Source organism: Paraclostridium sp. MRS3W1, assembly GCF_032465715.1.
GTDB lineage: Bacteria > Bacillota > Clostridia > Peptostreptococcales > Peptostreptococcaceae > Paraclostridium > Paraclostridium dentum.
Window position 1 is genome coordinate 1 of the sequence record NZ_JAWDJM010000168.1, and the last position, 48,376, is coordinate 48,376.

47 protein-coding genes and 1 other annotated feature are annotated in these 48,376 nt (G+C 28.6%); of the genes, 40 read left to right on the top strand and 7 right to left on the bottom strand.

What is annotated here, in order from left to right; translation table 11 throughout:
* Window positions 1-234 precede the first annotated feature (234 nt).
* Window positions 235-948 (top strand): M48 family metallopeptidase, encoded by a 714-nt coding sequence (locus RWY47_RS14055; RefSeq protein ID WP_168932244.1) that lies wholly within the window; start codon window positions 235-237, stop codon window positions 946-948.
* Window positions 949-1,012: 64 nt separating this feature from the next.
* Window positions 1,013-1,265 (top strand) — a binding site (T-box leader).
* An 83-nt stretch (window positions 1,266-1,348) separates the two neighbouring features.
* On the top strand, window positions 1,349-2,662 hold the full coding sequence (locus RWY47_RS14060) for a Na+/H+ antiporter NhaC family protein (protein WP_150842992.1): 1,314 nt from the start codon (window positions 1,349-1,351) through the stop codon (window positions 2,660-2,662).
* 81 nt (window positions 2,663-2,743) lie between these two features.
* Here the strand turns inward: RWY47_RS14060 and RWY47_RS14065 are convergent, their stop codons facing one another.
* The gene (locus tag RWY47_RS14065) at window positions 2,744-3,091 is read right to left on the bottom strand and encodes a hypothetical protein (protein WP_150842991.1); all 348 of its coding nucleotides are present in this window, start codon (window positions 3,089-3,091) and stop codon (window positions 2,744-2,746) included.
* A 205-nt stretch (window positions 3,092-3,296) separates the two neighbouring features.
* On the opposite strand from RWY47_RS14065, the gene RWY47_RS14070 reads away from it, so the two are divergent.
* The 8 genes from RWY47_RS14070 (at window position 3,297) to RWY47_RS14105 (ending at window position 11,086) form a co-directional block, all read left to right on the top strand.
* Complete coding sequence (locus RWY47_RS14070; RefSeq protein ID WP_021431076.1) at window positions 3,297-3,515, top strand: FeoA family protein; 219 nt, start codon at window positions 3,297-3,299, stop codon at window positions 3,513-3,515.
* Window positions 3,516-3,535: 20 nt separating this feature from the next.
* Window positions 3,536-5,440, top strand: coding sequence for a ferrous iron transport protein B (feoB, locus tag RWY47_RS14075; RefSeq protein WP_168932245.1), 1,905 nt, complete (start codon window positions 3,536-3,538; stop codon window positions 5,438-5,440).
* A 17-nt stretch (window positions 5,441-5,457) separates the two neighbouring features.
* A complete protein-coding gene (locus tag RWY47_RS14080) occupies window positions 5,458-5,781 on the top strand; it encodes a DUF2325 domain-containing protein (protein ID WP_150842988.1) in 324 nt (107 codons plus the stop codon).
* Window positions 5,782-5,991: 210 nt separating this feature from the next.
* Window positions 5,992-6,129 (top strand): hypothetical protein, encoded by a 138-nt coding sequence (locus RWY47_RS14085; RefSeq protein WP_160165085.1) that lies wholly within the window; start codon window positions 5,992-5,994, stop codon window positions 6,127-6,129.
* 126 nt (window positions 6,130-6,255) lie between these two features.
* Window positions 6,256-6,969: an ion channel gene (locus tag RWY47_RS14090; protein ID WP_150887386.1), complete on the top strand. Its 714-nt coding sequence runs from the start codon at window positions 6,256-6,258 to the stop codon at window positions 6,967-6,969.
* Window positions 6,970-7,221: 252 nt separating this feature from the next.
* Complete coding sequence (locus RWY47_RS14095) at window positions 7,222-7,923, top strand: response regulator transcription factor (protein WP_021433324.1); 702 nt, start codon at window positions 7,222-7,224, stop codon at window positions 7,921-7,923.
* Window positions 7,898-10,060 carry a HAMP domain-containing sensor histidine kinase gene (locus RWY47_RS14100; RefSeq protein ID WP_224170198.1) on the top strand — a complete coding sequence of 721 codons (2,163 nt, stop codon included), beginning with the start codon at window positions 7,898-7,900 and terminating at the stop codon, window positions 10,058-10,060. The genes RWY47_RS14095 and RWY47_RS14100 overlap by 26 nt, the downstream gene beginning before the upstream one ends.
* Window positions 10,061-10,408: 348 nt before the next feature.
* Window positions 10,409-11,086, top strand: a complete 678-nt coding sequence (locus RWY47_RS14105; RefSeq protein ID WP_148550179.1) for a YczE/YyaS/YitT family protein — start codon at window positions 10,409-10,411, stop codon at window positions 11,084-11,086.
* Between the two features lie 191 nt (window positions 11,087-11,277).
* Here the strand turns inward: RWY47_RS14105 and gltS are convergent, their stop codons facing one another.
* The 3 genes from gltS to RWY47_RS14120 all read right to left on the bottom strand — a co-directional run bounded on the left by gltS (window position 11,278) and on the right by RWY47_RS14120 (window position 14,789).
* Entirely contained in the window at window positions 11,278-12,543 is a 1,266-nt protein-coding gene (gene gltS / locus RWY47_RS14110) for a sodium/glutamate symporter (RefSeq protein WP_224170199.1), read from the bottom strand.
* Window positions 12,544-12,719: 176 nt separating this feature from the next.
* The gene (locus RWY47_RS14115) at window positions 12,720-14,054 is read right to left on the bottom strand and encodes a uracil-xanthine permease family protein (protein WP_224170200.1); all 1,335 of its coding nucleotides are present in this window, start codon (window positions 14,052-14,054) and stop codon (window positions 12,720-12,722) included.
* A 42-nt stretch (window positions 14,055-14,096) separates the two neighbouring features.
* Window positions 14,097-14,789 carry a cyclase family protein gene (locus tag RWY47_RS14120; protein WP_150842983.1) on the bottom strand — a complete coding sequence of 231 codons (693 nt, stop codon included), beginning with the start codon at window positions 14,787-14,789 and terminating at the stop codon, window positions 14,097-14,099.
* A 219-nt stretch (window positions 14,790-15,008) separates the two neighbouring features.
* Here RWY47_RS14120 and ftcD point away from each other — a divergent pair, with 219 nt between their 5' ends.
* The 18 genes from ftcD to fsa all read left to right on the top strand — a co-directional run bounded on the left by ftcD (window position 15,009) and on the right by fsa (window position 29,218).
* Window positions 15,009-15,950 carry a glutamate formimidoyltransferase gene (gene ftcD / locus RWY47_RS14125; RefSeq protein ID WP_224170201.1) on the top strand — a complete coding sequence of 314 codons (942 nt, stop codon included), beginning with the start codon at window positions 15,009-15,011 and terminating at the stop codon, window positions 15,948-15,950.
* Between the two features lie 15 nt (window positions 15,951-15,965).
* Complete coding sequence (locus RWY47_RS14130; protein ID WP_224170202.1) at window positions 15,966-17,510, top strand: dihydroorotase; 1,545 nt, start codon at window positions 15,966-15,968, stop codon at window positions 17,508-17,510.
* A gap of 169 nt (window positions 17,511-17,679) precedes the next feature.
* A complete protein-coding gene (locus tag RWY47_RS14135; RefSeq protein WP_021431060.1) occupies window positions 17,680-18,291 on the top strand; it encodes a cysteine hydrolase family protein in 612 nt (203 codons plus the stop codon).
* Window positions 18,292-18,476: 185 nt separating this feature from the next.
* A complete protein-coding gene (locus RWY47_RS14140) occupies window positions 18,477-19,031 on the top strand; it encodes a UbiX family flavin prenyltransferase (protein WP_150842981.1) in 555 nt (184 codons plus the stop codon).
* Between the two features lies 1 nt (window position 19,032).
* Window positions 19,033-20,373, top strand: coding sequence for a UbiD family decarboxylase (locus tag RWY47_RS14145; protein ID WP_150842980.1), 1,341 nt, complete (start codon window positions 19,033-19,035; stop codon window positions 20,371-20,373).
* A gap of 27 nt (window positions 20,374-20,400) precedes the next feature.
* Entirely contained in the window at window positions 20,401-20,661 is a 261-nt protein-coding gene (locus tag RWY47_RS14150; RefSeq protein WP_021431056.1) for a BMC domain-containing protein, read from the top strand.
* 11 nt (window positions 20,662-20,672) lie between these two features.
* Window positions 20,673-20,981 (top strand): hypothetical protein, encoded by a 309-nt coding sequence (locus RWY47_RS14155; protein ID WP_025161888.1) that lies wholly within the window; start codon window positions 20,673-20,675, stop codon window positions 20,979-20,981.
* Between the two features lie 11 nt (window positions 20,982-20,992).
* Window positions 20,993-21,343, top strand: a complete 351-nt coding sequence (locus RWY47_RS14160) for a BMC domain-containing protein (protein WP_021431054.1) — start codon at window positions 20,993-20,995, stop codon at window positions 21,341-21,343.
* 14 nt (window positions 21,344-21,357) lie between these two features.
* On the top strand, window positions 21,358-21,636 hold the full coding sequence (locus RWY47_RS14165) for a BMC domain-containing protein (RefSeq protein ID WP_270659173.1): 279 nt from the start codon (window positions 21,358-21,360) through the stop codon (window positions 21,634-21,636).
* A 4-nt stretch (window positions 21,637-21,640) separates the two neighbouring features.
* Window positions 21,641-22,033, top strand: coding sequence for a hypothetical protein (locus tag RWY47_RS14170; protein WP_025161889.1), 393 nt, complete (start codon window positions 21,641-21,643; stop codon window positions 22,031-22,033).
* 2 nt (window positions 22,034-22,035) lie between these two features.
* Entirely contained in the window at window positions 22,036-22,308 is a 273-nt protein-coding gene (locus RWY47_RS14175; RefSeq protein WP_021433307.1) for a EutN/CcmL family microcompartment protein, read from the top strand.
* Between the two features lie 2 nt (window positions 22,309-22,310).
* Window positions 22,311-24,113 carry an adenine deaminase gene (locus RWY47_RS14180; protein WP_224170203.1) on the top strand — a complete coding sequence of 601 codons (1,803 nt, stop codon included), beginning with the start codon at window positions 22,311-22,313 and terminating at the stop codon, window positions 24,111-24,113.
* Window positions 24,114-24,352: 239 nt separating this feature from the next.
* Window positions 24,353-24,835 carry a prolyl-tRNA synthetase associated domain-containing protein gene (locus tag RWY47_RS14185; RefSeq protein ID WP_224170204.1) on the top strand — a complete coding sequence of 161 codons (483 nt, stop codon included), beginning with the start codon at window positions 24,353-24,355 and terminating at the stop codon, window positions 24,833-24,835.
* Between the two features lie 224 nt (window positions 24,836-25,059).
* A complete protein-coding gene (locus RWY47_RS14190) occupies window positions 25,060-26,085 on the top strand; it encodes a LacI family DNA-binding transcriptional regulator (protein WP_224170205.1) in 1,026 nt (341 codons plus the stop codon).
* A 178-nt stretch (window positions 26,086-26,263) separates the two neighbouring features.
* Window positions 26,264-27,097 (top strand): MIP/aquaporin family protein, encoded by an 834-nt coding sequence (locus tag RWY47_RS14195; RefSeq protein ID WP_021431047.1) that lies wholly within the window; start codon window positions 26,264-26,266, stop codon window positions 27,095-27,097.
* Between the two features lie 84 nt (window positions 27,098-27,181).
* Complete coding sequence (gene rbsK, locus RWY47_RS14200) at window positions 27,182-28,090, top strand: ribokinase (protein WP_224170206.1); 909 nt, start codon at window positions 27,182-27,184, stop codon at window positions 28,088-28,090.
* A gap of 62 nt (window positions 28,091-28,152) precedes the next feature.
* Window positions 28,153-28,548, top strand: a complete 396-nt coding sequence (rbsD, locus tag RWY47_RS14205; protein WP_021431045.1) for a D-ribose pyranase — start codon at window positions 28,153-28,155, stop codon at window positions 28,546-28,548.
* Between the two features lie 28 nt (window positions 28,549-28,576).
* Window positions 28,577-29,218, top strand: coding sequence for a fructose-6-phosphate aldolase (gene fsa / locus RWY47_RS14210; protein ID WP_150887408.1), 642 nt, complete (start codon window positions 28,577-28,579; stop codon window positions 29,216-29,218).
* A 35-nt stretch (window positions 29,219-29,253) separates the two neighbouring features.
* On the opposite strand, the gene RWY47_RS14215 is transcribed toward fsa, so the two are convergent.
* The gene (locus tag RWY47_RS14215) at window positions 29,254-29,973 is read right to left on the bottom strand and encodes a hypothetical protein (protein ID WP_224170207.1); all 720 of its coding nucleotides are present in this window, start codon (window positions 29,971-29,973) and stop codon (window positions 29,254-29,256) included.
* A gap of 405 nt (window positions 29,974-30,378) precedes the next feature.
* Between RWY47_RS14215 and RWY47_RS14220 the strand changes: the two genes are divergently transcribed.
* Together RWY47_RS14220 and RWY47_RS14225 are read left to right on the top strand one after the other, a co-directional pair.
* On the top strand, window positions 30,379-31,824 hold the full coding sequence (locus RWY47_RS14220) for a DEAD/DEAH box helicase (RefSeq protein WP_224170208.1): 1,446 nt from the start codon (window positions 30,379-30,381) through the stop codon (window positions 31,822-31,824).
* Window positions 31,825-31,922: 98 nt separating this feature from the next.
* Window positions 31,923-32,405 (top strand): hypothetical protein, encoded by a 483-nt coding sequence (locus RWY47_RS14225; RefSeq protein ID WP_150842974.1) that lies wholly within the window; start codon window positions 31,923-31,925, stop codon window positions 32,403-32,405.
* Between the two features lie 99 nt (window positions 32,406-32,504).
* On the opposite strand, the gene RWY47_RS14230 is transcribed toward RWY47_RS14225, so the two are convergent.
* Entirely contained in the window at window positions 32,505-33,179 is a 675-nt protein-coding gene (locus tag RWY47_RS14230) for a hypothetical protein (RefSeq protein ID WP_021433291.1), read from the bottom strand.
* Between the two features lie 303 nt (window positions 33,180-33,482).
* Between RWY47_RS14230 and glpT the strand changes: the two genes are divergently transcribed.
* The 4 genes from glpT to RWY47_RS14250 all read left to right on the top strand — a co-directional run bounded on the left by glpT (window position 33,483) and on the right by RWY47_RS14250 (window position 38,534).
* A complete protein-coding gene (gene glpT, locus RWY47_RS14235; RefSeq protein WP_035116760.1) occupies window positions 33,483-34,811 on the top strand; it encodes a glycerol-3-phosphate transporter in 1,329 nt (442 codons plus the stop codon).
* A gap of 161 nt (window positions 34,812-34,972) precedes the next feature.
* Window positions 34,973-35,599: a TetR/AcrR family transcriptional regulator gene (locus tag RWY47_RS14240; RefSeq protein WP_224170209.1), complete on the top strand. Its 627-nt coding sequence runs from the start codon at window positions 34,973-34,975 to the stop codon at window positions 35,597-35,599.
* Complete coding sequence (locus RWY47_RS14245; protein ID WP_224170210.1) at window positions 35,599-36,297, top strand: ABC transporter ATP-binding protein; 699 nt, start codon at window positions 35,599-35,601, stop codon at window positions 36,295-36,297. The genes RWY47_RS14240 and RWY47_RS14245 overlap by 1 nt, the downstream gene beginning before the upstream one ends.
* Complete coding sequence (locus RWY47_RS14250) at window positions 36,297-38,534, top strand: ABC transporter permease (RefSeq protein WP_224170211.1); 2,238 nt, start codon at window positions 36,297-36,299, stop codon at window positions 38,532-38,534. The genes RWY47_RS14245 and RWY47_RS14250 overlap by 1 nt, the downstream gene beginning before the upstream one ends.
* Window positions 38,535-38,580: 46 nt before the next feature.
* Here the strand turns inward: RWY47_RS14250 and RWY47_RS14255 are convergent, their stop codons facing one another.
* On the bottom strand, window positions 38,581-39,444 hold the full coding sequence (locus tag RWY47_RS14255; RefSeq protein WP_224170212.1) for a YitT family protein: 864 nt from the start codon (window positions 39,442-39,444) through the stop codon (window positions 38,581-38,583).
* Between the two features lie 209 nt (window positions 39,445-39,653).
* Between RWY47_RS14255 and RWY47_RS14260 the strand changes: the two genes are divergently transcribed.
* The 6 genes from RWY47_RS14260 (at window position 39,654) to RWY47_RS14285 (ending at window position 48,228) form a co-directional block, all read left to right on the top strand.
* The gene (locus tag RWY47_RS14260) at window positions 39,654-39,962 is read left to right on the top strand and encodes a hypothetical protein (RefSeq protein ID WP_025161899.1); all 309 of its coding nucleotides are present in this window, start codon (window positions 39,654-39,656) and stop codon (window positions 39,960-39,962) included.
* Window positions 39,963-40,183: 221 nt separating this feature from the next.
* Entirely contained in the window at window positions 40,184-42,679 is a 2,496-nt protein-coding gene (locus RWY47_RS14265) for a GH39 family glycosyl hydrolase (RefSeq protein ID WP_224170213.1), read from the top strand.
* A 249-nt stretch (window positions 42,680-42,928) separates the two neighbouring features.
* Complete coding sequence (locus tag RWY47_RS14270) at window positions 42,929-45,172, top strand: glycoside hydrolase family 3 C-terminal domain-containing protein (RefSeq protein WP_224170214.1); 2,244 nt, start codon at window positions 42,929-42,931, stop codon at window positions 45,170-45,172.
* A 75-nt stretch (window positions 45,173-45,247) separates the two neighbouring features.
* A complete protein-coding gene (locus RWY47_RS14275) occupies window positions 45,248-46,180 on the top strand; it encodes an alpha/beta hydrolase (RefSeq protein WP_167402888.1) in 933 nt (310 codons plus the stop codon).
* Window positions 46,181-46,343: 163 nt separating this feature from the next.
* Window positions 46,344-46,787, top strand: a complete 444-nt coding sequence (locus RWY47_RS14280) for a MarR family winged helix-turn-helix transcriptional regulator (RefSeq protein WP_150842968.1) — start codon at window positions 46,344-46,346, stop codon at window positions 46,785-46,787.
* A gap of 76 nt (window positions 46,788-46,863) precedes the next feature.
* Window positions 46,864-48,228, top strand: coding sequence for an MATE family efflux transporter (locus tag RWY47_RS14285; RefSeq protein WP_150842967.1), 1,365 nt, complete (start codon window positions 46,864-46,866; stop codon window positions 48,226-48,228).
* Window positions 48,229-48,376: the final 148 nt, after the last annotated feature.

Below are 48,376 nucleotides of genomic sequence, written 5' to 3' on the forward strand. Positions count from 1 at the left end.
CATTTAAAACACCCCTTTTTATTAGTATAATATATATATTCCCTTAAGTTCAATATATAAACTAATTTAATAAAAATAATCATTATCATTTTTGAAAATAAGTTTTACCAATATTAAAATTTTACTTTTTATGATATTTATGTAATTATATTATTAAATTAAACAAATTAGAAAATTATATTTTTAGAATTAATAATTGGTAACAATTAAAAAATAGTTGTCAGGAGATAAGTTATGGAAGTGACATTCATGCATAAAAATAGAGAAATAAAATTTAATATAATTTATAGAAAAAGGAAAACAATGAGTCTAGAAATTAAAAGAGATGGGATTATTAATGTAATTGCGCCTAATGGTTTGGACAAAACCTTTATAGTTGATAAAGTAAAAAATAAATCTGATTGGATAATAAAAAAATTAGAGGAAATTGAAGTTCTAAATAATAATCGATATATAAGAAGTTATAAAAGTGGAGATATATTTTTATATTTAGGTAATGAGTACATATTAGAAGTTTTGGTAGATAAAAGCACAATTGGAACTAGTGTTAGTTTAGAAAATAATAAATTAATAGTTAGAGCCAACTCCAATAATAAAGATGTTATACAACGTGCTTTAAAAAATTGGTATACTGATGAAACATTAGGTATTGTTAAAGAAAGAATAAACTATTATAAGCTCTTTTTTGAAGATACAGTAACCTCTATAAAAATTAAAGATCAGAAGTCAAGGTGGGCTAGTTGTACTTATAAAAATGAAATATTATTCAATTTAAGATGTTCTATGATGCCTATACAAATAATTGATTACATAGTTGTACATGAAATGTGCCATATGGAGCATAGAAACCATTCTAAGGACTTTTATTTAGCTGTGGAAAGAATTTTACCGGATTATAAGGAAAGAGTTAAATGGCTAAAAAATAATGGAGTACGAATGAATTTTTAGAAAATTCTATAAAAATAGTTGACAAAGTATAATAAAGTGTATAATATGTAAAATATAAATAAAATTAAAGGCGAAGAAAAGGAAAGTAACTTTAAGAATACTTTTACAGAGAGCTTTTGTTGGTGAGAAAAAGCAAAGGATATTAAAGTGAAAATGGCCTTGGAGCTGTGTACCGAGATCTTTATGATTTAGGCTACAACGGGTTCACCCGTTACAGTGATAGAGTATAACCAAAATTTTGGCGTACTTGATGAGGTTTGTATTGCGAAATACAAATAAATTAGGATGGTAACACGAATTCAACTCTCGTTCCTAAGATTAAGTTCTTAGGCTCGGGAGTTTTTTTATTCCCAAAATTGAGGTTATGTTAAAACAATAAAAAATGAAGGGAGATTAAACAATGAAAAAAGAAGTAAAAAGAGGTAATCCATTAGCTTTATTACCATTAGGAGTATTTTTAGTATTGTTTGTAGGAAGTGGAATTATAACTGGGGATTTTTATAAGATGCCAGCATTAGTAGCTTTCTTAATAGCAGGAGGTATAGCTTTATTATTTAATAAAAAAGAAAATTTAGAAACTAAGATGAATGTATTTTGTAAAGGTGCAGGAGATACAAATATTATATTAATGGTTATTATATTTTTATTAGCCGGAGCTTTTTCAAGTGTAGCAAAGGCTATGGGTGGGGTTGACTCAACTGTAAATTTAAGTTTGTCAATATTACCATCAAATCTTTTAGTAGCAGGATTATTTATTATAGGATGCTTTATATCAATATCTATGGGAACATCAGTTGGGACTATAGCTGCATTAGCACCGATTGCTCTAGGCGTAGCTCAAAAAACTGGTATTCCAGTTCCGTTAGTAATAGGGGCAGTTGTTGGAGGTGCTATGTTTGGAGATAATCTATCGATGATATCAGACACAACAATAGCAGCAGTAAGAACACAGGGGTGTGAGTTAAAAGATAAATTTAAAATGAACTTTTTAATAGTATTACCAGCAGCTATTGCAACAGCTATAATTTTAACAGTGGTAACACTTGGATATGGGAATGTAGCAACTCAATCTTATGAGTATGATATTATAAAAGTTTTACCTTATATATTAGTTTTAACAGGAGCTTTAATAGGTGTAAATGTATTTGTTTTACTGGGAAGTGGAATATTATTTGCAGGAGCTGTAGGAATACTTTCTAATTCATTTGGTATTTTAGGGTTTATAGGTGCTATATCAGAAGGCTTAGGTGGAATGTATGAACTTAGTTTATTAGTAATTGTAGTTGGAGGAGTTGTATCATTAATTAAGTTTAATGGGGGAATTGATTATATACTACATTTCATAACTAGCAAAATAAAAAGTAAGAAAGGTGCAGAGTTTGGAATAGCAGCATTAGTAAGTGTTATAGACTTATGTACTGCTAATAACACAATAGCAATTGTAACAGCAGGACCTCTAGCAAAAGATATAGCTGAAAAATATGATATTGATCCAAGAAAAACAGCTAGTATATTAGATATATTTTCATCATGCTGGCAAGGTGTAATACCTTATGGAGCTCAGCTATTAACGGCAGCAGGTATAGCTGGAATATCACCAGTTGAAATAATAAAATATCTTTATTATCCAGGATTAATGTTTATTTGTGGAATAGCAGCAATTACTTTTTCACAAGTTGTAGTGAAAAAAAGTAGCTTAAAAGAAAATATATAAATTAGAATAAAACTATAAAAATAAGTTAGCACATAAAATTACTTATATTGTGCTAACTTATTTTTAATTTTCATTATAAAACTATATTTTAGTTAATATAATGGTATCATTTTTAAAATTAATATTATAATCAGCAAATATAACTAAAGTTTCATGAAGTCCGACACTTGAAATAACACCCATTCCTTGTAAAAATGAAATATTAGCCATACCAGAAATCATAGGGGCGAATCCTATAGAACCCATAAATGCTGAATCAGCACTTTTATTTCTTAAGCTGTATTTACATCTATTTCTATCAGAATCTTTAATATTTACGTTATCAAGAACTCTCAATCCTTTTACAATTCTTTTATCAGTTACAGTAATTTTATTTTCTCTATTTTTTAAAGCTAAATCTAATTCAACTTTTGTATCTGCTATATGCATAAAAAATTTCCTTTCTAAAATGTAAAATTATACTAACATTATAGCATGAATGTATATACAAACTAATAAGGAAATTAAAAAAATAAAAAAAATTAAAAGTTATTGAAAATCATTATCAAGAGTGGTATTATTTAAATATGTGATAATTATTTTCAAATGAAATAATAAAACAAGTGAAAAAAGATATTAAAAAGGGGATGGTTTTGTGAATGTAAATAAACTTTCGATAGGAAGTAGTGGAATCGTAGATTATATATTTGGTGAAAATGATTTTACTAAAAGACTGTTAGCTTTAGGATGTATAGAAGGTACTAAAATTACTGTGAAAAAAGTAGCTCCATTAGGAGATCCAATTATAGTAAATTTTAGGGGATTTGATATAGCTTTAAGAAAAAGAGAAGCTGAATATATAAAAATAAAATAGCATTACAGGGGGATTTAATTATGATTAATGTAGCATTGGTTGGTAATCCTAATGTGGGGAAAACTACTGTATTTAATTCAATAACTGGTCTTAGTCAAAAAGTTGGGAATTGGCCGGGAGTTACGATAGAAAAAAGAGAAGGTCATTTTGGAAAAAATATAAATATTGTAGATTTGCCAGGAATTTATGCAATGGATACTTTTTCTAATGAAGAAAAAATATCTAAAAACTACTTAGATGAAGAAAATGTTGATGTAATAGTAAATGTAGTTGATGCAGCTAATTTATCAAGAAACTTATACTTAACAACGCAGCTTATGAAATACAATAAGCCTATAGTAATAATTTTAAATATGGTAGATATGGCAAATTCGAAGGGCATAAAAATTGATCATGAAAAGCTTGAAAAAGAACTTGGAGTAAAGATAGTTCCTATGATAGCAAAGAAAAAAGTTAATGGTGATATTCTTGAAAAAGTCATTTTAGAGAGTTCTAAATCGTTAGTTATATATAAAGAATATCCACATGAAGAATATAAGACCTATAAAGAATTAGAAAAATCGTTAAGTAAATGTATAAGAAATGAAAATGACAATAAGAAAAATTTAAGTGATAAAATTGATGACATAGTTTTAAATCCTATACTGGCATATCCAATATTTATAGGACTATTATATACCTTATTTAAATTTACTTTTGATTGGGTAGGAGGACCGCTGCAAGAATTTTCAGCAGGAGCAATAGAAACGTACATACAAGGACCTGTAAGTGAGCTAATAGCAAATTCAAGTCCGTGGTTTTATTCTTTAGTAGTAGATGGAATTATAGGTGGTCTTGGTGGAGCACTACCATTTTTCCCATTAATATTTGTACTATTTTTAGGTATAACACTACTTGAAGATAGTGGGTATATGTCAAGGATAGCATTTTTAATGGATAAAGTTATGACAAAAGTTGGACTATCAGGAAAAACGTTTATTCCTATGGTTATGGGGCTTGGATGTTCTTCGCCAGCTATAATGGCAACTAGAACATTAGATAGTGAACAAGATAGAAAAATAACTGCTCTTATAGCCCCATTAATGACTTGCGGAGCTAAGTTGCCTATATATGCAATGTTTGTTTCTATATTTTTCCCTAAAGATGCAGCTTTAGTTACAACCTCTCTATATTTAATAGGAATAATAGTAGCTATATTTGTAGCTTTATTTATAACTAGAAGTCAAAACTCATACTCAACTTCACCATTTATAATAGAACTTCCGAAGTATTCTATGCCTACATTTAGCCAGTTACTTAAAAATACTTGGAATAAATCAAAAGGATTTTTAGTAAGAGTGTGTACTATAATGTTTGCAATGTCTATTGTTATATGGGCATTATCATCATTTAATTTTAGTGGATTTACACCTGAAATAAATGAAAGTTTTCTAGCAACTCTTGGAGGATTGGTAGCACCTATATTTGCACCGCTTGGGTTTGGAGATTGGAGAGCAGGAGTTTCTATATTAACTGGACTTTCAGCTAAAGAAATAGTTGTCGCTACAATGGAAATTTTATATGGGGATTTAAATACGGTTCTTCCTACAATGTTTACAGCTGTAACTGCATATGGATTCTTAGTGTTTAGTGCGCTTTACACTCCTTGTATAGCAGCACTTGCAACTATGCAAAAAGAGTATGGGACTAAGATGACTTTAGTATCATTTTTATATCAATTCTTTATTGCATGGGTAGGAGCATTTTATGTATACCAAATAGGTACATTAATTACTACAGGATTTGTTATTGAAAATATAATGGCACTAATTATAGGAACTATAATTATATTTGCAATAGGAATGATTATATTTAAAAAACTACAAAAAACAAATTTAAATAAAGAAGTAGATGTAAAGTCTAAGTTAAAAGCTGTTATTCAATAAAGGAAGAAGGTGAAATTATGAGTGTGTTAGTTTTAGGTGGACATGAATGTATGGAGAAAGATTATAAAAATCTTTTACGTGAAAAAGGTTATAATACGAAAATATATACAAAAATGCCATCTGGTCTTAAAAAAAGAATTGGCAATCCAGATGCTATAGTTTTATTAATGTCAACAATATCTCACAGTATGGCAGAACTTGCTATAAGAGATGCTAAGAGAAAAAAGATACCTGTTATAAAAGTTAAAAACAGTAGTAAAGAAGCTTTTTATGACTGTATAAAAGATATTGATAAATGTATCGGAGATTGTAGTCAATGTAAATTAAAATGCAGAAGCTAGTCAATATGACTAGCTTTTTATTTTTTATTATAATTGAAAACCATATATCTAATATTAAATTTAATAAGTTAGCAAATTGAGATAAAGTTAGAAAAAATACTATCATTTTTCCAATTATTGGTATAATATATGAAATATAATTATAAATAAATCTATAAATTAGGGAAAACATAGATTATTTTTATATATTTTAATTAGGGAGATGGTTTTATGAATAAGAAAAAATTAGTTATAGGTATAATAATATTTGTGCTAATATACGCTATACTTAGTATAGGTATAAAAATAGATAAAAATGGATTTCATGGAGTTATTCATTGGGGAGAGGAATTTATAAATATTTTTTAATTAGAGACAATTGATACATATTAAAGCTGAAACGTAGTTTAATGGGTTTCAGCTTTTTTTATTATATTATTTAATCAATGGAGCAAACTAATCTTAAAATCTATTTTAAGCAGGAGAAACAATAAGATGACAATGATTATAGAGTTAATACTCTTATTAATTAGCACAATTATGATTTGTTTAACTAAAAATTATTTAATTAATTTATGTGGGTTACTACTGTTAATGATGTATGCGATTTATTTTATGAAAAAAGTTTATGTAGTAAAGAAAAAAAGGAATGTTAGAAAAGTTCAAATACCAATTTTGATATTAGGTTATATAGGGCTATATATAAACATAAATGTATTTACTAAAATGGGATTTACTTTAGGTCAGTGGGCTACAAGTTATGGAGGAGTAATTCTAGGCGTAATATATTTTTTTATTTTATCTATTATAATAATACTTTGGACTATTATAACTATTATTTGGGTATTTAGAATTCCAAAAGATTATAATGATTTAAAGTCATCTGTAATTGTTTTTGGAATAATAACATTGGTTTTGTTGAGTAGTACAATTTTTTATGCTAATTTATTTGAGGATTATAATAACTATTATACTTTTATAGATGTAAATGAAAGTAATGGATTATTTTTAAGTGATGGAAGTAGGGTGAAAAGTAAAATTGACTATTTGTATTTTAGTAGTGTTATGATTTTTACAATAGGATATGATGAAGTTAGTATACTAGGTTCTGGATTAAAGATTATAGTTGCGAGTGAAATGTTTGTTTCATATTTATTAATGTGTATTTTTGTTCCAAGCATATTCACATTAATTAGTTCTAGAGAGTAAATAAACGATACTAAAATAGATAAGGAAGTTAAAATATATAAATTTATATATTTTAACTTCCTTATCTATTTTTAATGAAGTTAAATTAAACCTTTAGAAAATCTTTAGATTTATATACTGATTATCTTAAAAAATTAAAGTTATTATATAAGTACAATAAAGATAAAGAAGGAGGTTTTAATAACTTGGTTAAATTTAAAAATGCCTTATGATATTATATATATAGAAAAATAATAAAGTGGGGTAGAAAAAATGAATTTTAATATTTTAGTTGTAGAAGATGAACAAGATATAGCTTATGCAGTAAAAGCTTATTTAAACAATCAAGGATATAATGTATTTATTGCAAATAATGGGGTTGAAGGATTATGTATATTAGAAAAAGAAACTATTCATTTAAGTATAGTAGACATAATGATGCCTAAAATGGACGGAATCGAATTTACCATGAAATTAAGAGAAAATCATGATTTTCCAGTTATAATGTTATCTGCAAAATCTGAAGAAATTGATAAAATAACAGGATTAAATATAGGAGCTGATGACTATATTGAAAAACCTTTTAAACCTTTAGAGCTTTTAGCTAGAGTGAATTCTCAACTTAGAAGGTACAGAAAGTTTTTAAATTTAGTTGAAAAAAATATACCAAATGAAAACATACATACTATAGGTGGTTTAGAACTTAATATAAATACAAAGGAAGTTTGTGTTGATGGAAACTTTGTAAAAACAACTCCTATAGAGTTTAAAATACTTACTTTGCTTATGAAAAACCCAGGAAGGGTATTTTCAGCAGATGAAATATATGAGAAAGTATGGAAAGAAAGAGCTGTAAATACAGATACAATAATGGTTCATGTAAGGAATATAAGAGAAAAAATAGAAATGAACCCTAAAAATCCAAAATATTTGAAGGTGGTGTGGGGCGTTGGATACAAAATTGAAAAACAATAAACTATATGTGAAATTAATAATAGTAATGACAATACTAATAGCGTCAATAGGAATGGTATTATCTTATCAAAGTATAAAAAAGTATAGTAATCATTTTGGATATAATATATATGAATATAATGATGATTTCTCAAGACAGTTAATAGAATCTACATATGGACTTTACTATAAAATTTATGATGAAAATAATGAAAAATCTAGACCTGCAGATCTTATGTTAGAGCTAAAACCTGGAGTGGATACTCACTATGACCAAGAAAAAATGGAAGTTAGAGATGGTTTTGATAATGAGATAAATAATTTTACTGAAAACTTAAATACAGATTTAAAAAATTTAGATTATTATGTTGTTGATAAGTCTAAAAATTTAACTAAAAAAAGTCCAAGTGGAAATTTAGATTTACTAGATAGTAATGAAAAGAAGATTCAAGAAAATTTAAAAGATAAGTATGATTTTTATATATCTATTGACTTTGACGATAAAGGAAATATGAAGATTAACAAACTACATGGAGCAGATGAAAGAACTATCGAATCTAATTTAAACCAAAATAAAAAACCATCTGTATATTTAGGCGAAGATATTTATGAATTGAAGCCTATAAAAAATATGAAGTTTGTATATGGAGTACCTAAAAATTTAAAATATGTTGATAATATACATTATAAAAAAATAAGTGAGCAAGAGCATTCGTACACTATGGCTTCTAGAAATTTTATAAATATAGGAATTGTATTTGTTATTTTGGTTGCACTAATTATTCCATATAAGGAAATCAAAGAGTTAAAAATATTTGAAAAAATAACAAAAATACCAGTAGAAGTAGTTGCATATTTGGTCTACCTATCATTTACCTATGCCTACTTAGCATCTGATTTACTTATAATAAAAACAGTTATGAATAAAGCAATAATAAGTTTTACTCAATTACAATTTACAACTGATATGAATAATATCATTAATTATTTAATTAACTTAATTTACTGGATAGTTTTATTTACTGTAATGTTTACAGGGGTAATTTTATTAAAACACATTATAAAAACTAGACATACAACATACTTAAAAGATCATTCATTAATTTATAAAGGTACAAAATATATAAATAAAAAATTAAGAAAAACAAAAAAATGGATGTTTGACATAGAGTTAGGCAGAAACAATAAAAAGAAAATAGTATCTATGTTAATTCTTAATTTAATTGTAGTAAGCTTGATATCATGTACTTGGTTTTTTGGATTAATATTAGTTCCTATATATACTTTAGTTTTATACTTTATTATAAAGAAGAAGTATCTTTCTATAAATAGAGATTACAATAAATTACTAAATATAACTAAAGAGATAGCAAATGGAAACTTAGGTACAAAATTAAATGATGATTTAGGAACTTTTAATGTATTAAAAAATGAGATAGATAATATTCAAATAGGATTTAAAAAAGCTGTAGATGAAGAAGTTAAAAGTCAAAAAATGAAGACAGAGTTGATTTCTAATGTAAGTCATGATTTGAAAACTCCGTTAACATCCATAATAACTTATGTTGATTTATTAAAAGATGAAAATTTAACTGAAGAAAAACGAAAAATTTATATAGACACATTGGACAGAAAATCTGAAAGATTAAGAGTGTTGATAGAAGATTTATTTGAGGTTAGCAAAGTCAATAGCGGTAATGTACATTTAAATATTATAGATGTAGATGTAGTGTCTTTAATGAAACAGACATTAGTTGAAGTAGATGATAAAATAAAAGCTTCAAATTTAAAAATAAGAACCAATTTTCCAGAAGAAAAATTAATATTGAAATTAGATAGTCAAAGAACATTTAGAGTATTTGAAAATCTGTTAATAAATATAAGTAAATATGCAATGGAGTATTCTAGAGTGTATATTGATATAATAAGTGAATCTGAATTTGTAAAAATAAGCTTTAGAAATATGACAGCTGAAGAGATTGATTTTGATGTAGAAGATTTAGTTGAAAGGTTTGTAAGGGGAGATAAATCTAGGAACACAGAAGGTAGTGGGTTAGGGCTTGCCATCGCAAAGAGCTTTATTGAGCTTCAAGGTGGAACATTTAATGTTAGTACTGATGGAGATTTATTTAAGGTAGTTATAACTTTAAAAAAATAGAAGTGAAATTTGTTATAGAGCTGTAAATTATGTTTAAAGAGTAAGCATGATTTACAGCTCTTAAATTATTAAATTTATATATTTTTAAAATTAATTTTAAAAATATATAAAAAAATTTATTTTAAAAAATAATTTTTAAAAAGAGATTAAAGTATAGTAATATCAAAGGTTTAAAGATAAGAAAAAAGACAGTAAGAAATATTATTACTCTTAAGAATGAGTAAAAAATAACAAACTTTATTGACATATTTTTGAAATTATATTATTCTGTAAAAGTCAATAAATCAAATAACCAAGTAATTAACTTAAAGTCAATTGGAATGGTAGACATACTTAGGGGGGATATGCATGAATAAACTTTTAAGCTCCGTGAAAAGGTTAACATTGTTTTTTATAGGAATGAGTATAATTCAATTTGGAGTAGCGTTATATTTAAAAACAAATATAGGCTCAGATCCATTTACAGTTTTTACACAAGGATTAGCGTGTGCATTAAATAGCATTGGGGTAAACGCTACTACAGGAACTGCAAATAGAATAATCTTAATTGTATTATTTACAATAATATTTTTAGTTCAGAAAAATCACATAAAAATAGGTACTTTAATATGTGTTATTGGAGTTGGGCCAATCATTGATATGGCTGTAAACGTTGTTACATATTTTCCAATTCAACACTATAGTTATATTGGAAAAGTAGGTTTAGTAGGATTAGGGTGTTTTATCATAGCTGTAGGATTTTCTATTCTTTCATCTACTAAGGTAGGTATGGCACCAAATGACATAATACCGTTTATTGTAAAGGATAAAATGAAATTAGAATATCGTTGGATAAGAATGGGAATTGATGCTACATTTTTGATTGCAGGATATTTATTAGGAGGTACAGTAGGACTTGGAACAGTTGTATCGATGCTTATAACAGGTCCATTTATACAAACATGCCTTCCATATGGAGAAAAATTAGTTAACTTTATTTTAAATGAAGAACCTGTAAGAAATAGTGTTGAGGACTTTAACATATAATAAAATAAACAAAGTAGAAATATTATGTTCTAGAAATAATTTTGATAAGTATGAGATAACAGCTAAATCAAGTGCATTTTAATAAAAAAGAGTTGCCATCAATTAAAGGCAACTCTTTTTTAAGTTAGAAAAATTATAATTTTAAAAATATATATAAAATAAAAACTTAGATCTATTATTAAAGTAAGATTTTAAGATAGTATATTTATAAACATTATTATAGAAGGTATTGCAACTAGATCAATTAAAAAAGCGCAGACAATTGGTATCGTGAAAAATGCTTTTTCTGAGTAACCATACCTACTACATATTGAATTCAAGTTAGCAAGTGCATTTGGAGTAGCACCAAGTTCATGACCTATAAATCCACCAACCATTACTGCTGCATCATAATCCTTACCTAATAATTTAAACATTACAAATATAGTAAATAAAACTATAAATAATACTTGCATTAAAACTATAATCAACATAGGTAATCCGAGTGTTTTTAATTCCCAAAGTTTAATACTCATAAGGGCCATAGTTAAAAATAAATTTAAACTTATATCACCTAAAAGTTCGAAACATGAGTAGTCAACATCTACAAATTTAAATTTATCATTACTATTTCTAAATAACATAGCAACTAAAATCCCACCTACATACTCAGGTAATGCATAACCTGTTATTTTACCTATAAAATTGCTAACAACATATCCTAATGACATACACGTAGTCAATATGAAGATATGTTTAATAAATTCTGAAGAATCCAATTTTGATGATACTTTAGAATCAGATGCTATTGCAATTTCACTATTGATATCGTCTTCAATTTCCATATGATTATGTAAGTTGTTTGAAAGAGAATCATTTGGTTTTAATTTATACTTCTCAATTAAAAATTTGGAAGTTGGAGCTCCTATAAATCCCCCACAAATAAGCCCTAATGTTGCAGCGGCAAGACCTATAGTATTAGCACCTACAACTCCCATTGATTCTAAAGTTGGACCGAAAGTTGCACTAGTTCCATGACCACCACCCATAGATATAGCCCCACACATAAGTCCAAGCAATGGGTCAAGTCCTGTTAGTAGTGCACCCAATAATCCTATAATATTTTGAGAAAATATAAGTATTATACAAAATATCCAGTAAATCAGTACAGACTTACCACCCTTTTTAATAAGGCTAAAACTTGCGCCTATACCTACGGTAGTAAAGAAAGCAACCATAAATGTAGATTGTAAGCTAGTGTCCAATACAATAGTTAATATATTAAATTGATTAAGTAAAAAAACTAAAAGCGCAAAAAATATACCTCCTATAACTGGTCCAGGTATACAGAGTCTATCTAAAATTGAGATTCGTTTTTTTACTATTTTTCCTAAAATTATTAAAAAACATGTTAATGCAATCGTAGCAGCAATGTTTAAATTAAGATTAAGGATTCCGTTAATTTTGTAAAGTTCCATCAAATCACTCCTTATTTAATTTAGTTAGATATTAGATTATTATACTATAAAATGATATGAAATGTAAATACAATTTAAACAATTCTTAAATTTCTTAATAAAACTTTAATTGAATGTAAAAAAAAATAACTATCTTTTAAAGTGGAATAGTTATTTCAATTAATTTTATACTGTACTTACTCAGTATCTTTTAAAAGTATATTTAGCATTACTGCAAATATAGTCCCCGTGCTTATTCCTGAACCAAATAATAATTTCAAAGATTCAGGTAAAACTGTTAAGAGCTCAGGTCTTGTAGTTATTCCAAGGCCAAGAGCTATAGAAACAGATATTATAATTAAGTTTCTATTATTTATATTAACTTTACTTAATGTTTTTATTCCGCTAGCAGCAACAACTCCGAACATCACTATTCCAGCTCCACCTAAAACAGGGCTAGGTATAGATGCAACTAGAGCTCCCAATTTTGGGAATATTCCAAGCAACATCATAATTACTCCTGATATTATAACCACATATCGACTTGAGACTTTAGTTATAGGAATAAGACCGATATTTTGACTAAATGTAGTATTAGGGCATACTCCGAAAAAACCAGCTAAAAAGCTACCTAGACCGTCAGCCAATACTCCTTTACTTAATTGTTCACTAGAAGTTTTAGTATCTGAAGCTTCACCTATTGCGATTAAACAACCTACAGTTTCTATAGTAGTTACTAGATAAGCTATAATAAATGGAGCAACTCCAGCTAGGCTAAACTTTATTCCATGCTCTAAGATTACAGGTATTCCAGGCAACCCTATCCAACTTGCTTCTTTTATAGGTGTAAAATCAACCAAGCCAATAGGGATACACGTTAAGTAACCTACAAACATTCCTATCAAAATTGAAGAACTGCTAAGAACTCCTTTACCATATATATTAAAACCTACGACTATAATCATAACCATTAAAGCTATACAAATGTTTGTAATGCTTCCATAAGTAGGAGAACCAATACCTCCAGCACACCAATCCATAGAAACAGGAACAAGTGTAAGTCCTATTAAAGTAACAACAGTACCTGTAACAACAGGTGGGAAAAATTTCATAAGAGGCTTTATAAATCTACTCAAAATCATTTCTATAAAGGAACCAAGTATGGTAGCACCAAATATTCCTGCAAGACCCATAGAAGTACCAACTGTTATTGCGGGTCCTACAAATGTAAAAGATGTACCCATAATACAAGGAAGTTTAGCTCCAATTTTGTAAATACCTCTTGCCTGGATGATAGTTGCAAGACCTGCTACAAATATTGTAGAACTAACTAACATAGCTGTAGTTCTAACATCAACACCTATTGCAGGACCTATGACCAAAGGAACTGCAACAATTCCACCAAAAGCTGCAACTATATGCTGAAAACCAAGAAGGATTGAAAGTTGCAAATTTGGTCTATCTTCTATTCTATATAGTAATCCTGAGTTATTTTGATTTTTAATCTTTTGAGAAGAACTATTTTCACTCATAAATTCTCCTCCTAATATAAATTTTGCTGCTAGCTATAATAATTAATCTTCCAAAAGAGCGATGGCTCTTATTGGGGACCCAGAACCTTCTCTAATTTTAAGTGGTAATCCAAAATATAAAAATCTTTTACCTACTAATTGATCAAGATTACAAAGATTTTCTGTGTTGGTGATATCATACTCTCCACATACTAAATGTCCTGAAAAATTTAAGTCTTTTGGATGATCAATTGCAGGAGCATCAACTCCTATATTAACTACTCCAGATGTTGCTAGGTACTTAGCTGCATCATAACTAAGCCCAGAATATTCAGTTTGCCACTTATCTGTGTTAAAATTTCTGTCATAATGACCAGTGTACATTAGCAATATATCACCTTTTTCAATTTGAAGGTTAGAATCTTTTAAGGAAATTTCTATATCCTTAATTTCAATATACCTACTATAAGGAATATTGCTTAAGTCTATACAAATAGCACTTCCAAAAAAATACTCAAGAGGCATATTTTCTATAGTCTTACCACTGGATTTATATTCCCAGACAGCATCAGAATGAGTACCACCATGTTCACTTATAAGTAAATTTCTAGCAGAAAATCCTAAAGTTTTACTTCCGGTTCTTTTCATATTTTCTTCATGAGTCATATTTGTCATTATAAAGGTAGGTTGATGCATTGGGAAAACAGACATACCTTGATAAATTTCTTGTGACAAATCAATTATTTTAAACCCCATTAAAACACCTCCTTAAAAACTTTATTTAATAAGTTATATTCACAATAGCTAGAAAATATAATTTATAAACAAGTGTAAATAAAAAAATTAGAAAACTTACTTTAAACTGCAGAAAAATTCAATAGATAAAAATTAATCATAAGTTTGGATAAATGAAGATTTGCTTGTTTTAATAGTTTATCTACTTATTAAATTTAAAAAAAATAAGGAGATAATTGTATGGAGAAAAAACAATATGTATTAGCAGTGCCAAATTTCAGTAATGGAAAAGACAAAGATGTAATTGAAGCTATTGTAGACGTAGTTAGAAATTCAAATGTAAAGTTAGTGAGCTATGAACCAGAAGCAGATTTTAATAGAACGGTTGTTACATTTATAGGAGAGCCGGAACATGTAAAAGATGCTTTAGTTAATATGGCTAAAAAATCTATAGAACTTATAGATATGAGAGAACACAAAGGAACTCACCCTAGAATAGGAGCACAAGATACTCTGCCTATATTCCCACTTAAAAATATAACTATAGAAGAGTGTGTGAAGCTATCAAAAGAAATAGGGGAAAGGCTACATAAAGAAAGTAAAGTCCCTATATACTTTGCAGGAGAAAGTGCTAGTACAGAAGAAAGAAAGGCATTTGCATATATAAGAAAAGGTCAATATGAAGGTGTTAGAGATCTTTTAAAAGAGATAAAAGATGATAGCAGTAGACAAGAAGAATACAATAATAGAAAGCCAGATTTAAGTGTTGATGGATTATTAAGTGAAAAAGCTGGAGCAACATTATCGAGCGCTGAAGTTAATGGGCTTACAGCTTATAATATATTCCTTGGAACTGAAAATGTAGAGATAGCTAAAAAAATAGCTAAAGCATTAAGAGGACCAAGTGGTGGATTTAGTACTGTTAGGGCAGTTGGAATTAAATTCCCGGAAAAAGAAGGAGTAGTAGTTTCTATGAATTTACTAGATTGTTATCAAACTCCTATTCATAGAGCGTTTGAATTTGTAAAAAGAGAAGCTGAGAGATATGGAGTAATAGTAACTGGAAGTCAATTAGTAGGACCTATAAAGCTAGACTATGTATTAGATACATTTAACTATTATTTACAATTAGAGGATTTTAGAAATGAACAAGTATTAGAAACTCATTTAATGGATATGTAAGGGGGATTTTAAATTATGGATTTAATTATAAAAAATGCAAACATACCTCAAGGAGACGAAATGGTTCTTACTAATATATTAGTAAAAGACGAAAAAATAGTAGGGTTTGTTGATGATATAAATATGATAGATGCAAAAAAAATTATAGATGCAAAAGAAAACTTAGTAATGCCAGGTTGTATAGATTCACATACTCATTTTATGTATCAAGGATTTCCTCATAGAGAAAACTTTTTAACAGGAACAGCAGCAGCAGCTACTGGAGGAGTTACAACTGTAATTGATATGCCTTGTTGTTCAGTTCCTTCAGTTAGAAGTATAGAACAATTAGAAACAAAACTAGGTATATGTGGGCCACAAGCTGTAGTAGATTATGCTATGTGGGGAGGAGTTACAGGAGAAGATGTTCGTGAAGGTTGGATGCATAATGTAAAAGAACAAGCTGATTATGGGGTAGTTGCTTTTAAAGTTTATATGACTCCATCTGTTCCAACTTATCCAAGAGTTACAGATCCAGAAATGTTTGAATGCTTTAAAGCAGTATCAGAGACAGGGCTTCCGATAGGAATACATGCAGAAAATTTTGCAATGTGTGATTTTTATGTAAATAAATTTAAAGAAGAAGGTAGACTTGATGGACCTGCTTGGGCAGAAGCTAGAATGGAGCTTGCTGAAAAGGTAGCTATAGAGTTAGGTATTAGCTTTGCTGAAGCTAGTAAAGCTAGACTGCATATAGTTCATATGAGCACTGGTGTAGGAGCTAAGCTAGTAAAAGAAGCTAAAATGAGAGGGTTAGACGTAACTAGTGAATCTTGTCCTCATTACTTAACTTTAAATTATCAAGATGCTATGACTGAATATGGGCCACTTGCAAAAATAGCTCCACCTCTTAGAACTAAAAAAGATAATGAGGAGCATTGGAAAGGTATAAATGATGGAAGTATAGATTTTATAGCAACAGACCATGCACCATATGAAATAGAAAGTGAAAAATTAAAAGAAGGTACGAACATATGGACTTCATTCCCAGGTATACCAGGAGTTGAGACTATGGTACCTGTAATAGTCAGTGAAGGATACAATAAGGGAAGAATTTCACTAAGTAAATTAGTTGATATACTAAGCACTAATGCAGCTAAACACTATGGATTATATCCTAAAAAAGGTGCTTTAAATATAGGGTCAGATGCTGACTTTGCAATAATAGATTTAAATAAAGAATGGACTATTAAAAATGAAAATTTAGTAACTATGTGTGGATACACTCCACTTGAAGGAATGAAGCTAAAAGGAAGAATAATTAAAACTATAGTCAGAGGTAATTTAGTTTATGAAGATGGAGAAGTTGGAGTTTTGGGAAATCTAGAGAATTATGATGTTTTATTTAATAATCCTGAAGAATTAACTAGTGGAGAATATAAAGTTAGTTATAGAAAAGATCATCCAGAGTTAATCCTTGAACATGTTAAAAATATAAAAGGTATAAAGGTTAAACCAGGATTCGGTAAATTTATAAAACGTCAAACAATAAGTAAGTTAGATAAAAATATCAAGTTCTAATGTTGATTAGTGGTGGAGAGGGGAGTTATGAATTGCTTCTGTCGCTAAAGACCTGAAGTGCGCGGTCTTTAACGCTTCTTCAGCAAGTCACAACTCCCATACTCTATACTATCAATCTTTAGAAACTTAATTTTTTCGGTGAGGAAAGAGAATAAGAGGGGGATTTATTATGAAAAGACATGCAATTTTAGTTATAGATATGTTAAATGATTTTGTTGGAGAGAAAGCTCCATTAAGATGCCCAGGGGGAGAAAAAATAATACCTGACCTTCAAAAACTTTTTGCTTGGGTTAGAGAAAGAAATGCTAGAGGATTAGACGATGTTCAGTTAGTTCATATACAAGAAGCTCATAGAAAAAATGATGCTGATTTTAGAGTTAGACCAGTTCATGCAGTTAAAGGAACTTGGGGTTCTGATTTTATAAAAGAACTTTATCCACAAGGTGAAGAGTATATAGTTCCAAAGAGAAGACATAGTGGATTTGCACATACTGATCTAGATTTATATTTGAGAGAAGAAAATATAGATACTGTAGTTGTTACTGGAGTATGGACTAATGTATGTGTTAGAAGTACTGCTAGTGATGCATTATATAATGCGTATAAAGTTATAACTTTAAGTGATGGAGTTCATTCTAAAAATGATGAAATGCATGAAGCAGGGCTTAGGGATTTAAGCATATTTACAAAAGTTATGACTATTGATGAGTATATAGATGCATGGGAAAAAGACCTAGACCCTTGGGTTGGAGGCGGAGATACAGAAAACAAAGTAGAGTAGTTTAAATAGTTTTGATATTCTGGGCAAGGTGCATGGTAGATATAGGAATTTGCTTCATACAAGCTGGGAAGATGCTTGTAAATGTCGCTGCATTCCCTATATCTACCACGCACTCACAGACCATAATATCAAAACTATATAACTTTATGTATGAGAGAAAAAGATAGGAAGTGGAAGGGAATTTTATGAAAATTGTTGTTGGAATTTCAGGTGGTAGTGGAGCAATTTATGCTTTAGGAATTTTACAAGCATTAAGAGAACTTGGTGTGGAGAGTCACTTGGTAGTTTCTAATATGGGTGAATATGTTGTTGAGCATGAGTGCGGTGTAAGTTTAGACGAGCTTAAAGAAATGGCTGACTTTTATTATGAAAATTACGATTTAGCAGCACCGATAGCGAGTGGATCATTTAAAACAGATGGTATGATAATTGTTCCGTGTTCTATGAAGACATTGGCTTCAGTTGCTCATGGATTTAGCGAATCTTTATTAACTAGATGCGCTGATGTATGCATTAAAGATAGAAGAAAATTAGTATTACTTCCGAGAGAAACTCCTTTAAGTTCTATTCATCTCGAAAATATGCTAAAGCTTTCTAATATAGGGGTTACTATTATGCCTCCTACTCCAGGATTTTATAATCATCCTCAGGATATAAGTGATATTGTTTCATCGATTATAGGAAGGTGTCTAGATCAATTTGAGATAGAACACAATTTACTTAAGAGATGGGGGGAATAATATGGAGAGCCAAATGCTTAGATTTACTTTAGATAAATTAGAAAAATCAGGGTATCTAAAAACTTGTAAAAAGAGAGTTGATAAAGAATTTGAATTAGGAGCTGTACTTAGGTATTTTGATAATGAAGTACCCATAGTTTTTAAGAATATAAAAAATTATGATACAGATTTAGTTGGTGGAGTATACGGAAATAGAAAAATATTTAATGATTTAATGGATGTAAATGAAGAAAATAGAATTTATAAATTTATGGATGCTATAGCAAATCCAAAATCCTATAAAGAAGTTAAAAGTGGACCTATTGCTCAAAATATTATAACTAAAAATATAGATATAAATAAATTATTTCCGATTCCTACATCGCATGAAAAAGATTCATCAAATTTCATAACAGCAGGGATGTTAATAATAAAAGATCCAGAAACTAATGACACACATATGGCAGTTAGAAGATTCCAAATAAATGATAAAGATAATATAAGTGCTTTAGTATCTGGAGCGTCTCCTCATTTGAATAATATAATTAAAAAAGCTGAATTAAATAATGAAAAGCTAGAGTGTGCAATAGTTTTAGGATATGATGCAGAATTTTTGATAGCATCTCAAATTAGTTCTTCAAAATATGGGCTAGATAAGTATGAGGTTTATAGTTCTTTAAAAAATGAACCGCTTGAAGTTGTAAAGTGTAGTAGTGTAGATATATTAGTTCCAGCATTTTGTGAAATTGTAATCGAGGGGTATTTAGATCCAAATAAAAAAATAAAAGAAGGGCCTTTCGGGGAACTTATGGGATATTATGGTGAAGTATCAAATCATCCAACTATAGACGTTAAAGCTATAATGCATAGAGATAATCCAATTTTTCAACATGCATTTCCTTCAAGGGAAGAACATTTATCAAATGGTCTTATAAGAGAGGTTGAAATATATAGTGCTTTAAAAAATATAGTGGATGTAATAGATGTTAATGTAACGATAGGCGGAGGATGTAGACTTCATGCAGTTGTAAAGATAAATAAGAAAAATGAAGGAGATGGAAAAAGTTCCATACTGACAGCACTTGGAAGTAGTAAAGACTTAAAACATGTGGTAATAGTTGATGATGATGTAGATATATATAGCTATAAAGATGTAGAATTTGCAATAGCTTCAAGAGTGCAAGCAAGTGAGGATGTAATTATAATACCTAATGCACTGGGAAGCCCATTAGAAGCCTCTCATGTAAATAAAGGCCTTAGCGATAAAATGGGAATTGATGCAACAAAGCCTTTGGACAATGAATTGTTTAATAGAGCTATAATACCAGGTTATGAAAATATAAACATAGATGATTATTTTTAACTTCTTATGTTAAAGGGGTGAGTATGATTGAAAGCACTAGGAATAGTAGAAGTAAAAAGCTTAATAGGTGCAATTCAAGCTGCGGATACAATGTTAAAATCAGCAGATGTAGAGTTAGTTGATATAGATTTGGTGGGATCAGGGATAGTGGCAGCAATTATAAAAGGAGATGTAGCAGCTGTTAAAGCAGCTGTTGAAAATGGAGAAGAAAGTGCAGGAAGATTAGCGGAAATAATATCCACTAATGTAATAGCTAGACCTCATGATGAAGTAAGTAAAATTTTATAGGTGGTGGTTAAGTGGCAGATTTATTGACAAAAGTTGTTATGAAGAACATATCAAATAAAGCACTTAATAAAACATGCAAAAAAGAAGAAAGTAAAAAAATTGAAAATATAAATTGTAAAGAAGTAGAAATTTTAAAAAGTATACTATACAAGAATAGTAAAAAAAATAATTTAAATAATTTTAATAATGATAAGCATATAAATAAAGAAATGAAATTTAAATCATTAAAAGATTTAAATCACAATATAGTTGTAGATAAAAATATACATACAAATAATAAATGTAAAAACATGATTAGCTTAAAAGATTTAGCTAAATAAGGGGGGATAATATGAGAAAAGCCCTAGGGATGATTGAAGCTGTAGGACTTACTACAGCGATAGCAGCTCTTGATGCTGCAAGCAAAGCAGCGGATATTACGCTAGTAGGATATGATAAAGTAATAGGTGTTGAAAAAGCGGTTAGTGTAACCATACATATAGCTGGGGAGGTTGCAGCAGTAAATGCCGCTATCGATGCTGGTGTTGAGGCAGGAAACAAAGTTGGAAAAATTGTTTCAAGTAAAACGATAGCTAGACCTCATGAAGAAATTGATGTTTTAATCAAAGAATTTGAAAAAAATCTTAAAGTAAAAAATATTAATAAAAAAGTAATAGAAAATAAAAGCGAAGAAAATAATTGATAAGGGAGGAATTTATTATGGGGCAAGCGCTAGGAATGATAGAAACTAAAGGTTTGGTAGGTGCAGTAGAAGCTGCAGATGCTATGGTTAAATCAGCTAATGTAACTTTAATGGGATATGAAAAAATAGGATTTGGATTAGTAACTGTTATGGTAAGTGGAGATGTAGGTGCAGTTAAAGCTGCTGTAGATGCTGGAGCAGAAGCAGCAAGAAATGTAGGTGAACTTCATTCAGTACATGTTATCCCAAGACCACACTCAGAAGTTGAAAGAGTAATTTTAAGCAGAGATTAAATAGATGAAAGAAAAAATTGATTTTACAAAAAATATATTGAATAAAATAAGTAAAAATATAAAAAAAGATAACAAAAAAGAATTTAGTAATTGTAAAACTCTTATATCAAATAATAAATTTAATTCTATAGACGACAATTCATATGTAATGATACCTACAAATCACAAGAATATAAAAGAAATTCTTGATCTCTTAAATAATAATCATACTAAATATAAAAATAAAACAATTGATCATGAAAACAACAAAGACGAAGCAAGGAAGGAAATAATAACATTAAATGATATTATGAATTTAAATGAAGGAAGTATAAGCATATCAAAAAATACTATAATAACTCCAATGGCAAAAGATTATATAAAACAAAAGAAAATAAAAATTGAAATAGGGGGATAAACATGCAAATAGGAAAAGTTATAGGAACAGTAGTTGCGACTAAAAAAGACGATTCGCTGGTAGGAAGCAAATTAATGATAACTCAACCATTGAACTTAAAAAATGAAATAGATGGTAAACCACTAATAGCTGTAGATACAGTAGGAGCTGGAATTGGAGAACTTGTAATATATACAGAAGGTACAGCGGCTAGAAATGCAACCAAAAAACTACAATCATCAATAAATGCAGCTATTATAGGGATAGTGGATAATATAGATGTTTGGGAGGATTAAAATTGAAATATATAAAACAAGCAATAGAGTATAAGGAGTTAATAGATACACTTATGAGTAATAAGCACCATGCAGATATTGTTCTGTATGGTGGGAACATTGTAAATGTACTGACTAAAGAGATATACACAGGAGATATAGCTATAAATGGGAAATACATATTAATGGTGGGAAATTGTGAGGATTTAATAGGTGAAAACACTATAGTAGTAGATGTCCGTGGTAAGTACTTGTCTCCTGGATTTATAGATTCACACATGCATTTTGAAAGTAGCATGCTAACAGTTACTGAGTTTTCTAGGCTTTCTATACCATCAGGAACTACAACTTTGATAGCGGATCCTCATGAAATAGGAAATGCTTTAGGTACTGTTGGAATGAAAGCTATGGCAGATGAAGCAAGTTATGTTCCAAACTATGTAAGATTTGTAGTTCCTGCGTTAACTCCAGATTGCCCTAGTCTTGAAACAGCAGGAGTTGATGTTAGTTCTAAAGATATGGAAGATTTGCTAAACTATAAAAATATAATAGGTATAGGAGAACTTCAAGGATTTAGCAATGCAAAACATGTATACAACAATACTCCAGAAATAATAACAGATTTATTAGCATCGACTACTTATGCTAAAAGTATAGGGAAAATAGTAGATGGTAATGCTCCGGAATTGTTCTCGAATGAACTTGCTGCACATATAGTGTGCACTGGTGGAAAATGTTCTTGCCATGAAACAACTACTAAATCCGAATGTATAGAAAAGTTAAGACAAGGTGTTTATGTATTCATGAGAGAGGGATCCACTCAAAAGAATATGGGGGAATGTATAAAAGCAATAACAGAAGAACATTTGGATTCAAGAAGATGTATATTAGCTACAGATGATATGGTGGCAAAAGATTTACAAGAATTAGGGCATATGAATGAAATAATAAAAAGAACTATAAGAGAGGGTGTAAGCCCTGTTGAAGCTATACAAATGGCGACAATAAATCCTGCAACTTACTTTAATTTAGAGGATAGAGGTGTACTAGCTCCATCAAAAGTTGCTGATATTTCAATAATAAATGATTTGAATGATATGGATATAGAAGCGGTTTTTATAGAAGGAAAGCTTGTAGCTTCTAATAAAAAACTATTGATAGACTTGCCTAAATATACTTATCCTAATAGTGTGAAAAATTCTGTTAAAATAGGTAAAATAAATGAAAAAGATATAGAAATTATAAGTAAGGAAAAAGAAGTTGTTGCGAGATGTATAAAAGCAATACCTGATCAAAACTTGACTGAATGTATGGAAGTTAAATTGAAAACTAAAAATAACGTAGTAGAAGCAGATATAACGAATGATATTTTACATATTGCATGTATTGAAAGATATGGGAGAAATAATAATATAGGTAAAGCTTTTGTTAATGGTTTTGGACTTAAAAAGGGAGCATTTGCAGAGAGTATAGCTCATGATACTCACAATATAACTGTTGTTGGAACTAATATAAACGATATGGTAGTTGCTGTTAACAAGGTAATAGAAATGGGCGGAGGTATTGCTGTTGTTAATAAAGGTCGAGTATTAGAAGAACTAAGATTAAATGTAGGAGGACTTATTACAGATGAACTTACAGGAAGTGAAGTTAGTGAAAAAATAGATTTACTAGAAAATATGGTAAGTAAAGATTTAGGTGGAAATTTACATGCTCCATTTATGCATTTATCCTTCTTAGCTTTATCTACTAGCCCTAAATGGAAAATTACTGATAAGGGATTAATAGATGTAAATAATTTTGAAGTTTTAAGTCCTATATTATAGCAATTAAAATAGGTTGTTTTAAAGTGAGTATGCTCCGGATAAAGATGTAAGTTTTGCTCATACAAGCGATAGTACGTGCTTGTAAATGTCACTAAAACTTACATCTTTATCCTTCGCTAACTTTATTTTAAGACAACCTATTTTTTACACTCTAAGAAATAAGAATGAATAAAAAATTATAGATGAACTAAAAAATATATGTAATAATATACTTATATAAATGCAGCAGGGGGTAACTTATGAAAAAAGAAATATATAATAAATTAGATGAACTCGGGATAAAATATAAAATTTTAGAACATGATGAAGTGTTTACAGCTGATGAATTTTATGCAGTTACAAAGGACATGCCTGGACATCATTGTAAGAACTTGTTTTTAAAAAACTCTAATAAAAGTGTTAATTATTTAGTTGTAGCAAAACACGATAAAGCTGTAGACTTAAAAGAAATAAAATCACAAATTGGAAGTAGTAGACTTTCATTTGATTCACCTGAAAAATTGTATGAATTAATGAAGGTAACACCTGGGAGTGTAAATCCATTTAGTATTATAAATGATGAAGATAGTGTAGTAGAAGTTATAATAGATAAGGATTTATTAGATGGTCAAAATCTTAATTTTCATCCAGCTATAAATACAGAAACATTTAATATATCTGGATATGATTTTATTAAGTTTTTAGATTATATAGATAATAATGTTGTTAAGGTTAATATATAAAATATAAAAAATTAAGTATGGATTAACCAGATAAAACTGGAAATATTAATATTAAATAATAAAATAAAAACACTTACTTATAGAAGTTACCTATTAGTAGGTGTTTTTTAGAATAGATATTTATTTTTACTAAATTAATATCTTATCATATAATATAGTAAAACAAATGATACATTAAATATAAAAATAGAAACTATTAATCTAAGGAATTGAGGAAAGATGATATGAATATAAAGACAAAAGATATAGCTAGCAAATCAGGTGTATCTATAGCTACAGTCTCTAGATATTTAAATAAATCAGGATATGTAAAACAAGAAACAAGGGAATTGATCAAGAATGCAATACAAGAAATAAAAAAACAAGAAAATATATATGAAAAAGAAAAAAATATTGCAGTAGTATTTCCAGATTTATCAAATATGTTTTTTACAGATGTTCTTAAAGGATTAACTGAAGAAGCTGATAAATTAAACTATAATGTATTTTCATTTGATAGTGGTGAAAGTATTGAAAAAGAAATGAAAATAATTGATGCATTAAAAGACTTTAATATATGTGGACTGATAATTACAACAACTATAAGAAATAGAGAAACTACTAAAAAGCATGTCCAAAACCTAAATTCTTTGGGAGTACCTATAATATTAATAGATAGAGATTTGATATTTTGTGATTTTGATGGAATATTTAGTGATAATAAAAAGGGAGCTTTTGATGGAGTAGACACTTTAATAGCTGAAGGACATAAAAATATTGCTGTGATAACAGGGCCTCTAGATTATGAAACAGCTCAACTTAGGTTAGAAGGGTATAAACAAGCGCATAAGGTAAATGAATTAGAAATAAATGAAAATTATATCCACGAAGGAGATTATCAAATTGACTCGGGGTATAACCTTACAAAAGAAATAATAAATAATAATAAAGACGTAACGGCAATATTTAGTTGCAATAATATGATGACGTTGGGCGCTATAAATGCACTAAATGAAATGGATATAAAAATAGGAGAAGATATATCTTTATTAGGGTTTGATGATTTAGAATTTTTTACATATCTAGGATTAAACATTAGTGTTGTTTCTAGACAAACTTCTGAAATGGGAAAAATAGCTTTTGAAGTTTTATCAAAGAAAATTTTAGAAGAAGAACCGTACGCTACTCAAAATATAGTATTAAAACCAAGTATTGTACTTAGAGGTTCGGAAAAATTAATAAATACTAACAGTAAAACAGAGGCTAAGTAGCCTCTATTTTTTTATGTGTAAAAATATATAAGTGGAATAAATGTGGAAGAATATGAAAAAAATATGAAAAAAATATTGAAAAAGTGAAAAAAGTAGTATATTATATCAAATATAACTTGGAAAACGATATCAAAAAAGGAATTAAACAAAAAATAATTATAAAGGATGATGAACTAAAATGAGTGTATATTTAGCGGAATTCATAGGTGTAACAATGTTAATATTTTTTGGTTGTGGAGTTTTAGCAGGAAATTCATTAAAAACATCAGGATCATATCAAGCAGGGAATGTAGCAATAAATATTGCCTGGGGATGTACCGTTGCAATGGTTATATATTGCCTTGGGGATATAAGTGGAGCTCATATTAATCCAGCAGTTACAATTATGCAAGCAGTTAGAGGTAATTTTGAATGGAGTTTAGTTCCAGGGTATATTGTAGCTCAAATAGCTGGAGGTATGTTTGGAGGTTTATTAGTATATCTTCAATTTATTCATCATTGGGAAAAAACTGATGATCCTAAAGCTAAGTTAACTATATTTGCAACAGCACCAACTATAAGAAATAATTTAGCAAACTTCTTTAGTGAGTACATAGTAACTTTTGCATTGGTATTTTGTATATTAGGGCTAGATACGAATACATTTCCAAGTGGGTTAAAGCCTTTAGCTGTTGGGTGCTTAATATTTTTAGTAGGAACATCGTTTGGTGGAGTAACAGGAGCTGCATTAAACCCAGCTAGAGATTTAGGACCACGTTTAGCTCACTTATTACTACCAATACCAGGTAAGGGAAGCTCTGATTTTAAATATGCATGGATACCTGTGGTAGCACCTATAATGGGAGCAGTTACATCAGGGTTAATACACCTTGCTATGTATGATGGAATTGTAGATTACAGACTTTATACTATGATAGGATTGACGATAGGTACATTTGTTGGAATAAAGCTAGTTAGCAAAAATGAAAGTGAAGAAAGTATATCTAGTGAATTAATAGATGAAATTGCATAATAAAAAAGATATAATTATGTAAGATATATGTAAAAAATATGAAAACATATTACAAATTTATGACAACAAAAAGGAGAATTTAACATGAAAAAGATATGTGTAATAGGAAGTCTTAATATGGACTTAGTTGTAAATGTAGATGAGATGCCAAAGAAGGGGCAAACATTAATAGGAAGTAAATTTAAAGAAATACCAGGTGGAAAAGGTGCTAATCAAGCAGTTGCAGCATCAAGACTTGGTGGAGATGTTTACATGATAGGTAAGGTTGGAGATGATGGATTTGGACAAAGTTTATTAAAACAATTAAAGGCTGATAAAGTAAAAACTGATTATGTACAAATTGAAAAAGGACCAAGCGGGGTAGCTCTTATAACTGTAGATAAAAATGCTGAAAATTCTATAGTAGTGTCTCCAGGGGCAAACTTCGAATTAACAGAATCAGATATAGATAAATGTATAGATGGTATAAAAGAAAGTAGCATAGTTGTAATACAACTTGAAACACCGATAGATACTATAAAATATGCTTTAGAAAAATCAAAAGAATTAGGAAAGTTTACAATATTAAATCCAGCACCAGCAGTTAAGCTTAGTGATGATATTATAAAAAACGTAGATTTATTAACTCCAAATGAAACAGAACTCGAAATATTAAGTGGAGTGAAAATAGAAAACGAAGATGATATAAAAAAAGCTGCTAATGTAATGATAGAAAAAGGTGTAAAACAACTTATAGTTACATTAGGATCAAAGGGAAGTCTTTATTTAGATAAGGATAAAATAGAATTTAAAAAATCATATAAAGTAGAGGCTGTAGATACAACAGCAGCAGGAGATAGTTACACAGGGGCATTATCAGTAGCATTTTCTCAAGGAAAAGATATAGATGAAGCAATGGATTTTGCATCAAAAGTAGGTGCATTATGTGTTACTAATATAGGGGCACAAACATCAATACCGAACTTATATGACGTTATAAATCATAAATTTTAGTAAAATAATTAAAATTATAAAGATCTAAATTAAAAATAGTACATAAATTAAGGAGATTTAAGATGAAAAAATCAGTTTTAATAAACAGTGAAATATCATCAGTAATATCAAAAATGGGACACACAGATATGTTAACAATATGTGATAGTGGACTTCCTATACCTAAAAATGTTGAAAGAATAGATTTAGCACTAAAGCATGGTATACCAACATTTTTAGATACATTAGATACAGTACTTGAAGAATTAAAAGTAGAAGAAGTTATAATAGCTTGTGAAATGGAAGAAGTTAGTACAAAACTTTATAAAGAAATAGAAAATAGATTTAAAGATATAAAAATAACTAAAATAGATCACGAAGAGTTTAAAGCAGTGACTAAAGATTCTATGGCTATAGTTAGAACAGGTGAATTTACACCATATGCAAATATAATATTGAAATCAGGGGTAGTATTTTAAAAACTTATAATAATTAAGGAGACATATTATGAAAATATTTATAGACACAGCAAATGTAGAAGAAATAAAAGAAGCAGCAACTTGGGGAATATTAGATGGTGTAACAACAAATCCTTCACTAATAGCTAAAGAAGGAAGAGATATAAAAGAAGTAATAAATGAAATATGTGAAATAGTTGATGGACCAATAAGTGCTGAAGTAATAAGTTTAGAGTCTGACAAAATGGTAGAAGAAGCTTTGGACTTAGTCAAGTTACATAAAAATATAGTCATAAAACTTCCAATGTGTATAGAAGGATTAAAGGCAGTTAAGATTCTTTCAGAAAAGAATATAAAAACTAACGTTACTTTAATATTTTCATCACAACAAGCATTACTTGCAGCAAAAGCAGGTGCTACCTATGTAAGCCCATTTGTTGGAAGATTAGATGATATAGGCGTTACAGGAGTAGATCTTATAAGTGATATAGCTAATATATTTGAGGTACACAGTATCAATACTGAAATAATATCAGCAAGTATAAGAAACCCAATACATGTATCAGAATGTGCTATGGCTGGTTCTGATATAGCTACTATACCATTTAATGTATTAAAACAAATGGCAAAGCATCCATTAACAGATATAGGAATAGAAAAGTTTTTATCTGATTATAAAAATATGCTATAAGATAAGGAGGAACGAATCGTTCCTCCTTTTTTATTTTATATTAAGTTAAAATCTTTTAAAGCTTTAGACTTTAAGTCTTCAGGTGTTTTAGGAATTCCTTGATATGCAGATAATGAATTTAAAATATTTGTTCCGTGTATTAAAACCATAACATATTCATGTAATAGATACTCATGAGTTAAATGAACTACTGAACCATGATCTGCATATTTATAACGAAGTCCATTAATATATGAATTAACATCATATATTAATGCATATAAACCACAATGATAATCAGGAGTAGTAAAGGAAAGCATAGTATTAGTTGATATATCATAAATATAAACATTCCTATTTATAATACATTGAGTATCTGGTTTAGTTTCAAAATCTATTATTTTTTGAAGATATTCAGGATGCATTAGATTGTCAGAATCAAAAGGAACTAAATATAAATAGTCATATCCAAATATGGATTCTTTCACAAAGTCATCCTCACATATTTGTTCAAAAGCAATAGTTGAGGCCATAGGTCTAAATATAATATTATCAGCAAGTTTAGGGTATTTAGACAGAGCATCTAAAACCAAATCCTGACTATTTATATCATAGTATATTAAGGCTAAAAAGTCTTGGTAAGTTTGATTAATTAAACTAAAATAAGTGTATTTTATAAATAAATCGATCCTATAATCTATCCATTCTTTTGTTAATCTATTTTTTGATAAATCCATTGTGTTAAAATTTATAGTAACAATTAACTTTTTTTTCAATTAAATTAACCTCCAGGGGATTAAACATAACTAAAAATTTTTAAATGAAAAACTAGCCATATAAGTTTTATAACATTAAGCTAGTCTATAATCATAATATGATTTATATTCTAAATAAGTTACATATTCTTTTAGAGATTATTGGATTTGTAAAAAACTAACCGTTTTAATGTGGGATAAGTTATACTATTTTGGAATTTTGGTTGGCGATTTATGGATTATATGTATAAAAATTATTTATAAAGCATGTATTTTTTAATAGATTTTATTAAGTATTAAATATATAATTAGGAGAATTATGATTTTTGTGATATATTAAGTATTACGGAAAAATAAGGAATATAGAAAAATAGAAGGATAATACTATATAAAAATACTAAAATGACATAAAGGAAGAACACATAAATGACAAATATAAACTTTAAAGATTACAAACTAAGCAATGAAATATTAAAATCACTTAATATGCTAAACTATAAGACACCAACCAAAGTTCAGCAAGAGGTAATACCAGTTGCACTAGAAAATAAAGATGTATTAGTAAAATCACAAACAGGAAGTGGTAAAACAGCAACATTTGCAATACCACTATGTGAGTTAGTTGATTGGGAGGAAAATAAACCACAAGCATTAATACTTACACCGACAAGAGAGCTTGCAATACAAGTTAAGGAAGATGTATTTAACATAGGAAGATTTAAAAGAATAAAAGTACCAGCACTTTATGGTAAATCATCTTTTTCATTACAGGCAAAAGAGTTAAAACAAAAGACTCATATAGTAGTAGGAACTCCAGGTAGAACAATAGACCATATCAAAGAAGGCAACTTTATAACTGATAACATAAAATATCTTGTACTAGATGAAGCTGATGAGATGCTTAGTATGGGATTTTTAGAGCAAGTAGAAGAGATAATTTCATTACTACCTAAGAATCGTGTGACTATGCTATTTTCAGCAACTATGCCAGATGATATAAATAGATTATCAAAAAAATATATGAAAAATCATGTGACAATAGAAATTGAAGCAAAAACATTAACTGTTGATAGAATACAACAAGATGGGTATAACATAGAAGAAACAGGAAAATTAAATTTATTAAAAGATGTAACAACAATAGAAAATCCAGATAGCTGTGTTATTTTTTGCAATACACAAGTTAAGGTAGAGTCTTTATACAATGAATTAAGAAAACTTAAATATCCATGTGATAAAATACATGGAGGAATGGAACAAGATGAGAGAATTAAAGTAATGAATAACTTTAAAAAAGGATATTTTAGATACTTAATAGCAACAGATGTAGCGGCTAGAGGTATAGATATAGATAATATCACTCATGTAATAAATTACGATGTACCTGTTTTAAGAGAAAACTATGTTCATAGAATAGGCAGAACAGGTCGTGCAGGTAAAGAGGGAAGATCTATTACTTTTGTTATGAAATCTGATGAAAGACGTATGTTTGAGATATACTCTTATACAGGTAAGGAATTAACAATGAAAATGAAACCAAGTAAAAGACTTGTAATGAGTTTAAAGCCAGAATTTGATAAAAAATTAGAGCAAAGACAAAAAGTTAAAGAAGATAAAGGTGCTAATCTAAGCCAAGAAATAATGAAGATTCATATAAATGCGGGTAAAAAAACTAAGATGAGACCTGTTGATATAGTAGGTACACTTTGTAGCATCGAAGGTATGAAGGCTGAAGACATTGGAGTTATAAGTGTACTTGATATATCTACTTATGTTGAAATATTAAACAACAAAGGGGAGATGGTGTTAAAAGCACTGCAAACTAAAAATATAAAAGGTAGACCAAGAAAAGTAACTAGAGCAGATATGTAATTTGAAAAATAAATTGCTTCGGATAAATAAGAACCATTGTCAGAAATTTTCATATGATATATAGAACAATATTTATATCATAAAAAGGAGAATCAACAATGGAAAGAAATTATTGGCAAGAATATTGGGATAATTATTGGAAGTTTATGGCTGTATATCTTAGAGAATTACAAAATGTACGACCTGATGTGGATATTAAAAATGAATACTTAGAAGTTGCTAGTTTGCTTGAGCCTTCTATGAATTTTCAAAATTACGAGGTCTACGATGAATATGATGATAATAGCGATTCAGAAATAGATACAGAAGTAGATTTTATGATGCCTGATCCAGCGCAATCACCTGAAACTTTTATATCACCTGAGGGTGGACAGTTTACTATAGGTAATTGTAGAAGGATGGCAATAGTTAGAATAGTAATGAGAAGAGGATTTAGTCCTTCTAATTTCTTTATGATAGTGGATAGAAGTGATCGTAGGAGTATTCAAGGATTTAGAATAGCTTGTCAATCTGGTAATATTAGATTTGTACCAATGGCTGTAGAATATAGAAATATAAACTTTATAGAATGCGCATTTTAATTTAAAAATAATAAGAGGTATCCAGTAGATATGCATATGCAATTCTTGGGGTACCTCTTATTATTTTGATTGAAATTGATAAATTACGAAAGTTATATACTAATGAGAATTTGCATTTTCCCTATAAGAAGTCATGACATCTTTAAACAATTCAGCAACAGAAGGTGGAGTCCAAGTGATTGCGTTTGCACCAGCGGCTATTGTTTTTCTTATACTTTCATCAGTTGGACCACCTGTAGCTATTATTGGAAAATCAGGGTAAGATTCTCTAATTTTTGCAACTATCCGAGGAGTATCAGAAGAAGCTGAAACATTAAAAATAGTTGCTCCAGCATCTATTCTTTCTTGAATATTTGTATCGTCGTTTACAATCGTAACAACAACAGGTATATCAAGTGCATTAGATAAAGCTCTAACTACACCGTTTGTTGTGGGGGCATTAACAACGACACCAATAGCACCTTGTAATTCAGCGTTAGTGCCTAACATTATTGAGCGTATTCCTTTTGTAAGACCGCCACCAACTCCTGCGAAAACAGGGATATCAGAAGCCATAATAATAGATTGTGTAATTATTGGCTGAGGAGTAAATGGATATACAGCTATTACTGCGTCTGCATTTACATTTTTTATAATAGCCAAGTCAGTTGAAAAAACAAGTGACTTTATTCGTTTTCCAAAAATATTTATACCACTACATTCTCTAATAACCTCAGGAACACGTAAAAACGATTTTCTAAGTGTACCATCTATGGATTTTGGTCGTTGCTTCATAGATAAAAGCCTCCTTAATAATTTTAATATTTTATCATTAATTATAAATTAGGAATGTTAAATTTGCTATATTTTAACGAAATAAATTTATTATGAATATTTAATATGGATATTTGTAAAAAAATGTTGAAAAACGAATCATCATGTGATACCTTTTATAGTGAGGACATAAAGTTAGAAAAATTACAATATATAACGTGCGTTAGAGAACAGGAGTCAAGCACAAGCCTTAGGATGTTACTATTTTAACAATATTAACATAGGCTTAGCTTGGCTTTTTTAACGTAAAAAGGGGGATTTTTAATGTTAAAATTTTTAAAGCCAGCTCCATACATAAGCAGGCTACCAGAAAAAGAAATAGATTCTGCTTATAAAAAATATCGTATCCAGATGTTTATTAGTATTTATGTAGGATACCTTATATACTATTTTGTAAGAAGTAACTTTGCTTTATCTAAAGTATATCTTTTAGAACAGGGGTTTACAAAAGTTGAGATAGGATTTGTTGCATCAGCACTTGGATTATCTTATGGTATTAGTAAATTTGTAATGGGAAATGTATCTGATAGATCTAATCCAAGATATTTCTTGGCAATAGGGCTTATATTATCAGGTATAGTAAACTTGTTTTTACCAAACACAACTAATATTGCTTTTATGTTTGTTTTAATGTTGTTAAATGGATGGTTTCAAGGAATGGGATGGCCTCCATGTGGAAGAATAATGACTCACTGGTTTTCAGATAGTGAACGTGGTGTTAAAATGTCAATTTGGAACACTGCACATAATGTAGGTGGAGGATTTATAGCTACAATTGCATTAATTGGGGTATCACTATTTGGAACATGGAAAGGTATTTTTTACTTACCAGCAATAATAGCAATTGTAGGTGGACTAGTATATATTATATTTGCAAGAGATACTCCACAATCTGTTGGATTACCACCAATTGAAGAATTTAAAGATGATTATCCAGAGTACGAGGTTGAAGTTAAAGATGCTGAAGAAGAGCTTACTGCTAAAGAAATTTTATTTAAGTATGTATTAAACAATAAGCTTTTATGGTGTATAGCTATTGCAAACGTTTTCGTATATTTGGTTAGATATGGTGTTATAAGCTGGGTTCCTACATATTTACAAGAAGTCAGACACTTTAACCCAAAAGACTCTTCTATAGCATTTGCATTGTTTGAGTATGCGGCTATACCTGGAACTATTATAGTTGGGTGGATTAGTGATCATATATTCCATGGTAGACGTGCTCCAATGGGAGTTATATGTATGGTTGGGGTAGCTATAGCTACAGCAGTATATTGGAAAAGCACAAGTCCATTTGCTATAAACTGTGCATTAGCATCAATAGGAGCATTAATTTATGGACCTGTTATGTTAATAGGGGTAAGTGCACTAGACCTTGTACCTAAAAAAGCAGCAGGAACTGCGGCTGGGTTTACCGGTTTATTTGGCTATATGGGAGGACAAGTTTTAGCTGAGCTAGCAATGGGTATGGTAGTTGATAAGTTTAATTGGGATGGAGGATTTATAATGCTAATAGCATCTGCAATCTTATCTATAGTATTTTTATCATTTACATGGAATACTCATAATATAAAAGAAAAATCTAATGCTTAGTTACATATAAATATAGCATAATTAAGGCTTTAATCTAAAAAGATTATAGCCTTAATTTTTTTATTTTTATTAATCTACATAAAAGTTGACTAACTTAGTCATATTCAATAATATATAAGTATGACCAAGTTAGTCATACCAAGGAATAAGGAGGAATAATATTGAATAAGACATTTGAAAATCTAGATGGTGAAAAAAGACTTAGGATAATAAATTCAGCAATAGAAGTGTTTGCCAATAAAGGATATAGACGTGCAACAGTAGATAGCATAGTATTAAAAGCAGGAATTTCGAAAGGTTCAATATTTCAATACTTTAAAAATAAAGAAAGATTATACTTATATATTTGCAATTATCAAATAGATATAATTAAAGATGAAGCGTTTAAAGAAAAAGAAAATAATGAAACTGATTTTTTTGAAATATATAAACAGGCTGCACATATTAAGTTTGAAATACTTAAAAAAAATCCATATATTTTTAAATTCTTTCAAACCTTGTACACAGATGATTCACAAGTAGCACAAAAATGGCTAGAAGATATGCTTAAAAATAGAAATGAAATAGTATTAAACTTTATAGGTGATTATGATAAAACAAAATTTAGAGATGATCTTGATATTGATATGGCAGTAAAGGCAATTGAACTTACATTTGATGGACTATCAATGAAATGGATAGATAAATTATCATATGAAAACTATGAAGAAGATTTAAAAAGATTATTTGAAGAAGTAGAAGACTATATAAATTTTTATAAAAAATTATATTATAAGGGAGAAAACTAATGTTTATTAAAACTAGTAACTTATGCAAGTCATACAAAACAGAGGATATCGAAACTATAGCATTAAAAAATACAAATATATCAATTGAAAAAGGAGATATAGGAGTAATATTAGGGCCATCAGGAAGTGGAAAATCTACTTTAATGAATATTCTTGGAGGTTTAGATAAATCAGATAGTGGGGAGGCAATTGTAGATGGAGTTGATATTACTAAACTATCAGATTCTGAACTAGTAGAATATAGACGTGAAAAAACAGGATTTATATTTCAATCATACAATTTAATGCCTCATTTAACAGTATTAGAAAATATAGAAATAATAGAAAATATAAGTAAATCACCTCTTGATATTAATGAAGTTCTAGAGTCAGTAGGATTAATGAATAAAAAAAATAGATTTCCAAAAGAACTATCTGGTGGGGAGCAACAACGTGTTGCAATTGCTAGAGCCGTAATAAAAAATCCAGCGATATTATTTTGTGATGAACTAACAGGTGCACTAGATTATAAGTCTGCAATAGATGTACTTTCTCTTATACAAGATATAAATAGAAAATTCAATACTACAATTTTAATAATCACACATAACGCTTCAATAAGTGCTATGGCAAATAAAATATATAAATTTAGAAGTGGTGAGGTTACGGATTCTATTACTAACAACAACCCGGCTGATGCGAGGGAGGTTCAGTGGTAATGAAGCTAAATAAAAGTATATTACGTGTAATGAAAGAAAATATGGGAAAATACTTAGGTATGATGTATATGTTAATACTATCGGTTTTTTTATTTGTTGCACTGAACCTTACAGCTCAAAACTTAAGATATAATAAAGATGAATATGTAACAAAAAATGTTCAAGAAGACTTAGAATTTTATACTTTAAACCAAATTAATGATATAAATAAGTTGGAAGATAAGTTTAATTTAAAAATGGATGAAACAATTGTAAAAGAGTATAAAGAAAATGGGAAAACATTAAGATTATTCACTCCAAATGAAAACGTAAATATTACTGCAGTTTTAGAAGGTTCTATGCCAAAGGGTGGAGAAATAGCCTTAGACCCTCAGTTTGCTAAATCAAATAAATTAAATATTGGAGATAATTATCGAATAGGAGATTCTTATTATAAAATTTCAGGATTTATTGGGATACCAAATTATGCTTATATACTTGAAAAAGAAGGCGATATTATAAATAATCCAAATAAATTTGGTATAGGTATAATAAATGAAAAGGATATTCAAAATGGCACATATTTATATTCAGTAAAATACAACAATGAAAATCAAAATATATATGACATATCCAAAAACTTAAAAACTTACTTGAATGAAGATGGAGTAAATATAATTGACTGGGTATATGCTAAAAATAACTTAAAGATATCAGTATTAGATATAGAAGTTATTGCCATAAGTACATACTCAATTGTATTACCTACAATAATATTACTTATAACAGTTGTGTTAATAAGCATTGTTTTAGGAAGAATGATAAAAAATGAAATGGCAGGTATTGGTACATTATATGCATTGGGGTATAGAAAAAAAGAAATAATGAGGCACTATCTAAACTACCCTATAATACTTTCGTTAACTGGTGGGGTGATTGGAGGTACAATTGGACTTATAGTACAAAAATATATATTTGACTTATTTCTTGAATTTTTCCCAATACCAGTTGAAAAATTATCGTATAGCCCTGTGTATTTCATATTAGGAATAATTTTATGCGTATTGTTTACTGTTGTAGGAAGTTACATATCTATTAATAAGGTATTGAAATCATCACCAGTATTATTAATGAACAATGAAATTAAGAGTAAAAAAGTGAATAAAATTGAAAGAAAAATCAACTTAAGTAAATTCAAATTTAAGACAAAGTTTGCTATAAGAGAACAATTACGCTCAATACCTAGATTAGTATTTTTGGTAACTGGAGTTGCTATAGCTACGGTATTTTTGATGTATGGATTTATTGCCAAATGTTCAATGGATTATGCAATTAATCAAGATAGTAATGATGTGTTTAGCTACAACTATGAATATATATTAAAACAGCCTACAACAGATAAACCTCCTGTGGGTTCAGAGGAGATATCGGGAATTAGATTTGCAATCGATAGTACTCTAAAAGATAAATTTGAGTTATTAGGAGTAAGTAAAAACTCACAAATGGTAAGTTTAAAAGATAAACATGGAAAAGAAATAAACATTAATGATAATAAATTTATTATTTCTTCTAAAATGGCAAAAAAATATAAATTAGATATTGGGGATAAACTATCTTTTATAAATATACTTGATGACAAAAAATATTCTATAAAAATTACTGATATTGCTAAAACAAATTCAGGAGACTATGTATTTACTTCAATAGATAACTTCAATAAAATGATGGGGCTTAAAAAAGGAGATCATAGTGCAATTATTTCAAAAACACCTATTAAATTAGATAAAGATTCAGTGTATATGGTAAATACTCCTAGTAATATGAAAGATATGCTAGCAGATTATATGGATTTAATGGAAGCATTTATATATGGAATCGCAGTTGTAGCCTTTATTATAGGTATAATTATAGTATATATAATAGCATCTACAAGTATAGAAGAAAATAAAAATCATATAGCCCTTATGAAGGTCTTTGGGTATAAGAAAAAAGAAATAAACTCAATGATGTTAAATGGGTCAAGGGTTTATGTAATAATTGGATATATTATAGGTGTACCTATTGGGTATATCATAATAAATTTGATATTTAAAATATTTGAGAAACTTGACATAGCTCTAGAGGCTAAAATTAATTTACCTTATATACTTATAGGTTTTGTTATAATAGCTCTTACCTTTGAGATATCGAAGTCTATATGTTCAAGAAAAATTGAAAAAATAGCTTTAAGTGAAGCTCTAAAAACACAAAAAGATTAATAAAAAGCCATGAAGATTAATATCTTCATGGCTTTAGTATCTTATACTAAACTTTTCTAGTAAAACCTTCTCCAAGTACTTCATAAGCATTATTTATTATAACAAAGGCTAAAGGATCAATTTCATTAACAAGTTTTCGTAAAATAACTTCTTCACGTCGAGAAACTACAACTAATAAAACATCTTTCTTTTGTTTTGAATATCCTCCACGACCTTCTAAAAAAGTAACTCCTCTTTCTAAATTTTTCATGATTGAATCAGAAATCTCATCTGGATTATCAGTTATAATTATAAAAGATTTAGAAAAATCAAATCCTTCAACAATGGTGTCACAAATCTTGACTGAAATATATAAAGATATTATAGCATATAGAGCTATTTGAATATTTTTTGAAACAAGCCCTGCTAAAACTATTACTAATCCATCTATTATAAACATGAACACGGAAATAGATATAAATGGAAAAACCTTATTTAAAATAAGACAAGCAAGTTCTGTTCCGCCAGTAGATGCATCTATTCTAAACAACATTCCAAGACTTATACCAACAACTATACCACCTGCAATTGATGATAATAATATATCATTAGTTTGAAAAGCTGAAGTTAGTGGTTCTGTAACCTTTAAGAAAAATGTAAGTAATAAAATTCCTATTAAAGTCTTTATAGCATCTTTTTTACCAAGGATCTTAACTCCAAATATAAACAGAGGTATATTAAAAACTAAGTTTATAAGCCATAAAGGAGTATTAAAAATATTTTTAAGGACTATTGCAAGACCTGTAAGTCCCCCTGACGCTATCATATATGGCTCTAAGAACATATTAAGTCCGACAGACATTATAAAACATCCTAATGCTAAAATTATAAGTTCAAAAAGATACTTGTATTTCTTATCTTTTAAAATCAATTCCCATCACCATCCTTTTTAAACTTGGAAACGTTTTGATTGGTTTTACAACAATTTCCACATATTTAAGTATATCATGAAATCTTGTATAAAATGTTAATATAGATAAAAATATATACGCATATGATAATTAAATGTGGAATATTTAATAATTATAAAAAAAGAAGAGATAATAAATATATAAACATAATTTTAAAAAGGAGATACATATGAAGAACTATAGTTTTAATACTCGAGAGGAACTCGTAGAATTCTTAGATAATCATAATTTTAAATATTATATCCCGAGGGTAAGCGAGTATATGAGTGCTATTAAAGATGAACTTAAGCATTATTGTGTAGAGTTATCAGACTCCAATGAAGTTGAAAGTTGTTTTATTATAACCATAACAGGAGGAAGAGAGCTTAAGGAAAGTTTCTTTGATATCAGTAAAGTTAATGAATTTAAAGATAAAGCTTATAATAGGGAGTATCGAGAAAAACAATATAAAGAAGGTATTGAAAAAGGATATTTTTAAGTTAAAAACAAATAGATAAATAAAGGTATTGAAAATATCAAATTTAATGTAAAAGGCAGAGAAATCTGCCTTTTTTTATACGGTTTTTATTAACTAGATTTATAATACTATATCAACTAACGTAGTATTTGGGTTATAAAAATAAATAGTAATATGGTAAGATTAAATTAAACAAATGGATATAATATAAAATTTATATAATATAAGTAGTGAGGTAAAAAATGAGGTATATATACGAAACTATAAAGTTTAATGAATCATTACCAGTAAATATATTTATTCATGAAGTAGATGTTGTTCAAAGTCACTGGCATGAAAGCATAGAAATATTATTAGTGGCAAATGGGGAAGTAGATTTATTAGTTGATGGGAAAAAGTATAATCTACAAGAAGATGATTTAATAATAATAAACTCAAAAGAAATACATTCAATAAAGTCTGAAAAAAATAATATAGTAATAGCAATTCAAATAGATCTATCATCATTTAATGATTTATATGAAGATATTGATAAAATAAACTTCAACTGTAAATCATTTGAATATACTAAAGATGATAAAAGATTTATATTAATTAGAAAAATACTATCAGAAATAACATATAACTATTTAAAACAAAGCAACGGGTATAACATAAAAATAAACTCATTGCTAAATGAGTTAGTATACATACTAATAAACAGATTTAAGAATAGTACAAAAACAAAAACAGAAAATAAAAATTATAAACATATAGATAGGTTGAATAGAGTAATTTCACATATACAAAAAAACTATAAAGAAGATATAACTCTAAATAGTATATCTAGAATGGAGTACTTATCGCCTCAATATTTTAGTAAATTTTTTGAAAAACATATGGGAGTAAATTTTCTAACATATCTTAATTCTATAAGGCTAGAACATGCAATGAAAGATTTAGTTAATACCGACTATAACATTACTGATATAGCTTTAAATAATGGTTTTGCAAATGTAAAATCATTTACAAGTTTATTTAAGAATATATACAAAGAAACACCTAGCAACTATAGGAAAAAATTTTGTAATATAAATGAAATAAAAAATAGCAAGACAGATAGAGGTATTAATTATTTAGAGTTTAATACAAATAGGCAAATAGATTTTATTTTTAAATATTTAAAGGTTCAAGAAGATGCAAAAGGTTTAGAAATAATAGATAAGGTTGAAAATGTTGTAGATGTTGATGTAAGCAAAACAATTAAAAGTATAAACAATACATGGAAAAATTTAATTACAATAGGAAAGGCTAAAGAAGGTTTGATGAAAGATGTACAAGAGCATCTAAGAGAGATTCAAAGTAAGATTGGATTTAAATATATTAGATTTCATGGAATTTTCGATGATAGTATGATGGTTTATGATGAAAAAAATAATAATCCTAGTTTTAACTTTACATATATAGATAAGCTTTTTGATTTTCTATTGAGTATAAATTTAAAGCCTTTTGTAGAACTTGGATTTATGCCATCCAAACTTGCGCTTAATACAAACAAGTCAATTTTTTACACAAAAAGTGTTATTAGTGAGCCTAAAGATATTAAGCTATGGAATTTATTAGTTGAAAATTTTATTAGACATTGTGTAAATAAATATGGATTTGAGGAAGTTAGTTCTTGGTATTTTGAGGTTTGGAATGAGCCTGATATAGATTTAGTTTTTGGATTTGATAAAGAAGGTTACTATGATGCGTTTTTTAAAGAGACGTACAATACTATAAAGTCTGTAAATAGCAGATTTAAAGTAGGAGGACCTTCTATATTAGGATACAATATTTTAAACAATAACTGGTTGGAAAAACATTTAGATTATTGTATAGAAAATAATTGCAGACCAGATTTTATAACTTTTCATAGTTATCCGATAGATTATTTAGATGAAGGCATAACTGATTATTTATTAGGCAATGAAGTTAAAATATGTATCAATAAAAATGAAAATTATCTTAAACTCTTAATAAATAAAATTAAGGATACGTTGAAAAATCTCGAGTTAGAAAAAATTAGTATATATATGACAGAATGGAATTCAACCCCATCACATAGAGATTTTACTAATGATACTTTATACAAGGCTAGCTACATTACCAAAAATATTATTGAAAATTTAGATGAATTAGATGGATTTGGATATTGGTCAGCTACTGATTTATTAGAAGAGTTTAGAATATATGAAGATGTATTTCATGGCGGTTTAGGGCTTATAGCAAACAATGGAATTAAAAAATCTGCTTTTTATGCCTATGAACTTTTAAATAAGTTAGGTAATAAATTAATAGGTATTGGTGATGGGTATATTATTACCCAAAAATATGATACATATCAAATTATGATTTATAATTATTGTCACTTTGACAATATTTATTCTGGAGGAGATATTTCTCAAATAAGTAAAATAGATAGGTATAATGTATTTAATAATATAGAAAAAGGTATTGGATTGAGTCTTAAAAATATTGAACCAGGAGAGTATTTATTTAAAGAGTATAAGATTAGCAAAGAATATGGATCTTCTTTTGATACGTGGATTAATATGGGAAGTCCTAAGTACTTAGATGAAGAGGATGTAGATTATATAAATAATAACTCAATGATAGAAATAAAGAAGTACAATAAATATATAAATAATAACTATATTATAAATGATAACTTAGAACCACATGAAGTCAAATTTTATACTATAAAACCAAAATATTAATAAAAATCACTGCGAAGAGTTAAAATTTAATCTATTTGCAGTGATTTTTTAATTAAAAATGCTTTCCTTGAACTATTTTTTATAAAAATAAGTTAAGATTTGACCTGAAATTAATTAAAAATTAAATCGAAATTTATTTTTTTAAAATATAAAATTATAAATAAGGAATATTATAAAACTACATAATATTTTTTATGATAGTTAAAAAAATAAAATTTATAAACTTAAAAATAAAAGGGGAATTTAGAAATGAACATTAAAGAACTAATAAAACAAATGAGCTTAGAAGAGAAAGCATCATTATGCTCAGGTTTAAATTTCTGGAATACTAAGCCGATAGAGAGACTAAACATACCATCAATAATTATGACCGATGGACCTCATGGTTTAAGAAAACAATCAGAAGGAGCAGATCATCTAGGGATAAATGAAAGTGTAGAGGCTACTTGCTTCCCAACAGCATCAGCACTTGCTTGCTCATTTGATAGAGATTTAGTAAAAGAGCTTGGAATAGCTATAGGAGAAGAATGTCAATCTGAGAATGTGTCAATAGTATTAGGACCAGGAGCGAATATAAAAAGATCGCCTTTATGTGGTAGAAACTTTGAATATTATTCAGAGGATCCATATTTAAGCAGTGAAATGGCTAAGAATCAAATACAAGGAACACAAAGTCAGGGTATTGGGACATCTTTAAAACACTTTGCGGCTAATAACCAAGAGCATAGAAGGATGACTATAGATACAATAGTTGATGAAAGGACTTTAAGAGAAATATACTTAGCAAGTTTTGAAACTGCTGTAAAAGAAGCTCAGCCATGGACTGTAATGTGTGCATATAATAAGTTAAATGGCGAATATTGCTCTGAAAACTATAGATTACTTACAGAAATATTGAGAAATGAGTGGGGATTTGAAGGATTCGTTGTGTCTGACTGGGGTGCAGTAAATGATAGAGATAAAGGTTTATCTTCAGGGCTAGAACTTCAAATGCCAGCTGACGGAGGTATGGGAGATAATTTAATAGTTGAAGCAGTTAAAAGAAATCGATTAAGTGAAGGAGTTTTAGACGAAGCAGTAGAAAGAATATTAAATATAATATTTAAAGCAGTAGAAAATAAAGGAGAAAATGTTATATACAGCAAAGAAAAACATCATGAATTAGCTAGAAAAATAGCTGGAGAATGCATGGTGCTTCTTAAGAATGAAGAAAAAATACTTCCTCTTAAAAAAGAAGAAAATATAGCGGTTATAGGTGAGCTTGCAACTAAGGTTAGATACCAAGGTGGAGGAAGTTCTCATATAAATCCAACTAAAGTGGATAATGCATATGAAGAAATAGTAAACTTCGCAGGACCTGAAAATGTAAGATATGCTAGAGGATATGATTTAAGCATAGATGATACTATTTATGATTTAGCAGAAGAAGCTAAAAAATTGGCTATAGAAGCTGATAAGGTTATTTTATTTATTGGACTTCCAGAAAGATATGAGTCCGAAGGATTCGATAGAACACATTTAAATATACCTAAAAATCAATATAATTTAGTAAAAACATTAAAATCTGTAAATGAAAACATAGTGGTAATTTTAAGTAATGGATCTCCAATAGAAATGCCTTTTGTAAGTGATGTAAAAGCAATACTTGAAGCTTATTTAACAGGGCAAGCTAGTGGTAAAGCTATATGTGATCTATTGTATGGTGAAGTTAATCCAAGTGGTAAGTTAGCAGAAACATTTCCACTTAAATTATCTGATAACCCATCTTATTTAAATTTTCCAGGGGAAGTAGATAAAGTAGAATACAAAGAAGGAATATTTGTAGGATATAGATATTACGATAAAAAAGCAATGGATGTATTATTCCCATTTGGATATGGACTAAGCTATACAAACTTTGAATATAGTAATTTAAAAATAAGTAAAAATGAAATAGATGATACTGAAAAAGTGACTGTAAGTGTAAATATAAAAAATATTGGGGATGTATTTGGAAAAGAAATAGTACAGTTATATATAAGAGATAAGGAAAGTAGTGTAACAAGACCAGAAAAAGAGTTAAAAGGATTTGAAAAAATAGGGCTAGAGCCAGGAGAAGAAAAAGAAGTTACATTTATATTAAATAAGAGAAGTTTCGCATACTATAATGTTGATTTAGGTGATTGGCATGTAGAAAGTGGAGAATTTGAAATTTTAATAGGAAAATCTTCAAGAGAAATAGTTTTAAAAGAAGTAATAACAGTAAATACTACTTCACCTATTAAAACTATTGTTACTAAAAATACAGCTTTAGGAGACATAGCACATCTTCCTGAAGTTCAACAGATAATTAATGCAATGATACAAAGTTTTGGAGGAGATACAAGTGGTCTAGGGGAGGGCAATATGTTTGAAGAAATGATGAAGTTCATGCCACTTAGAGCTTTAGCTACTTTTAATCCTGATGGGGGTCAACAGCTTGTAGACAGAATAATTGAAAGTATAAATAGTTAACATTATAAGTGAAAAATTAGTTTACTAATGAGCAAATTGACTGTAAGTAGAAATTCAGATAAGGAGCGTATACTTGTGAAATATACTGAGAAAAATTTTGACTTTATAGAAATTGAAAATGAAGGATTTGCGGGTGATTATATAAAAATGCCTACTTTTGTAGGTAAGTTATGGATGAAATCGAATGTGAAAAAATTAAGATCAATGATGGGTGGTTTGAGTAAAGATATAAGCTCTAGACCTATAATAGTTGAAGAGAAAAATATCAAAGGATATAAAAATGATATTAGAATAAGAATTTATAAGCCTGATGAAGATAAAAAAAGACCAGCAATGATATTCATACATGGTGGAGGATGGTTTGCGGGGTCTATAGATGCAGTTCATGATTACTGTAAGGCTATATCTGATAAGGCTGATACTTTAGTTATATCAGTAGATTACGGATTAGCACCAGAAAATCCATACCCAACAGGTGTAGAAGATTGTTATGCGGCTGTAAAATGGGCCATTGAAAATAAAGATGAATTAAATATAGACACAGATAATGTTATAGTATCAGGAGATAGTGCAGGAGGAAACTATTCGGCTGTTATTTCTATAATGGCTAGAGATAGAAAAGAGTTTAACATAGCTAAGCAGATATTACTTTATCCAGCAACAGATTTGCAATCTATGGAGGTGGATAATAGCGATAAAATGGCAAAAATATTTAGTGAAGTAATTCTCGAATGGTATTTAAAGAGAAAAACTAAGGCTACAGACAAGTATGTTTCACCAATGCATTGTGATGACTTAAGCAATTTAGCTAGTGCTTTTATAGTTGTTGGAGACTTAGATTTCTTACATGAAAGTTCATTAAAATATGCTGAAAAATTAGAAAAAGCGGGGAATGAAGTAAAATTTAGTTTATATAAAAATACTAGACATGCATTTATAGATAATACAGGAAACTGTCCTCAAGCGTATGAATTAATAGAAGAAGTTGTAGAATTTATAAAAGGATAGAAAGAAAGCCCATATCTTGATTTAAGATATGGGCTTTTTATATAATTAAAATATTAAAAAAATATAAGACATCACTTAAAAATTTAATAATATTTTATTGACATAAAGAGTAAGAATAGTTAATATTGTTTTGTACTAAACAAATTTATGTTGAGGTGTTTATATGATAAATAAAGAAAAGCTTAAGTTAGGTCTTGATATTAGTAAAATTCATCACATAATTTCAAGGAAGATGGATGCTTGTGTAATCAGTGCAATTGATGATAATTTAACTATATCACAGGCGTATGTAATAGATTTTATATGTAATGAAGGTAAGGATAAGGACGTATTTCAAAAGGATCTAGAGAGTGTATTTGACCTAAAACGCTCCTCAATTAGTTTAATGCTAAACAACATGGAAAAAAGTGGTTTGATAGAAAGAGTACTTGTTAAGGAAGATGGACGATTAAAAAAAATAGTTTTAACAGAAAAGTCTATAAAGATTTATGAAAAAATATCTGATGCAATTGATTTAATAGAAAATAAGCTATCAGAAAATATAACGAAAGAAGAAGTAAAAGTATTTCAAAATGTACTTAATAAAATAAGAAATAGTCTAGAATAACCGTTTAAATTTTAAATAACGGTTATACTTACACAAATATTGTTTTGTGCAAAACATAAAAATAGGAGGATGATAAATGTCAAAAATATCTAATTTCACGGAGGGAAAAATATTTTCTCCTTTATTAAAATTTACTATACCTATACTGCTTGCATTATTTTTGCAAACTATGTATGGTGCAGTTGATTTGCTTATAGTAGGTCAATTTGGAAATGCGGCAGATGTATCTGCAGTTTCAACTGGTAGTCAAGTAATGATGACTATAACCGTAATAATTACAGGATTAACTATGGGTATCACAATACTTATAGGTCAAAAGCTTGGAGAAGGTAAATCAAAAGAAGCTGGAGATGTTGTAGGAAGTGGTATTTCAATTTTTGCTATCATAGCTATAGTTATAACTATTTTAACTGTTACCTTTGCTTCACCTATTTCAACTTTTATGCATACTCCAAAAGAGGCCTTTGATAGTACCACGGTATACATAAAAATTTGCGCCGCAGGGTCTGTTTTTATAATTGCATACAATATTATAGGAGGCGTATTTAGGGGGTTAGGTGATTCCAAAACTCCACTTATCACAGTAGGAATTGCATGTGTGACAAATATTATAGGGGATTTAATATTTGTTGGAATATTTAAAATGGCGGTTATGGGTGCTGCGCTAGCGACTATAATGGCTCAGGCGATTAGTGTTATATTATCGATAATTATTATTAGAAAGCGAGGACTTCCTTTTGAGTTTTCTAAGGACAGTATAAAGTTTCATAAAAATTTAACTTCAAAGATAATCAAATATGGAACGCCAATAGCACTACAAGATGGACTTGTGCATATGTCTTTTCTTGTAATTATGATTATAGGAAATTCAATGGGAGTGATTCCATCAGCAGGAATTGGTGTTGCAGAAAAACTTGTTGGATTTATAATGTTAATACCGTCATCTTTTTCTCAAGCTGTATCTGCATTTGTTGCACAAAACTATGGAGCTAAAAAATATGATAGGGCAAAGAAAGTTCTTATTTACGCTATTTCGGCTTCGTTATGCTGTGGTATTGTAATGTTTTATATTACATTTTTCCATGGAAATATACTTGCAGGTATGTTCTCTAAGGATAAAGATGTAGTTTTAGCAGCATGGGAATATATGAAAGCGTATGGAATAGATTGTCTTTTAACTGCAATTATGTTTAGTATGGTAGGTTATTTCAATGGATGTGGAAAAACAACATTTGTAATGATACAAGGAATAATAGGTGCTTTTGGAGTAAGGATACCTGTATCATATCTTATGAGCAAAATAATACCTGTATCATTATTTAGAGTAGGTCTAGCTACACCAATGTCTACAATTGTACAAATCATATTATGTGTAATTTATTTTACGATTTTATCAAAGAAGTTATCAAGAGAAAACAAAGTTATAGATGTAACTTACTAAGTATAAGACAAATATAATAAAAAATTTAATTCATATCAATAGCTTTTGATTGCAATAAATGCTTATATAAATAAAAGAACCGCCTTTGAAATTATACTTATAGTATGATTCAAAGGCGGTTCTTTTATTTAACTATATACAATGGGGC

Coding starts and splice junctions, on each gene's coding strand:
- RWY47_RS14055 (WP_168932244.1), top strand. CDS start 235: ATGGAAGTGACATTCATGCATAAAAATAGAGAAATAAAATTTAATATA.
- RWY47_RS14060 (WP_150842992.1), top strand. CDS start 1,349: ATGAAAAAAGAAGTAAAAAGAGGTAATCCATTAGCTTTATTACCATTA.
- RWY47_RS14065 (WP_150842991.1), bottom strand. CDS start 3,091: ATGCATATAGCAGATACAAAAGTTGAATTAGATTTAGCTTTAAAAAAT.
- feoB (WP_168932245.1), top strand. CDS start 3,536: ATGATTAATGTAGCATTGGTTGGTAATCCTAATGTGGGGAAAACTACT.
- RWY47_RS14080 (WP_150842988.1), top strand. CDS start 5,458: ATGAGTGTGTTAGTTTTAGGTGGACATGAATGTATGGAGAAAGATTAT.
- RWY47_RS14085 (WP_160165085.1), top strand. CDS start 5,992: ATGAATAAGAAAAAATTAGTTATAGGTATAATAATATTTGTGCTAATA.
- RWY47_RS14090 (WP_150887386.1), top strand. CDS start 6,256: ATGACAATGATTATAGAGTTAATACTCTTATTAATTAGCACAATTATG.
- RWY47_RS14095 (WP_021433324.1), top strand. CDS start 7,222: ATGAATTTTAATATTTTAGTTGTAGAAGATGAACAAGATATAGCTTAT.
- RWY47_RS14105 (WP_148550179.1), top strand. CDS start 10,409: ATGAATAAACTTTTAAGCTCCGTGAAAAGGTTAACATTGTTTTTTATA.
- gltS (WP_224170199.1), bottom strand. CDS start 12,543: ATGGAACTTTACAAAATTAACGGAATCCTTAATCTTAATTTAAACATT.
- RWY47_RS14115 (WP_224170200.1), bottom strand. CDS start 14,054: ATGAGTGAAAATAGTTCTTCTCAAAAGATTAAAAATCAAAATAACTCA.
- RWY47_RS14120 (WP_150842983.1), bottom strand. CDS start 14,789: ATGGGGTTTAAAATAATTGATTTGTCACAAGAAATTTATCAAGGTATG.
- ftcD (WP_224170201.1), top strand. CDS start 15,009: ATGGAGAAAAAACAATATGTATTAGCAGTGCCAAATTTCAGTAATGGA.
- RWY47_RS14130 (WP_224170202.1), top strand. CDS start 15,966: ATGGATTTAATTATAAAAAATGCAAACATACCTCAAGGAGACGAAATG.
- RWY47_RS14135 (WP_021431060.1), top strand. CDS start 17,680: ATGAAAAGACATGCAATTTTAGTTATAGATATGTTAAATGATTTTGTT.
- RWY47_RS14140 (WP_150842981.1), top strand. CDS start 18,477: ATGAAAATTGTTGTTGGAATTTCAGGTGGTAGTGGAGCAATTTATGCT.
- RWY47_RS14145 (WP_150842980.1), top strand. CDS start 19,033: ATGGAGAGCCAAATGCTTAGATTTACTTTAGATAAATTAGAAAAATCA.
- RWY47_RS14160 (WP_021431054.1), top strand. CDS start 20,993: ATGAGAAAAGCCCTAGGGATGATTGAAGCTGTAGGACTTACTACAGCG.
- RWY47_RS14170 (WP_025161889.1), top strand. CDS start 21,641: ATGAAAGAAAAAATTGATTTTACAAAAAATATATTGAATAAAATAAGT.
- RWY47_RS14175 (WP_021433307.1), top strand. CDS start 22,036: ATGCAAATAGGAAAAGTTATAGGAACAGTAGTTGCGACTAAAAAAGAC.
- RWY47_RS14185 (WP_224170204.1), top strand. CDS start 24,353: ATGAAAAAAGAAATATATAATAAATTAGATGAACTCGGGATAAAATAT.
- RWY47_RS14190 (WP_224170205.1), top strand. CDS start 25,060: ATGAATATAAAGACAAAAGATATAGCTAGCAAATCAGGTGTATCTATA.
- RWY47_RS14195 (WP_021431047.1), top strand. CDS start 26,264: ATGAGTGTATATTTAGCGGAATTCATAGGTGTAACAATGTTAATATTT.
- rbsK (WP_224170206.1), top strand. CDS start 27,182: ATGAAAAAGATATGTGTAATAGGAAGTCTTAATATGGACTTAGTTGTA.
- rbsD (WP_021431045.1), top strand. CDS start 28,153: ATGAAAAAATCAGTTTTAATAAACAGTGAAATATCATCAGTAATATCA.
- fsa (WP_150887408.1), top strand. CDS start 28,577: ATGAAAATATTTATAGACACAGCAAATGTAGAAGAAATAAAAGAAGCA.
- RWY47_RS14220 (WP_224170208.1), top strand. CDS start 30,379: ATGACAAATATAAACTTTAAAGATTACAAACTAAGCAATGAAATATTA.
- RWY47_RS14225 (WP_150842974.1), top strand. CDS start 31,923: ATGGAAAGAAATTATTGGCAAGAATATTGGGATAATTATTGGAAGTTT.
- RWY47_RS14230 (WP_021433291.1), bottom strand. CDS start 33,179: ATGAAGCAACGACCAAAATCCATAGATGGTACACTTAGAAAATCGTTT.
- glpT (WP_035116760.1), top strand. CDS start 33,483: ATGTTAAAATTTTTAAAGCCAGCTCCATACATAAGCAGGCTACCAGAA.
- RWY47_RS14245 (WP_224170210.1), top strand. CDS start 35,599: ATGTTTATTAAAACTAGTAACTTATGCAAGTCATACAAAACAGAGGAT.
- RWY47_RS14250 (WP_224170211.1), top strand. CDS start 36,297: ATGAAGCTAAATAAAAGTATATTACGTGTAATGAAAGAAAATATGGGA.
- RWY47_RS14260 (WP_025161899.1), top strand. CDS start 39,654: ATGAAGAACTATAGTTTTAATACTCGAGAGGAACTCGTAGAATTCTTA.
- RWY47_RS14265 (WP_224170213.1), top strand. CDS start 40,184: ATGAGGTATATATACGAAACTATAAAGTTTAATGAATCATTACCAGTA.
- RWY47_RS14270 (WP_224170214.1), top strand. CDS start 42,929: ATGAACATTAAAGAACTAATAAAACAAATGAGCTTAGAAGAGAAAGCA.
- RWY47_RS14280 (WP_150842968.1), top strand. CDS start 46,344: ATGATAAATAAAGAAAAGCTTAAGTTAGGTCTTGATATTAGTAAAATT.
- RWY47_RS14285 (WP_150842967.1), top strand. CDS start 46,864: ATGTCAAAAATATCTAATTTCACGGAGGGAAAAATATTTTCTCCTTTA.